This window comes from Halomonas sp. SL1 (assembly GCF_003030865.2).
Classification (GTDB): Bacteria; Pseudomonadota; Gammaproteobacteria; order Pseudomonadales; family Halomonadaceae; genus Halomonas; species Halomonas halophila.
Genome location: NZ_PYUQ02000002.1, coordinates 1 through 57671, shown reverse-complemented (window position 1 = coordinate 57671; position 57671 = coordinate 1). Strand labels below are relative to the sequence as shown.

General features: G+C 68.8%; 47 protein-coding genes and 1 other RNA gene (1 of these 48 running past the window's edge). 27 read left to right on the top strand and 21 right to left on the bottom strand.

The window, feature by feature from the left end; translation table 11 throughout:
- Window positions 1-676 carry the 3' portion of a TRAP transporter fused permease subunit gene (locus C9J49_RS00455; RefSeq protein ID WP_237022335.1) on the top strand. It extends 1304 nt beyond the left edge of the window, so only the last 676 of its 1980 coding nucleotides appear in the window; its start codon lies beyond the left edge, outside the window; the stop codon is at window positions 674-676.
- Between the two features lie 56 nt (window positions 677-732).
- Window positions 733-1746 (top strand): TAXI family TRAP transporter solute-binding subunit, encoded by a 1014-nt coding sequence (locus C9J49_RS00450; protein ID WP_046078971.1) that lies wholly within the window; start codon window positions 733-735, stop codon window positions 1744-1746.
- Window positions 1747-1842: 96 nt separating this feature from the next.
- Here the strand turns inward: C9J49_RS00450 and C9J49_RS00445 are convergent, their stop codons facing one another.
- On the bottom strand, window positions 1843-2637 hold the full coding sequence (locus tag C9J49_RS00445; RefSeq protein ID WP_046078970.1) for a helix-turn-helix domain-containing protein: 795 nt from the start codon (window positions 2635-2637) through the stop codon (window positions 1843-1845).
- 270 nt (window positions 2638-2907) lie between these two features.
- Between C9J49_RS00445 and C9J49_RS00440 the strand changes: the two genes are divergently transcribed.
- Complete coding sequence (locus tag C9J49_RS00440; RefSeq protein ID WP_107181066.1) at window positions 2908-4485, top strand: sulfatase-like hydrolase/transferase; 1578 nt, start codon at window positions 2908-2910, stop codon at window positions 4483-4485.
- Between the two features lie 46 nt (window positions 4486-4531).
- Here C9J49_RS00440 and C9J49_RS00435 read toward each other — a convergent pair whose 3' ends face one another.
- On the bottom strand, window positions 4532-5377 hold the full coding sequence (locus C9J49_RS00435; protein ID WP_082090865.1) for a LysR family transcriptional regulator: 846 nt from the start codon (window positions 5375-5377) through the stop codon (window positions 4532-4534).
- Between the two features lie 103 nt (window positions 5378-5480).
- Between C9J49_RS00435 and C9J49_RS00430 the strand changes: the two genes are divergently transcribed.
- Window positions 5481-7247, top strand: coding sequence for a SulP family inorganic anion transporter (locus C9J49_RS00430; protein ID WP_046078968.1), 1767 nt, complete (start codon window positions 5481-5483; stop codon window positions 7245-7247).
- A 60-nt stretch (window positions 7248-7307) separates the two neighbouring features.
- Window positions 7308-8336 carry an aspartate carbamoyltransferase gene (pyrB, locus tag C9J49_RS00425; protein ID WP_107181065.1) on the top strand — a complete coding sequence of 343 codons (1029 nt, stop codon included), beginning with the start codon at window positions 7308-7310 and terminating at the stop codon, window positions 8334-8336.
- A 91-nt stretch (window positions 8337-8427) separates the two neighbouring features.
- Here the strand turns inward: pyrB and ruvX are convergent, their stop codons facing one another.
- The 8 genes from ruvX to C9J49_RS00385 all read right to left on the bottom strand — a co-directional run bounded on the left by ruvX (window position 8428) and on the right by C9J49_RS00385 (window position 14306).
- Window positions 8428-8874, bottom strand: a complete 447-nt coding sequence (gene ruvX / locus C9J49_RS00420; RefSeq protein WP_046078966.1) for a Holliday junction resolvase RuvX — start codon at window positions 8872-8874, stop codon at window positions 8428-8430.
- Window positions 8875-9033: 159 nt separating this feature from the next.
- Window positions 9034-9594 carry a YqgE/AlgH family protein gene (locus C9J49_RS00415; protein ID WP_035599298.1) on the bottom strand — a complete coding sequence of 187 codons (561 nt, stop codon included), beginning with the start codon at window positions 9592-9594 and terminating at the stop codon, window positions 9034-9036.
- A 72-nt stretch (window positions 9595-9666) separates the two neighbouring features.
- On the bottom strand, window positions 9667-10590 hold the full coding sequence (locus C9J49_RS17385; protein WP_107181064.1) for an energy transducer TonB: 924 nt from the start codon (window positions 10588-10590) through the stop codon (window positions 9667-9669).
- A gap of 16 nt (window positions 10591-10606) precedes the next feature.
- Complete coding sequence (gene gshB, locus C9J49_RS00405) at window positions 10607-11575, bottom strand: glutathione synthase (RefSeq protein ID WP_107181063.1); 969 nt, start codon at window positions 11573-11575, stop codon at window positions 10607-10609.
- Between the two features lie 84 nt (window positions 11576-11659).
- On the bottom strand, window positions 11660-12382 hold the full coding sequence (locus C9J49_RS00400; protein WP_375700443.1) for a S1 RNA-binding domain-containing protein: 723 nt from the start codon (window positions 12380-12382) through the stop codon (window positions 11660-11662).
- 92 nt (window positions 12383-12474) lie between these two features.
- Window positions 12475-13206 carry a 16S rRNA (uracil(1498)-N(3))-methyltransferase gene (locus tag C9J49_RS00395; RefSeq protein ID WP_107181061.1) on the bottom strand — a complete coding sequence of 244 codons (732 nt, stop codon included), beginning with the start codon at window positions 13204-13206 and terminating at the stop codon, window positions 12475-12477.
- A 113-nt stretch (window positions 13207-13319) separates the two neighbouring features.
- Window positions 13320-13841 (bottom strand): protein-export chaperone SecB, encoded by a 522-nt coding sequence (secB, locus tag C9J49_RS00390; RefSeq protein WP_035599928.1) that lies wholly within the window; start codon window positions 13839-13841, stop codon window positions 13320-13322.
- Window positions 13842-13883: 42 nt separating this feature from the next.
- Window positions 13884-14306 (bottom strand): rhodanese-like domain-containing protein, encoded by a 423-nt coding sequence (locus C9J49_RS00385; RefSeq protein ID WP_035599925.1) that lies wholly within the window; start codon window positions 14304-14306, stop codon window positions 13884-13886.
- Between the two features lie 212 nt (window positions 14307-14518).
- On the opposite strand from C9J49_RS00385, the gene gpmI reads away from it, so the two are divergent.
- The 3 genes from gpmI (at window position 14519) to C9J49_RS00370 (ending at window position 18921) form a co-directional block, all read left to right on the top strand.
- On the top strand, window positions 14519-16090 hold the full coding sequence (gene gpmI, locus C9J49_RS00380) for a 2,3-bisphosphoglycerate-independent phosphoglycerate mutase (protein WP_107181060.1): 1572 nt from the start codon (window positions 14519-14521) through the stop codon (window positions 16088-16090).
- 47 nt (window positions 16091-16137) lie between these two features.
- Window positions 16138-17253 carry a murein hydrolase activator EnvC gene (locus C9J49_RS00375; protein ID WP_107181085.1) on the top strand — a complete coding sequence of 372 codons (1116 nt, stop codon included), beginning with the start codon at window positions 16138-16140 and terminating at the stop codon, window positions 17251-17253.
- Window positions 17254-17598: 345 nt separating this feature from the next.
- Window positions 17599-18921 (top strand): S41 family peptidase, encoded by a 1323-nt coding sequence (locus C9J49_RS00370; RefSeq protein WP_046078914.1) that lies wholly within the window; start codon window positions 17599-17601, stop codon window positions 18919-18921.
- Between the two features lie 196 nt (window positions 18922-19117).
- Here C9J49_RS00370 and C9J49_RS00365 read toward each other — a convergent pair whose 3' ends face one another.
- From C9J49_RS00365 to C9J49_RS00350, 4 genes are all read right to left on the bottom strand, one after another.
- On the bottom strand, window positions 19118-20410 hold the full coding sequence (locus tag C9J49_RS00365; RefSeq protein WP_107181059.1) for a UbiH/UbiF/VisC/COQ6 family ubiquinone biosynthesis hydroxylase: 1293 nt from the start codon (window positions 20408-20410) through the stop codon (window positions 19118-19120).
- Window positions 20407-21630, bottom strand: coding sequence for a 2-octaprenyl-6-methoxyphenyl hydroxylase (gene ubiH / locus C9J49_RS00360; RefSeq protein WP_107181058.1), 1224 nt, complete (start codon window positions 21628-21630; stop codon window positions 20407-20409). Before ubiH ends, C9J49_RS00365 begins: the two co-directional genes overlap by 4 nt.
- Window positions 21631-21814: 184 nt before the next feature.
- Window positions 21815-23152 carry a Xaa-Pro aminopeptidase gene (gene pepP, locus C9J49_RS00355; RefSeq protein WP_107181057.1) on the bottom strand — a complete coding sequence of 446 codons (1338 nt, stop codon included), beginning with the start codon at window positions 23150-23152 and terminating at the stop codon, window positions 21815-21817.
- 81 nt (window positions 23153-23233) lie between these two features.
- Window positions 23234-23821 carry a UPF0149 family protein gene (locus tag C9J49_RS00350; RefSeq protein ID WP_046078911.1) on the bottom strand — a complete coding sequence of 196 codons (588 nt, stop codon included), beginning with the start codon at window positions 23819-23821 and terminating at the stop codon, window positions 23234-23236.
- Between the two features lie 153 nt (window positions 23822-23974).
- Between C9J49_RS00350 and C9J49_RS00345 the strand changes: the two genes are divergently transcribed.
- The 3 genes from C9J49_RS00345 (at window position 23975) to C9J49_RS00335 (ending at window position 25283) form a co-directional block, all read left to right on the top strand.
- Window positions 23975-24274 carry a cell division protein ZapA gene (locus tag C9J49_RS00345; RefSeq protein ID WP_107181056.1) on the top strand — a complete coding sequence of 100 codons (300 nt, stop codon included), beginning with the start codon at window positions 23975-23977 and terminating at the stop codon, window positions 24272-24274.
- Between the two features lie 183 nt (window positions 24275-24457).
- Window positions 24458-24642, top strand: a non-coding RNA gene (ssrS, locus tag C9J49_RS00340) — 6S RNA.
- A gap of 8 nt (window positions 24643-24650) precedes the next feature.
- Window positions 24651-25283, top strand: coding sequence for a 5-formyltetrahydrofolate cyclo-ligase (locus C9J49_RS00335; RefSeq protein ID WP_107181055.1), 633 nt, complete (start codon window positions 24651-24653; stop codon window positions 25281-25283).
- A gap of 514 nt (window positions 25284-25797) precedes the next feature.
- Here C9J49_RS00335 and ilvA read toward each other — a convergent pair.
- Window positions 25798-27417 (bottom strand): threonine ammonia-lyase, biosynthetic, encoded by a 1620-nt coding sequence (gene ilvA / locus C9J49_RS00330; RefSeq protein WP_258393711.1) that lies wholly within the window; start codon window positions 27415-27417, stop codon window positions 25798-25800.
- Between the two features lie 48 nt (window positions 27418-27465).
- Here ilvA and rpiA point away from each other — a divergent pair, with 48 nt between their 5' ends.
- The 9 genes from rpiA to pelG all read left to right on the top strand — a co-directional run bounded on the left by rpiA (window position 27466) and on the right by pelG (window position 41839).
- Window positions 27466-28140, top strand: a complete 675-nt coding sequence (gene rpiA, locus C9J49_RS00325) for a ribose-5-phosphate isomerase RpiA (protein ID WP_046078908.1) — start codon at window positions 27466-27468, stop codon at window positions 28138-28140.
- Window positions 28141-28366: 226 nt separating this feature from the next.
- Window positions 28367-29341, top strand: a complete 975-nt coding sequence (locus C9J49_RS00320) for an NAD-dependent epimerase/dehydratase family protein (protein ID WP_046078907.1) — start codon at window positions 28367-28369, stop codon at window positions 29339-29341.
- A 33-nt stretch (window positions 29342-29374) separates the two neighbouring features.
- Window positions 29375-32182: a bifunctional glycoside hydrolase 114/ polysaccharide deacetylase family protein gene (locus C9J49_RS00315; RefSeq protein ID WP_258393710.1), complete on the top strand. Its 2808-nt coding sequence runs from the start codon at window positions 29375-29377 to the stop codon at window positions 32180-32182.
- Between the two features lie 28 nt (window positions 32183-32210).
- Window positions 32211-35900, top strand: coding sequence for a tetratricopeptide repeat protein (locus tag C9J49_RS00310; RefSeq protein ID WP_107181054.1), 3690 nt, complete (start codon window positions 32211-32213; stop codon window positions 35898-35900).
- Window positions 35901-35915: 15 nt separating this feature from the next.
- Entirely contained in the window at window positions 35916-36452 is a 537-nt protein-coding gene (locus tag C9J49_RS00305) for a hypothetical protein (protein ID WP_046078904.1), read from the top strand.
- A 7-nt stretch (window positions 36453-36459) separates the two neighbouring features.
- On the top strand, window positions 36460-37821 hold the full coding sequence (locus C9J49_RS00300) for a PelD GGDEF domain-containing protein (protein WP_046078903.1): 1362 nt from the start codon (window positions 36460-36462) through the stop codon (window positions 37819-37821).
- Window positions 37808-38893: a HEAT repeat domain-containing protein gene (locus tag C9J49_RS00295; RefSeq protein WP_107181053.1), complete on the top strand. Its 1086-nt coding sequence runs from the start codon at window positions 37808-37810 to the stop codon at window positions 38891-38893. Before C9J49_RS00300 ends, C9J49_RS00295 begins: the two co-directional genes overlap by 14 nt.
- On the top strand, window positions 38866-40467 hold the full coding sequence (gene pelF, locus C9J49_RS00290) for a GT4 family glycosyltransferase PelF (RefSeq protein ID WP_258393709.1): 1602 nt from the start codon (window positions 38866-38868) through the stop codon (window positions 40465-40467). The genes C9J49_RS00295 and pelF overlap by 28 nt, the downstream gene beginning before the upstream one ends.
- Complete coding sequence (gene pelG / locus C9J49_RS00285) at window positions 40439-41839, top strand: exopolysaccharide Pel transporter PelG (protein WP_107181051.1); 1401 nt, start codon at window positions 40439-40441, stop codon at window positions 41837-41839. The genes pelF and pelG overlap by 29 nt, the downstream gene beginning before the upstream one ends.
- A gap of 27 nt (window positions 41840-41866) precedes the next feature.
- Here the strand turns inward: pelG and waaA are convergent, their stop codons facing one another.
- From waaA to C9J49_RS00270, 3 genes are read right to left on the bottom strand one after another with little or no spacing between them, the layout of a single operon-like run.
- Window positions 41867-43165 (bottom strand): lipid IV(A) 3-deoxy-D-manno-octulosonic acid transferase, encoded by a 1299-nt coding sequence (waaA, locus tag C9J49_RS00280; RefSeq protein WP_107181050.1) that lies wholly within the window; start codon window positions 43163-43165, stop codon window positions 41867-41869.
- A complete protein-coding gene (gene hldE, locus C9J49_RS00275) occupies window positions 43165-44595 on the bottom strand; it encodes a bifunctional D-glycero-beta-D-manno-heptose-7-phosphate kinase/D-glycero-beta-D-manno-heptose 1-phosphate adenylyltransferase HldE (protein WP_035594610.1) in 1431 nt (476 codons plus the stop codon). The genes waaA and hldE overlap by 1 nt, the downstream gene beginning before the upstream one ends.
- Complete coding sequence (locus tag C9J49_RS00270) at window positions 44585-45682, bottom strand: glycosyltransferase family 9 protein (protein ID WP_046078898.1); 1098 nt, start codon at window positions 45680-45682, stop codon at window positions 44585-44587. Before C9J49_RS00270 ends, hldE begins: the two co-directional genes overlap by 11 nt.
- Between C9J49_RS00270 and C9J49_RS00265 the strand changes: the two genes are divergently transcribed.
- Complete coding sequence (locus C9J49_RS00265; RefSeq protein WP_046078897.1) at window positions 45681-46388, top strand: 3-deoxy-D-manno-octulosonic acid kinase; 708 nt, start codon at window positions 45681-45683, stop codon at window positions 46386-46388. The two genes, C9J49_RS00270 and C9J49_RS00265, sit on opposite strands and share 2 nt — an antisense overlap.
- Window positions 46389-46516: 128 nt before the next feature.
- On the opposite strand, the gene C9J49_RS00260 is transcribed toward C9J49_RS00265, so the two are convergent.
- Entirely contained in the window at window positions 46517-47638 is a 1122-nt protein-coding gene (locus C9J49_RS00260; protein ID WP_258393706.1) for a glycosyltransferase family 4 protein, read from the bottom strand.
- 36 nt (window positions 47639-47674) lie between these two features.
- On the opposite strand from C9J49_RS00260, the gene C9J49_RS00255 reads away from it, so the two are divergent.
- Genes C9J49_RS00255 through C9J49_RS00245 form a run of 3 tightly spaced genes read left to right on the top strand, consistent with a single transcriptional unit; the run spans window position 47675 to window position 51187 of the window.
- Complete coding sequence (locus C9J49_RS00255; RefSeq protein ID WP_046078895.1) at window positions 47675-48763, top strand: glycosyltransferase family 9 protein; 1089 nt, start codon at window positions 47675-47677, stop codon at window positions 48761-48763.
- Window positions 48760-49527 carry a glycosyltransferase family 2 protein gene (locus tag C9J49_RS00250; protein WP_046078894.1) on the top strand — a complete coding sequence of 256 codons (768 nt, stop codon included), beginning with the start codon at window positions 48760-48762 and terminating at the stop codon, window positions 49525-49527. Before C9J49_RS00255 ends, C9J49_RS00250 begins: the two co-directional genes overlap by 4 nt.
- The gene (locus C9J49_RS00245) at window positions 49505-51187 is read left to right on the top strand and encodes a sulfatase-like hydrolase/transferase (RefSeq protein ID WP_375700431.1); all 1683 of its coding nucleotides are present in this window, start codon (window positions 49505-49507) and stop codon (window positions 51185-51187) included. Before C9J49_RS00250 ends, C9J49_RS00245 begins: the two co-directional genes overlap by 23 nt.
- 105 nt (window positions 51188-51292) lie before the next feature.
- Here the strand turns inward: C9J49_RS00245 and waaF are convergent, their stop codons facing one another.
- Together waaF and rfaD are read right to left on the bottom strand one after the other, a co-directional pair.
- Window positions 51293-52306 carry a lipopolysaccharide heptosyltransferase II gene (gene waaF, locus C9J49_RS00240; RefSeq protein ID WP_046078893.1) on the bottom strand — a complete coding sequence of 338 codons (1014 nt, stop codon included), beginning with the start codon at window positions 52304-52306 and terminating at the stop codon, window positions 51293-51295.
- Window positions 52299-53255, bottom strand: coding sequence for an ADP-glyceromanno-heptose 6-epimerase (gene rfaD, locus C9J49_RS00235; protein WP_046078892.1), 957 nt, complete (start codon window positions 53253-53255; stop codon window positions 52299-52301). The genes waaF and rfaD overlap by 8 nt, the downstream gene beginning before the upstream one ends.
- Before the next feature lie 355 nt (window positions 53256-53610).
- Here rfaD and glyQ point away from each other — a divergent pair, with 355 nt between their 5' ends.
- The 3 genes from glyQ to gmhB all read left to right on the top strand — a co-directional run bounded on the left by glyQ (window position 53611) and on the right by gmhB (window position 57519).
- The gene (gene glyQ / locus C9J49_RS00230) at window positions 53611-54555 is read left to right on the top strand and encodes a glycine--tRNA ligase subunit alpha (RefSeq protein ID WP_107181048.1); all 945 of its coding nucleotides are present in this window, start codon (window positions 53611-53613) and stop codon (window positions 54553-54555) included.
- Window position 54556: 1 nt separating this feature from the next.
- A complete protein-coding gene (gene glyS, locus C9J49_RS00225) occupies window positions 54557-56623 on the top strand; it encodes a glycine--tRNA ligase subunit beta (protein ID WP_107181047.1) in 2067 nt (688 codons plus the stop codon).
- A gap of 311 nt (window positions 56624-56934) precedes the next feature.
- The gene (gene gmhB, locus C9J49_RS00220) at window positions 56935-57519 is read left to right on the top strand and encodes a D-glycero-beta-D-manno-heptose 1,7-bisphosphate 7-phosphatase (protein ID WP_107181046.1); all 585 of its coding nucleotides are present in this window, start codon (window positions 56935-56937) and stop codon (window positions 57517-57519) included.
- The last annotated feature ends 152 nt before the right edge of the window (window positions 57520-57671 follow it).

Below are 57671 nucleotides of genomic sequence, written 5' to 3'. Positions count from 1 at the left end.
CGCGGGGGGCACGATCCTGGTCGCCGTGGGGGCCGTCGGCATCATCATCGCGGTGATGAACCTGACGGGGCTGGGACTGCGCTTCGCCTCATCGGTGCAGGCCGTGGCCGATGGCTCGCTGTTCCTCTCGCTGCTGCTGATGGCACTGGCATGCCTGGTGCTGGGGATGGGCATGCCCACCGTTCCCGCCTACCTGATCATCATCCTGATCATGGGGCCGGCGGTGGAAGCCCTCGGTGTGCCCACCATCGCGGCCCACATGTTCGTCGTCTATTTCGCCGTACTGTCGGCCATCACGCCCCCCGTGGCGCTGGCCGCCTTCGCGGCGGCTCCCATCGCGCAAGCCAATCCCATGGCGATCGGCATGACGGCCATGGGGCGCCTGGCCCTCATCGGCTTCCTGACCCCGTTCGTGTTCGTCTACAGCCCCTCGATGCTGCTGATCACCGACTTCTCGCTCGTCGAGTTCGTCTGGTCGATCCTCCGGCTCGCCCTGGCGGCCTACCTGATCGCCAGGATCAGCGTCCTGGGCCAGGCCTGGTGGGCCGTATCCGCCATCGTGTCCATCACGCTCGTGGCCCCCTTGCTGCCACTGCAGGTGGTGGGCGCTCTGCTGGGAGCAGGCACACTGGTTGCGGCATCACGCAGCAGCCTCTCCCCGTCACAATCCCTTTGAACAAGAAAAGCCCGAGAAGGAGTGCAAGAATGGCAATGCAAAAGAAAGCTTCGACCATGGCATTAATGGGTGGCGTTCTGCTGAGCGGACTGCTCGGACTGAGCCCCGATGCAGCGGAGGCACAGTCGAACTACCGGCTGAAGACGCTGGGCACCGGCAGCTCGCCCTATGTCGTCTCGACCGTGTTCGCGGATATCGTGAACAACCACACGGATAACAGGATTCAGGTCGACGCCACCGGCAGCGGCACCGAACAGGCCGTCACCACCGCCCGGGGGATGACCCAGTTCACCTCCAGCTTCTCCCCGGGCCTGGCGGCCCTGATGCGAAACGGCACCGGCATGTTCGAAACGCTGCCCCAAGCCTCCGAGCTATACGGCAACTTGCGCCTGCTCTTCAACTATCCGATGGGGCTCTATCATGGCGTCGTGTTCGCGGATTCGGGCATCGAGACCTACGAGGATCTCGAGGGCAAGCGCGTCTTCACCGGCCCGCCGACCGGCCAGGCCCGCAAGACCGTCGAGCCGCTCATCGAAGCCATCACGGGCTACAAGGCCGACGAGGACTACGAGGCCGTCAACATCAGCTGGGATGCCGCGGCGCAAAGCTTCCAGGATGGCAATCTGGATGCCTACTTCAACCCGACCCAGGCGCCCAGCCCGGCCCTGACCCAGATCGCGATGAGCAACCAGATTCGCTTCCTGAGCATCCCGGAGGTGGAAGAAGGGGAACTGGCGAGCGTCCTGCAGCGGCCCGGCTATCGCGTCGTCGAACTGCCTGCCGGCATCTATGGCGAGAATCAGGTCAACGTCGAACCGGCACGCTCCATCGGCGTGACCATCGGCATGGCCACCAACAAGGACATGCCGGAAGACGCCATCTATTCGATCACCAAGGCCTTCTGGGAGAACCTGGCGGAGAAGCAGGAGGCGGTACCGCAGATGCGCAACCTGTCTCTCGATACGGTCTTCCAGGACATGGACACGCCGCTCCATCCCGGTGCCATCCGCTACTACGAGGAAATCGGTCTCGACATTCCCGAGAGCCTGATCCCTCCCGAGGCACGGTAGGGGCTTTCCTGCACCCGGTCATGGCCGGGTGCAGGGCCGCAACCTCCCCGCCACGCCCCCCCGGGCCTGTCTCGACCGAGCCGCCCCTCGCCTGGCTCAATAGATGCCATGCTCATGGAAGATTCGGGAAAGCTCCTCGGCGGCGGGCTTCAGGTACTGGAAGAAGTGATCCTCGATCGCCACGTCCTTGTAGGCCGACTTCATCCAGACGATATTCAGGCTCGCCTGGACATCCCCCAGCACGATGACGGGCACCGCGATCGCCTGGAACTCCTCGAAGGTTTCGGAGGGCAGAGAAGACTGGCTCGGATCCCGCACCGCGTACCCCTTTTCCCTGACCTTGCCGAGCGTCTCGGCCACATACTGCTGATCGGCGGCCAGCCTTGCATCCTCTCCCCCCTGCTTCTGGAGACGCCTGAGGATGGTGTTAAGGGTCCGTTCATCGCAGTAGGCCAGGAAGGCGCGCCCCATGGCCGACTGCAGCATGCTGGGCTTGTAGCCGACGACTTCGCGATTGATGACGAAGGCGCTCTTGCGCCGTGACGTCTCGATGATGGCCATCCCGTCACCGTCGTAGACGGAGATGTCAGACGGCCAGGCGAGCTGCTGCTGCAGGGCATCCAGCACGGGCGCGGCGGCATGCGCGATGGCATCGTCCATGCTGACGTGCCCGCCCAGCTCGTGAAGCTTGTAGGTGAGTCGATACCGGCTGTCTCCCATCCCCCGATAGACCCACCCCTTGTCCTCCAGGGTGGCCAGGATCCTCAGGATGGTGGCTCTATCCAGACCCGTCGCCTGGTGTAAATCACTGAGAGATACGGGCCCATTCGCATCATTGATCGCCGCCACCACATCCAGGCCTCGCGCCAGAGCTCTGATCTTCTTGTTCATCTCACCCTTGTTCATCACGCATGGATAAAGACGCCAACCGGCCGTAAGCCCGCCTTCCCCTTTCGGCCGGGCCATCCCGGCTTGATCGGGGAATGTTACATCGCCATTCCTGTCCCGGCTTTCCCCCATAGGTCTTGGCCCCATCAGAACGCGGCACCGGTTCGTTCAGGCCTTGAATTTCATTTAGTGAAAGGCTGGATTGCAGGCATCGCCACTTGAACAGAAAGTAAGAGGCACCGATTTTCCCAGATGCCATTCAACAGGCCCACTATGACCAAACAGCCGAATATCCTGTTCATCATGGCCGATCAACTGCGGGCCGACTACCTGGCCTGCAACGGACACCCCAACATCCGCACGCCCAACATCGATGCCCTGGCCGCCCGGGGCATCAACTTCACTCGCGCGTATTGCCAGGCCCCGGTCTGCGGCCCTTCCCGCATGTCGTTCTATACCGGTCGCTATGCGGCGAGCCATGGTGCCAGCTACAACAACGTCCCGCTGCGGGTCGACGAGCGCACCCTGGGCGACCATCTGCGCCCGCACGGCTACCGGGTCGCCCTGGTCGGCAAGACCCACATGAAGCGCGACGACGAGGGCATGGCCCATCTGGGCATCTCGCCCGACTCCTCTCGGGGCGTGCTGGTCAGCCAGTGCGGCTTCGAGCCCTTCGAGCGTGACGATGGCCTGCATCCCGACCAGTCCGCCGACCCCGACCTCAGGTACAACCAGTATCTGCGCCGCCAGGGCTACGACAGCCGCAACCCCTGGCACGACTACGCCAACTCCGCCGAAGACGATGACGGCAACATCCTGAGCGGATGGCACATGCGCCACTGCGATCGGCCGATACGGGTCAGCGAGGAGCACTCCGAGACCGCCTACACCACCCACCGTGCCATGGACTTCATCGACGAGGCCGGTGATACCCCCTGGTGCCTGCATCTCAGCTACATCAAGCCCCACTGGCCCTATATGGCCCCGGCGCCATACCACGACATGTACGGGGTCGAGGATATCCCGGACGCCGTCCGCTCGGCGCAGGAAGCCGCCTCTCCCCATCCGGTGGTCGGTGCCTTCATGCAGCACACCGAGTCCCGGGAGTTCGCCAGGGACGAAGTCCGGCAGCGGGTCATTCCCACCTACATGGGCCTGATCACCCAGCTGGACGACCACATCGGCCGCCTGATGACCTTCCTGGAAGACCGCGGACAGCTGGACAACACCCTGATCGTCGTCACCTCGGACCACGGCGACTATCTGGGCGACCACTGGCTGGGCGAGAAGGAGATGTTCCACGAACCCAGCGCACGCATCCCGATGATCGTGGTCGACCCGCGTCGCCAGGCCGACGGTACCCGCGGCAGCCGCGACGACCGGCTGGTGGAAGCCATCGATCTGGTGCCCACCTTCGTCGATGCCGCCGGTGGCGACAGTCAGGCGCTGGACCATCGCCTCGAGGGCCGTTCCCTGCAGCCGGTGGTGCACGGCCAGGGCGGCGAGTGGCGCACCCATGCCTTCAGCGAGTCGGACTACGCCTGGCGGCCGGCACGCCTCGCCCTCCAGCTCCCCCCCGATCAGGCCAAGGCCTACATGGTCACCGACGCACGCTGGAAGTATGTCCACTACGAGCATCACCGCCCGCAGCTCTTCGATCTACAGAATGATCCCGATGAACTGCAGGACCTGGTGCCGGAAGGTCGTCATGCCGAGGTATGCCGTGAGCTGGAGTCGGCCCTCAACGCGTGGTTCCGGGATCGTAAGCTGCGGGTCACGGTCAGCAACCGGCGCGTCGAGACGAACACGGCCAGGGCGCATGAGCGTGGCTACCTGTTCGGCGTCTGGTAAGCACGAGGGCGCCGGCGCCGACCTTCCCGCCGAAGCGAGCGATCACTCACCTTAACTTGCCGAGCAGTTCCCGGATCAGCTCACGATGTTCCCCATGGAGGCGATAGGCCACGTAGGCCTTGAGCTCGATCGGCGGCGCGTCCTCGACCGGGAACAGGCGCTCCTCCCGGCAGTGGGGCGCCACGATGTCCCGCGGCAGGTAGGCGGCCCCGCCGCACGTCAGCAGCAGGTTCAGGGCGATGCGCCCGCTGTTGACCCGCCCCCGCGCCAGCAGCCGCTGGGGGAAGTGGCCCTCGTGAACGCTGGCGAAGGCGGTGCCCCACTCGACCCGGATGTAGCCGTCGCCCACCGCCTGCTCGGCGCGCTGGCCGGAGCGGCTCGACACCATCACCAGCGGAAGGGTCGCCACCTCCTCGACGCCCACCTCACGCAGGCGCGGGGTATCGTAGAGGAAGCCCACGTCGATCATGTTCTGCTCGAGCTTCTCCACCACCCGCAGCGGCGTGCTCTCCTCGGCGCGGATGCCGAGCGCCGGGTAGGCACGATAGATGTCGGTGAGCCACTCTTGGAGGAAGATGTCCCACAGGCTGGCGACGCCGGCCACCACCAGCCGCCGCTGGTGGCGCTCGCTGAGCGCGGTGTCCTCATAGGCCCGCTCCCAGGCGTCGAGTAGGAAGCGCGCGTGGCGCTCCATGCGCTCCCCGGCGGGGGTCAGGCCGATGCGATGATGGCCGCGGCTGAACAGCGCCAGGCCCATGTGCGCCTCGAGCTGGCGGATGCGCGCGCTGACCGTGGAGGGCGAGACGCTGAGGCTCTCGGCGGCGCGGCCGAAGTTGCGCAGCCGACTCACCTCGAGGAAGGTTTGCAGCAGTTGAGTATCCAGGGCGACCACCTTCGGTTTTTCCGTTCATGAAGGCCAAAAAATTTTGTTTTTCAGGATAACGACTTTTTCCTAGGCTAGCGCCTCCCATCCACCCAACCCCCGAGGTTCCCCCATGGCGTCCCGACTCTCGCGTTACCTGCCGTTCCTGAGCTGGGGCCGGGACCTCGACCGCAAGATGCTCTCCGCCGACCTGATGGCCGGGCTCACCGGCGCCATCCTGGTGCTGCCACAGGGCGTCGCCTACGCCTTTATCGCCGGCCTGCCACCGGAGGTCGGCCTCTATACCGCCATCGTCGCCGCCACCGTCGCCGCGCTGTTCGGCAGCTCCTGGCACATGGTCTCGGGGCCCACCGCGGCGCTCTCCATCGTGCTGGCCAGCGTGGTCGGCGGCCTGGGCTCGCTGACGCCGGCGGAGTACCTGGGCGCGGCGATCACGGTCACCCTGCTGGTCGGGGTGATCCAGCTGGCCATGGGGCTCCTGCGCCTCGGCAGCCTGGTCAGTTTCATCTCGCATACGGTGGTGATCGGCTTCACCACCGGGGCAGCGATCCTGATCGCCACCAGCCAGATGCAGCATCTGCTCGGCGTCGCCGTCGACGGCCAGGGCTTCCTGGTCGAGCTGGCCGGCCTGATCCGGGCGCTGCCGGACACCAACCTCTACGCGCTGGCCGTCGGCCTGATCTCGCTGGTCACCTCGGTGGTCGCGCGGCGCCTCAACCGCCGCAGCCCGCACCTACTGCTCGGCCTGGCCGCCGGCAGCCTGGCCTGCTGGCTGATGGACGGTGCGAGCCATGGCGTCGCGCTGGTCGGCGCCCTGCCCGGTACCCTGCCGCCGCTGACGCTGCCCGAGCTGTCGCCGGACAGCCTGCGCACCCTGACCTCCGGCGCCTTCGCCATCGCCCTGCTGGGGCTGATCGAGGCGGTGTCGATCGCCCGCGCCATCGCCCTGCGCTCGCGCCAGGTGATCGACGGCAACCAGGAGTTCATCGGCCAGGGGCTGTCCAACATCGTCGGCGGCTTCTTCTCCTGCTACGCCAGCTCCGGCTCCTTCACCCGCTCCGGCGCCAACTACGACGCCGGCGCGCGCACCCCGCTGGCCTCGGTGTTCGCCGCCGCGCTGCTGGTGCTGATCCTGCTGTTCGCCCCGGGCATCACCGCCTACCTGCCGCTGCCGGCCATGGCCGGCGGCATCCTGTTGATCGCCTGGAACCTGATCGACGCCCGGCACATCGTGCAGCTGGTGCGCGCCAGCCGCCACGAGGCGATGGTACTGGCGGCCACCGTCGCCGCCACCCTGCTGGTGGCGCTGGAGTTCGCCATCTACATCGGCGTGCTGCTGTCGCTGGTGCTCTACCTCAAGCGCACCTCGCGGCCGACGGTGATGGAGGTGGCGCCGCGTCAGGATCATCCGCGCCGCCATATCCGCAACGTTCACCGCTACGAGCTCACCCAGTGCCCGCAACTGAAGATGCTGCGCATCGACGGCTCGCTGTTCTTCGGCGCCACCGACCACGTGCAGCGTCGCCTGAGGGTGTTCAGCGCCGCGCCCGGTACCCGGGTGCTACTGATCGGCAAGGGCATCAACTTCATCGACACCGCCGGCGTCGAGCTGCTGCTGCAGGAGGCCGAGCGCCTGCGCGACCAGGGCGGCGACCTGATGATCAGTTCGCTCAAGGGCACCGTGCTCGACGAGCTGCGCCGACGCGGCGACCTGGCCCGGCTGGGCGAGGAGCGCTTCTTCGAATCGTCCGCGGAGGCGCTCGACGCCATCGTGCCGACGCTGGACCCGGAGGTATGCCGGACCTGCACCCTGCGCGTCTTCGACGAGTGCGCCCAGATGCCCGCGCCGGACGAGGATATCCTGGCGCGGGAGGGCTGAAGCCAGCCGCCACGCGGAGTACACTAGCGCGCGACCCCCACCGCCAGCCGAGGCCCGCGCATGAGTTCTCACCTGCTCTCCGTCGATTCCCTGTCACGAGATGACGTCGATCACCTGATGCGCGTGGCGGCGCGCATGGAACCGATCGCCCAACGCCGCAAGGTCACCCGGGTGCTGGAGGGCGCGGTGCTCGGCAACCTGTTCTTCGAGGCCAGCACCCGCACCCGCGTCAGCTTCCACACCGCCTTCTGCCGGCTCGGCGGCAGCGTCTGCGACACCACCGGCTTCACCTTCTCGTCCATGGCCAAGGGCGAGTCGCTCTACGACACCAGCCGGGTGATGAGCGGCTACTGCGACGCCATCGTGATGCGCCACCCGGAACAGGGTGCGGTGGCCGAGTTCGCCCAGGCCACCAACGTGCCGGTGATCAACGGCGGCGACGGCCCCGGCGAGCACCCCAGCCAGGCGCTGCTCGACCTCTACACCATCGAGAAGGAGTTCGCGCGGCGCGGCAAGGCCCTGACCGGCGCCCATATCCTGCTGACCGGCGACCTCAAGTTCGGCCGCACCGTGCACTCGCTGATCAAGCTGCTGTCGCTCCACGAGCCGATGCGCCTGACCCTGGTCTCGCCCCCCGGCCTGGAAATGCCGCAGCACCTGATCGAGCTGGTCGCCTCCCGCGGCCACCGGGTCGAGACCCGCGAGAGCCTGGCCAGCGACTTCTCCGACGTCGACGTGGTCTACACCACGCGCATCCAGAAGGAGCGTTTCACCGCCGAGATGAGCGAGGGCTTCAGCCTGTCGCGGGAGTACACGGTGGACAAGGCGTTCATGGACCAGCGCGTCAACGACCACGCCATCGTCATGCACCCGCTGCCCCGCGACAGCCGCCCGGATGCCAACGACCTGGACGTGGACCTCAACGGCGACCCGCGCCTGGCGATCTTCCGCCAGACCGACAACGGCATCCCGGTACGCATGGCGATCTTCGCTACCCTGCTGCAGGTCGAGGACCGGATCGAGAAGGACCTGCGCGACGTGCCCTGGTTCGTGCCGAAGACCGTCGGCGTGGACGACGCCCAGTTCTGACGGGCAGGAAGGGCCGAGACAGGCCGCCAGAAACGGCAACGGGCCGGCGAATGCCGGCCCGTTGCCGTTGGAAGAGCGGGAAAGCAGAGGATCAGGGCCGCGGCGGCAGCCCCTCGGACCGCGCCAGCCAGGCCTCGAGGATCAGCACCGCGGCCAGGCCGTCGACGCTGTCCTCGCGGTAGTTGCCGCGGTGCCCGGCCTCCCGGGCGATGCTCTTGGCCTCGCGGGTCGAGCCGCGCTCGTCGGCCATCTCGCAGGGCACGCCGTAGCGACCGTAGAGCCGCTTGCCGAACTTGCGCGCGCGAGTGCTCATCACGCTCTCGCTGCCGTCCATGTTGAGCGGCAGGCCGACCACGAACAGGTCGGGCCGCCACTCCTCCACCAGCCGCGCGACCTGGTCCCAGTCGGGGATGCCGTCGCGGGCCGGCAGCGGTTCCAGCGCCCGGGCGCTGGCGGTGAGCTCGTTGCCCACCGCCACACCGATGCGCCGGGTGCCGAAGTCGAAGCCCAGGATCAGGCGCTGGCCACTGGCACTCATCGGCAAAGCTCCTCGAGGCGGCACCCGACCGACGAACGCGCCGAGCGACGGCCAGGCAAGGCGCCCGGAGACGAGCTAGCGGAGTTGACGCGGGGTTCAATGAGCATGGCGAGTCTCCGGGCAACGCCGCCTGAGCGAGCGCAGGCCGCTCCTTTCATATCAGCTGTGGCCCGCTTCGCGGGTCATCAGGTTCAGATCGACGCCCAGCAGATTGGCGCTGGCGCTCAGGCGCTGCTCCGGCGGCACCTCGAAGAGCACGTCGGCACGGCCCTCCACGGTCAGCCAGGTGTTGTCCATCAGCTCCTGCTCGAGCTGACCGGATTCCCAGCCGGCGCAGCCCAGGCAGACCAGGAACTTCTCCGGGCCACGGCCGGCGGCCAGCGCCTCGAGCACGTCCATGGAGGTGGTCAGGGCGATGTCGTCGGTCACCTGCAGGCTGGAGTCCCACTGCTGGCTGTCACCCTCGTGGAGGATGAAGCCGCGGTCCTTGTGCACCGGGCCGCCGTAGTAGACGGGGGCGCTGAGGTGAGGGCTGGTGCTGCACTCGAGCTCGAGCTGCTCGAACAGCGCCTCGAGGGTCAGCTCCTCCATGGGGTGATTGACGATCACGCCCATGGTGCCCTTGTCGTCGTGGTCGCAGAGGTAGCTGAGGGTGCCGGCGAAATTGGGATCTTCCAGGTGCGGCATCGCCATCAGGAAGTGGTTTTTCAAGCTTTGCATGGAGCTCCCCAGCGGAAGGCGGCGCGCATCGGGCGCGCCTGCCGTGTGTCTGCGCGCGCCGTCGTCCGGTGCCTAGCGCACGCCGTAATCGTTGCCTTCGCCGAACCGCCAGATGCGGGTGATGGACAGGCTGTCCAGCTCGCCCATGCCCGCATCGAAGGGGCGGTACGGCGCGGCGCCGTGGACGGTGTCCAGGGCCGCCTGATCGAGTTCGGAATGTCCCGAGGATTGTATCACTTCCGCCCGCCTGACCTGACCGTCGCGGCCGATCACCACGCGGATCCGCAGCTGGCCATCCAGCGCTGGCGGCGCCGGATGGACGCGGTTGCCGTAGTCCTCGACCCGGCGCGTCCAGTCGTCGATGTAGCGGGCCTCGGCGGCCCGCTGGGCCGCCGGCCGCGCCGCCCCGGCAGCGTCGCCGGCATAGTCGGCGGACAGCCCCTGCTCACGGATGCTGGCGGTGGCCTGGGCCAGCAGATCGCGCCCCGAGGTCGAGGGCACGCTGGCCGCCGCGGGGGCGGTGGCCTCGGCCGAGCGGGGCGCACTCTCGCGCGGCTCGGGGGTCGCCGTCTGCCGCGGCCGCTCGGCGGTGGCCGACGCTTCCGGTGCCGGACGCGCCTCGGGCTCGGGGGGCGCCTGGGCCTCGGGCTCGGCCGGCGAGGCCGGATCCACCGCCCGCTCGACCTCCGCCGGCGGTACCGACGACTCGGCCCGGGGCGCGGCATGGGACTCCGCCGGCGGCGATTCCACCGCCTCGCCGGCGGCGCGCTGGGCCGACTCGGCCAGCGCCTCGGCCGTCACCGGCGCCTCGGCGGGCCGTGTCACCAGCACCACGTCGAGGCTGGTGCGCTCCGGCGGTGCCGGGGCGAACTGGCGGCTGGCCACCACGCCGATGATCACCAGATGCAGCAGCAGCGACACGCCCCAGGCCAGCCAGTGGCGGTAGGGGCGCGTCACCGGCGCATAGCGGATCGGGTCGTTGACGGGGGCGGCCACGGTGGCGTCTCCCGGGTCAGCCCCGGCGCGCGGCGAGGCGGTCGGCGACGGCGTCCATCAGCTGGCCGGCGATGTCGGTGCCGCGCTGGTCGTCGATCTCGCGCACGCAGGTCGGGCTGGTGACGTTGATCTCGGTGATGTAGTCGCCGATCACGTCCAGGCCGACGAACATCAGGCCCTTCTCGCGGATCATCGGCTGCACCTGGCCGATCAGCCAGCGATCGCGGTCGGTCAGCTCGCGGCTGACGCCCTGGCCGCCGGCGGCCAGGTTGCCGCGGGTCTCACCGGCGCTGGGAATGCGCGCCAGCCCGTACTCGACCGGCTCGCCGTCGACCAGCAGGATGCGGGTGTCGCCGTCCTTGATCTCCGGCAGGTAGCGCTGGGCCATGATCTGGCGCCGGCCGCCCTCGGTGAGGGTCTCGATGATCGCGCCAAGGTTACGGCCGTCCGGCTGGACGTGGAAGATGCCGCTGCCGCCCATGCCGTCGAGGGGCTTGAGGATGACGTCGCCGTGTTCGGCGTGGAAGGCGCGCAGTTCGGTCTCGCGGCAGGACACCAGGGTCGGCGCGCAGCACTCCGGGAACTGCTGGGCGAACAGCTTCTCGTTGCACTCCAGCAGCGCCCGGGTGGGGTTCACCACCAGCACGCCCTCGCGCTCGGCGAAGCCCAGCAGGTGCACGGCGTTGAGGAAGTGGCCGTCCACCGGCGGGTCCTTGCGCATCAGCACCACGTCGAGCTCGGCCAGCGGGCGCGCCTCGGCCTCGCCCAGCGCGTACCAGCGCTCGGCGTCGCGGAACACCTCGAGGTCGCACATCCGGGCGTGGGCCCGGCCGTCGCGCAGGAACAGGCCTTCCTGCTCCATGTAGTGCAACGACCAGCCGCGGTCCTGGGCGGCCCACAGCATGGCCAGGCTGGTGTCCTTCTTGAAGCTGAGGTCGGCGATGGGATCCATCACCACGCCGACCTTGAGGGGGCGTTGGCTCATCGTTCTACTCGTCGGCGCCGGGCGATCCCGGCGGGGAATGATGGCTGGCAGTATGCCGCAGGGCCGCCATGGACTCCAAGGCGCTCAGTCCTGCTCCCCGCCGGGCGCGAAGCGGATACCGCCGCTCTCGATGGTGATGCGGCGCTGCTTGTAGAGCCGGCCGATGGCCTGCTTGAAGGCGTTCTTGCTGACCCCGAGCCGGGCCTTGATCTCGCCGGCGGGGCTGGCGTCGGAGAGCGGCAGGTAGCCGCCGCTCTCGCGCAGCGCCTTGAGCACGGCCTCGCCGACCACGTCCAGCCGCGCCGGGCCCGGCGGCAGCAGCGACAGGTCCAGGCGGCCGTCCTCGCGGACCCGCTTCACGTGGCCCTCCAGGCGCTGGCCGCGGCGCAGCGGCCGGGTCACGTCGTCGTGGTAGAGCAGGCCCCAGAAGCGGCCGTCGACCACCGCCTTGTAACCGAGATCGGTCTGGTCGGCGATCACCAGCGCCACGGCGCTGCCGGCGGCCAGGCCCTCGGCATGATCGTCGAGGTAGCGGTCGAGGCGCTGGGTGGCGAAGGGCCGTTCGCGGTCATCCTCGCGGATCATCACCAGCACCCGGCGTCCCACCGTGGGACGGAAGCGCTGCTCGCCGAAGGGCAGCAGCAGGTCCCGCGAGTGGCCCCAGTCGAGGAAGGCGCCGGTCTCGTTGACCTTCACCACCGGCAGGTAGGCGACCTCGCCGACGCTGGCTCGCGGCTCGCGGGTGCGGCGCATGGGCTCACGACGGGAATGGGCCGCGCGTGGGGCGGATCGGCGGGAGTCGGACATGATCGGGATTCCACTGCGAGTGTGCCGTCATTATGGGCGCGGCCCGACGACGGGAAAAGGCGCCGGGCGCGAGGGGGAGGAGCGAACGGGGCTCAGACGTCCCCGAAACGATCCTGCAGCAGCGTCAGGGCGACCACCGGGGCGGTCTCGGTGCGCAGGATGCGCGGCCCCAGGGTCAGGGCGGCAAAGTCGGCGGCGGTGGCGGCGTCGATCTCGGCGTCCGAGAGGCCGCCCTCGGGGCCGATCAGCAGCGCCGCGCGGGCGATGGCGTCCTCGCGGTCGAGGGCGCCCGGAGTGCCGGGATGCAGCACCAGGCGCAGCGCCTCGTCGCGGCCGGCCAACCAGTCGGCGAGCCCGACCGGCGGATGCACCGGCGGCACGGTGGCGCGGCCGCACTGCTCGCAGGCGCTGGCGGCCACGGCCTGCCAGTGGGCCAGCTTCTTCGCCTCGCGCTCGCCCTTGAGGCGCACGTCGCCGTGCTCGGTGTAGAGCGGGGTGATCTCGGCCACGCCCAGCTCCACGGCCTTCTGGATCGCGTAGTCCATGCGATCGCCCTTGGAGATCGCCTGACCCAGGTGCACCGCCAGCGGCGACTCGCCGCGGCCCTCATGGAGCGCCTCGACGCGGGCCACCACGCGCTTGCGACCGGCCTCGACCAGCACCGCCTCGGCCTCGATGCCGTGGCCGTCGAACAGCCTCAGGGGCGCGCCCTCGCCGAGGCGCAGCACTCGGGCCACGTGGCGTGCCGGGCCTTCCGGCAGGACGACGTCGGCGCCGGCGGTCAGCGCGGCATCGACATGGATACGGGGGGCCTTGATCGCCATGGACGAAACGCTCTCCTGAGGACGGTCGAAACGATAAGCGCCGGAGCAGGCCTGCGCGAGGGGGATGCCCTCGCGCCGCTCTGCCCCGGCGCGATGCTGCCGGCGGCGGCCGCTTACTGCGTGGCCTGCTCGCCTTGTTGCTGCTGCTGGGCCTCGCGCTGCTTCTTCTGGGCGTAGATCGCCTCGAAGTTGACCGGCGAGAGCATCAGCGGCGGGAAGCCGCCGCGATTGACCAGGTTGTCGATGCACTCACGCGCGTAGGGGAACAGCATGTTCGGGCAGAAGGCGCCCAGGGTATGGTCGAGCTGGGCACCCTCGATGCCGCCGATGCGGAACAGGCCGGCCTGCTCGATCTCGGCCAGGAAGGAGGTGGTGCCTTCCTCGCTGTGGGTGACCTGGGCGGTGACCTTGATCACCACCTCGTAGAGATCCTCGCCGACCTTCTGGTGGGTGGTGTTCAGGTCCAGGCCGACCTTCGGCTTGAACGGCTGCTGGAACACCGCCGGAGAGTTCGGCGCCTCGAAGGAGATGTCCTTGACGTAGATGCGCTGCAGGGCGAACTGCACCTGGGGCTTGTCCTGCTGGCCGGCGGCCTCGCCGTTGGCGCCGCTGTTCGGGTTGTTGTCTTCCGCCATGGAAAGCAATCCTTTGGTCGTTGGAATGTTAGGAGGGCGCGATCACTTCTTGACCAGCGGCAGGCCGTCGGTCTGCCACTGGGTCATCCCACCCTTGAGCTTGTAGACGCGCTCGAAGCCGGCCTTGGTCAGCTTGGCCATCGCCACGCCGGCGGTCTGGCCATGCTTGCAGGCCACGATGATCGGCTTGCCCTTGTACTTCTCGAGCTCGCCCAGGCGACTGTCGAGGCTGCTCTGCGGAATGTTGCGGGCGCCGGCGATATGACCCGCCTTGAAGTCGTTCTTGTCGCGGACGTCGAGCACCACGGCGTCCTCGCGGTTGACCAGCTGGGTGGCCTCGCTGGTGGTCACGCCGTTGGCCCCGCCGCTGCGGATCTCGTAGGCGATCCAGGCGACCAGCACCAGCGCGAAGGCGGCGACCAGTAGCGGGTGGTTCTGCACGAATTCGAACAGCTGATCGATCATGATTCGGAAAGACTCTTCTTCGGGTACGCGGTGAACGAAAGCCGGCCGGGCCGGCGGCGCCAGTATACATGATGCCGTGGGGCCGCCGAGGGCGTGCGATATGACGCCCGGCGGGACCGTGCGATATGATGCCGCAAGCAGAGGCAAGTCGCGACCCCGCCCGAGGCCACAGGGCCAGGGCGGTACCGCCCCAACCACGAGGCCTTCGACCCATGACCGACTCTTCGACCCCGACGCCCCGCCCGGTGGCCCTGATCATCCTCGATGGCTACGGCTACAACCCGGACCCCACCGACAACGCCATCCTGGCCGCCGACACCCCGGTGATGGACCGGCTGTGGGAGACCCGCGCCCACGCCCTGGTGCACACCGACGGCCGCTACGTCGGCCTGCCGGACGGCCAGATGGGCAACTCGGAAGTCGGCCACATGAACCTCGGCGCCGGGCGCATCGTCTATCAGGACTTCACCCGCATCACCAAGGCCGTCGAGGACGGCGCGCTGGCCGACAACGCCATCCTCACCGGCCCGCTGGATGCCGCCACCGAGGCCGGCCGCGCCGTGCATCTGCTGGGCCTGCTGTCGCCGGGCGGCGTGCACAGCCACGAGGATCACATCCTCGCCATGGCCGAGCTGGCCGCCAAGCGCGGCGCCACGCGCATCTACGTCCACGCCTTCCTCGACGGCCGCGACACCGCGCCCAAGAGCGCCCGCGCCTCCATCGAGCGCGTCAACGCCAGGCTCGCCAAGCTGGTCGGCGCCGAGAACGGCTACGTGGCCTCGCTGATCGGCCGCTACTACGCCATGGACCGCGACAACCGCTGGGACCGCGTCGAACAGGCCTATCGCCTGGCCACCGAGGGCACCGCCGAGCACGTCGCCCAGAGCGCCGAGGCCGGCCTGGACGCGGCCTACGACCGCGGCGAGAGCGACGAATTCGTCACCGCCACCGCCATTCTCGCCGGCGACGCCCCGGTGCGCATGGAGGACGGCGACGCCGCCTTCTTCATGAACTTCCGCGCCGACCGCGCCCGCGAGCTGACCCGCGCCTTCGTCGAGGACGACTTCGCCGGCTTCGAGCGCCAGGCCCGCCCGCAGCTGGCCGGCGGCAGCCTGGTGACCATGACCCAGTACGCCGCCGACATCCCGGCCCCGGCCGCCTTCCCGCCGGAAGAGCTGCACAACACCCTGGGCGAGGTGATGGAGAAACGCGGCCTGACCCAGCTGCGCATCGCCGAGACCGAGAAGTACGCTCACGTCACCTTCTTCTTCTCCGGCGGCCGCGAGGCCGAGTACGAGGGCGAGACCCGCGTGCTGGTGCCCTCGCCTCAGGATGTGAAGACCTACGACGAGAAGCCCGAGATGAGCGCCGTGGAGGTCACCGACCGCCTGGTCGAGGCCATCGAGTCCGGCGCCCATGACCTGATCGTGTGCAACTACGCCAACGGCGACATGGTCGGCCACACCGGCGACTTCGACGCCGCGGTCAAGGCCGTCGAGGCCGTCGATGCCTGCGTCGGCCGCGTGGTCGAGGCGCTCGAGAAGGTCGGCGGCGCCTGCCTGATCACCGCCGACCACGGCAACGCCGAGCAGATGGTCCACCCCGAGACCGGTGTCGCCCAGACCGCTCACACCACCTTCGACGTGCCGCTGATCTACGTCGGCCCGCGCCCGCTGAGCCTGGCCCAGGACGGCCGGCTGTGCGACCTCGCCCCGACCCTGCTGACGCTGATGGACCAGCCGGTGCCCGAGGAAATGACCGGCCGCGTGCTGATCGAGGCGTGAGCCGGCGGCGCTGCCCGGCCCGGCGGCGATGGCTGCCGGGCCTCGTGATGGCCGCCGCGCTGAGCGCCGCCCTGGCCACCCCGGCGGCGGCGGTGGACGAACGCGAGGCGCAGCAGCGCCTGGATGCCATCGGCGAGCGCATCCAGGCGGCCACCCAGGACCTCTCCGCCACCCGCGACGCGCGGGACGACGCCAACGAGGACCTGCGCGAGGTCGAGACCGCCCTGGCCGAGACCCATGCCCGACTGGACGCGCTCCAGGCCGAGAAGCGCGACCTGCGTGACGAGGTCGCGGCGCTCGAGGACCGGCGCCAGGCCCTCGAGGACGAGCGCCGGGCCCAGCTGACGGCGATCGAGGAGCAGCTCGACGCCCTCTACCGGCTGGGGCCGACGCCGCAGCTCAAGCTGCTGCTCAATCAGGACGATCCGGCCCGACTGGATCGCCTGCAGGCCTACCTCAACCGCCTCGCCGAAGCCCGCCGGCAGCGGCTCGACGAGCTCGAGCGGCTCGACGCGGCGCTGGCCGACAATCGCCGGGCCCTCGACGCGCGCAGCGACCGCCTGGCGCGCCTGTCAGAGACCCTGCAGGAACAGGGCGCCGAGCTCGCCCGCCGGGTCGACGAGCGCGAAGCCCTGGTGGCGAAACTCGACGACCGCTTCGCCAGCGAGCAGGCGCGGCTGACCGAACTCGACCAGGACCGCGCCCACGCCGAGCGGGTGCTGCGCCAGGTGCAGGAGCGCCTGGCGCGCCTGCAGCAGCCGCCGCCCTCCACCAACATCGCCGCCACCCAGGGCGACCTGCCGTGGCCGGTGCAGGGCAGCGTGACCTCGTCGTTCGGTCGCGGCGACGGCGTGCACCGCAACGGCCTGGTGATCCGCGCCAGCGAGGGCACGCCGGTCGAGGCGGTCCATGCCGGCCGGGTGGTGTTCGCCGACTGGATGCGCGGCTTCGGCAACCTGCTGATCCTCGACCACGGCGACGGCGTGATGACCCTGCACGCCCACCTGCAGCGCTTCACGGTCGGCGTCGGCGAGGCGGTCAGCGCCGGCGAGACCCTGGGCGCGGTGGGCGCCAGCGGCGGCCAGTCATCCGCCGGGCTCTACTTCGAGGTACGCCGCAATGGCGAGCCCATCGATCCCAACCGCTGGATCGCCCGACGCTAGCAACAAGCATCGCCTTTCCGAGAAATGGCCGCCCGGCGGCACGTCGAGAGGAGCTCCTACGCCAAGGGTGAGGAGGACTCCTCCGAACGGGCTGGCCATGGATGGCCAGCACCGGCCCTGCAAGCGGAGCAGGAAGCGAGAGCGCAGCAGGGCGTCGGGAGCTACAGGGAGGTATTCATGCGTCTCCTCGAGTCGTGTTGCCGGGCTTTCTCCGGATCAGCGTCGCGCTATCCCATTAGCGTCCGCTACCACGCCATTTATTAGCGTCCACTGCCACGCTATTCCAATCGCGTCCGCCGCCACGCTATGCTGGAAACCCATCTGCGACACACCGCGAGAGAGCGCATGTTCCCGACGAACGCCCCGCTGCGGCACCTGAAGGCGGTTCTGCTGCCGGTCGCCCTGCTGACCCTGCCGCTGCCCCTGCAGGCCGCCTCCGACGTCGAGCCGGCCGGCGACGACCTGCCGGTGGCCGAGATCCAGGCCTTCGCCGAGGTGTTCGAGCGCATCAAGCGGGCCTACGTCGAGGAGGTCGACGACGCCACCCTGATGCGCAACGCCATGCGCGGCATGCTCAGCGAACTCGACCCGCACTCCACCTATCTGGACGCCGACGCCTACCGGAGCCTGCAGGAATCCACCCAGGGCGAGTTCGGCGGCGTGGGCATCGAGGTCGGCAAGCGCGACGGCCAGCTCACCGTGATCACCCCCATCGACGACACCCCGGCCTCCCGCGCCGGCCTGCAGGCCCAGGACATCATCCTGCGCATCGACGACACGCCCACCGAGGGCATGTCGCTGCAGGAGGCCGTCGACCTGATGCGCGGCGATCCCGGCACCGAGATCCGCCTGACCATCATGCGCGAAGGCGAGAACGCCCCGCGCGAGGTGGCCATCGAACGCGAGATTATTCGTACCGAGAGCGTGAAGCAGGAGCTGCTGGCGCCGGGCTACGGCTATCTGCGCGTCAGCCAGTTCCAGACCCGCACTGGCGAGCAGGTCGTCGACGCCCTGGAGACGCTGCGCGACGAGGGCCCGCTGAAGGGCCTGGTGCTCGACCTGCGCAATAATCCCGGCGGCGTGCTGCAGGCCGCGGTGGACGTGGCCGACGCCTTCCTCGAGAGCGGCCTGGTCGTCTACACCGAGGGCCGGCTGCCGGACAGCGCCATGCGCTTCTCCGCCCGGCGCGACACCGCCGCACCGGACGTGCCGCTGGTCATCCTGATCAACGGCGGCAGCGCCTCGGCGGCGGAGATCGTCGCCGGCGCCCTGCAGGACCAGCGCCGCGGCGTGGTGATGGGCACCGAGAGCTTCGGCAAGGGCTCGGTACAGCAGATCATGCCGCTGGGCGAGGACGAGGCGCTGAAGCTGACCACCGCCCGCTACTTCACCCCCAGCGGGCGCTCCATCCAGGCGCTGGGCATCGAACCCGACGTGCAGGTGGTGCGCGGCCGCCTCGAGGTCGCCGACAACACCGGCCTGCGGGTGCGCGAGGCCGACCTGGAAGGCCACCTGGCCGGCAACGGCGAGAAGGACGCCCGCAGCGAGCTGAGCGAGCGGCTGCGCGACGACTACCAGCTCGGCGAGGCGCTCAACCTGCTCAAGGCACTGAACGTGCTGGGCGAGCGCGGCGCCGCGGCCACGGTCGAATCGTCCGACGACGGCTAGCCCCGTGCCCGGCAGACGGCGAGGGCTCTGCGCGACAGGCGTAGAGCCCTCAGCCCCGACAAGCGCCCTCCACGAATCATGAAGAGCTCTTAGGCGAGAGCCTTCGGCGCCTCATAAAGAGCCCCTTGTCGACAGGAGCCCTCAGCGTAGGGCGCGGCCCTTACCGACAAGAGCCCTCAGCGGAGGGCGGAAGCCCTCATTGGCAAGAGACAGGCAGCCGGCCCCGGCGCCCCGCCGCCTGCTGCATCAGCAGCCGCTTGAGCGGCGACAGCCGGTCGACCCCGGACATGCCCAGGTTACGGACCAGGGTCAGCGCCGGATGGCGGGCCCCGAACAGCAGCCGGAAGCCATCCATCAGCTTCAGCATGGCGGCGTTGTCGCCGCGACGGCGCCGCGCGTACCGCGACAGCCACGCCTCGCTGCCCGGCCCCACGCCGCGCCGCCGCGCCGTCAGGAACTCCTCGGCCAGCACCGCGGCATCCATCAGCCCCAGGTTCACGCCCTGCCCGGCCAGCGGATGAATGCTGTGGGCGGCATCGCCCACCAGCGCCAGCCCCGGCAGCACGTAGCGCTCGGCGTGGCGCTGGGTCAGCGGCACCGCCAGGGCGCCGTCGACCGCCTCGACCTCGCCCAGCCTACCGTCGAAGGCCGTGGTCAGCGCCTGACCCAGGGCCTCGGGAGAGAGCCCGCAGAGCCGGTCGGCGTGCTCCGGCGTGGTCGACCAGACGATCGAGCAGTAATGATCGTCGCCCTCCACCGTCAGCGGCAGGAAGGCCAGCGGGCCGTCGGACAGGAAGGCCTGGCGCGCCACGCCGCCATGGGGCTTGGCGGTGCGCACCGTGGTCACCACCGCCGAATGGCCGGTCTCCCGCGCCGTCACGCCGATGCCGGCCAGCTCGCGCAGCGGCGAGCGGGCACCGTCGGCGGCCACCACCAGCGGGGCGCTCAGGCGTTCGCCGCCCTCCAGTACCAGCTCACGCCCCGCCGGCCCGTCCTCGAGGCCCGTGACCCTGGCCCCGAAGCGCCGCGTCACCGTCGGCAGGCCGGCCAGCCGCGATTCCAGCGCCGCCACCACCACGTCGTTCTCGACGATATGGCCGAGCACCGGCAGGCCGGCCTCCTCGGCGGAGAATGCCACCTCGCCGGTGCCCTCGGCGTCCCACACCCGCATGCCGCGATAGGGCGTCACGCGCCGGCCCTGCATCCACGCCCAGGCGCCCAGCCCCTCGAGCAGGCGCTGGGAGACCGGTGTCAGGGCACTGACCCGCCGCTCCGGGCGGCCGCGGCCCACGGCCTCGGCGTCCAGCGGCGCCGGGCGCGCGTCCACCAGCGTCACCGCCACGCCGGCCTCGCCCAGCAGGCAGGCCAGGGTCGCGCCGACCATGCCGCCACCGACGATGATCGCCTCGCCGGCCGGCGTCGCGTCTTGGTTCATGCCGCTCGCCTCGTCCTTCACGCTGTCGTCCTCCTTCACGGGCGCCTCGGTCATCGCTCCACCCCCATGGCGCGGCGGGCCAGGGTCCGACGCAGCGGCCCCAACAGGTTGAGCCCCACCAGGCCGGCGGCCCGGGCGTGGGAGAGCAGGGGGCTGTCGAGCCCGAACAGCCGGATCAGGCCGTCGCTGAAGCGGATCACGTCGTGGCGGTCGCCACTGCGGCGGGTCTCGAAGTCGCCCAGGGTGGCGGCGCTGCCGGCGGGTTCGCCGCGCGCGGCGCCGGCCTCGATGGCGGCCACCAGGTCCATCACCCCGCGCAGCGCCAGGTTGAAGCCCTGACCGGCCACCGGATGCAGCGCGTGTGCCGCGTTGCCCATCACCGCCAGCCCCGGCCGGGTGGTCTCCCGGGCCGTGACCAGCGACAGCGGATAGGCGTGGCGCTTGCCGACCCGGCGGAAGCGCCCGGCGCGGTCGCCGAAGGCGCGCTGCAGCTGGGCCAGGAAGTCGCCGTCGGAGAGCGCCAGGCGGTCGGTCTCCTGCCCCGCCTCATGGGTCCAGACCAGCTCCATGGCCTGGCCCTTGAGCGGCAGCAGGGCGATCGGGCCGTCGCCGGTGAAGCGCTCATAGGCCCAGCCGTCGTGGGGCCGGTCGACCTCGACGCCGGCGATCAGCGCGACCTGATCGTAGGGCCGCTCGCGGCTCTCGATGCCGAGGCGCTCCTTGAGCCCCGAGCGCCCGCCGTCGGCCAGCACCGTCAGACCGGCCTCGAGGCAGGCACCGTCGGAGAGCGTCAGCCGGTGGCCGCCGGCCACGGGCCGGATCTCCTCGACCCGGGCCGGGCAGTGCCAGTCCAGCGGCAGCTCGGCCAGGCGGCGGTGCAGCACGCGTCCCAGCCAGGCATTGGGAATCACCTGGCCCAGGGCCTCGCCGCCGAGCTCCTCGGCATTCAGCCGGGTCGCGCCCAGGCGGCCCTGCTCGCTGACGTGGATGCGGCGGATCGGCGAGGCCTGCTCGGCCAGGCCGTCCCACAGCCCCAAGGTGCGGAAGTGTGCCACCGAGCCCTGGGCGATGGCGCTGGCCCGGGCATCGAAGCTCGGCTGCCAGGGGGCGTCGAGCTTCGCCGTCATGGGCGCGGCCTCGATCACCGCCACCGTCAACCCCAGCCGCTCGATCAGCGGTGCCAGGGCGCAGCCCAGGCTGGCGCCCACCAGTCCTCCGCCGACGATGGCGATGTCCACGTGCCGCGGGGCCTCGCCCCCGCCCAGATCGCTCATGGCCGGCTCCTCTCTTGCATTACGGCTGTCATCACGGTCCTCATCCTCACGACCTTCATCCTGACGGCCCTGTCAGCCGGCGCTCCTTATGCCGCCCTGCTGGGGCGGCGCTGGAATGCCGATTCACGGCCAATATTCCATAATGTACGTTACGTAACACATAAATTATCGAACTTGCTAACGGTTATTCCTTGACCATCAGCGCCTCGATATCGGCCACCCGCTTGGGCACGTCGGCGGTCAGTACCTCGTGACCCGACTCGGTCACCGCCACGTCGTCCTCGATGCGAATGCCGATGCCGCGATAGGCGGCGGGGATGTCGTCGTCCTCGGGCACGTAGAGCCCGGGCTCGATGGTCAGCACCATGCCCGGCACCAGCGGGCGTGGTTCGCCGTCCTGGCGGTACTGGCCGACATCGTGGACGTCGAGGCCCAGCCAGTGGGAGGTGGCGTGGAGATAGAAGCGCCGCCAGGCCTCATTCTCGATGCAGTCCTGCAGCTCACCCTCTAGCAGGCCGAGTTCGATCAGCCCGGCGGTGAGATCGCGCACCACACCGCGATGGATGGCGACCAGGGTGGTGCCGGGGCGCACGGCCTCGATGGCGCGCTGCTGGGCGCCGAGCACCACCTCGTAGAGGGCGCGCTGCGCCTCGCCGAAGCGGCCCCCGACCGGGAAGGTACGGGTGATGTCACCGGCATAGAGATCGATCTCGGCGCCAGCGTCGATCAGCACCAGGGCACCGTCATGCAGCACATCGGCGTTCTCGATGTAGTGCAGCACACGGGCATTGCCGCCGCCAGCGACGATGCTGGCGTAGGCCGGGCCGCTGCCGCCCTGCCACCGGAACTCATGCTCGAGCTCGGCCTGCAGCTGGTACTCGGTCAGCCCGGGGGCACAGGCGCGCATCGCCCGGCAGTGGGCCTTCGCGCTGACCGCGCCGGCATGGCTCATCAGCGCCAGCTCCGACGGGCTCTTGACCAGCCGCTGCTCGTGCAGGCGCACGGACACGTCGGCAAAGGCCAGCGGTGGCCGCGCGCCGCGACGGGCCCCGGCCTGCAGCTCGGCGCGGATCGACTCGGCCAGGTGCAGCGCCTCGCTGTCGTCCAGCGGCAGGTAGAGGGCGGTGCGGCCGTCGAGCAGCTCGGCGAGGACTTCGTCGCGCTCGGCGTTGCCGAAGGCCTGGTCGAGGCCATGCACGCGCTCGGCGCCTTCCGCCCCCAGCCGGCGCCCGGTCCAGGCTTCCATCTCCGGGTCGCGATCCTGGCAGAACAGCACGCTCTCGCCATCGTCACGGCCGGGGAGCAGCAGCAGCAGGGCGTCGGGCTCGGGGAAGCCGGTGAGATAGTGAAAGTCGCTGTTCTGGCGAAAGGCATGTTCGCTGTCCCCGGAGCGGGTGACCAGCGCGGCGCCGGGCAGCAGCACGGCGGCATCGTCGGGCAGCGTGGCCATCAGGCGGCGGCGGCGCTCGCGGAATTCGGCTGCGCCGATGGCGGCGGGGCGAGGCAGGATCTCGGGCGGCATGGCAGTTCCTCGGGCAGGCGGGAGCCCCGCCGAGCGGCGGGGCCGGACATCTCGCGGTCCGGGCCGGCGGCCCGGACCGCCTCAGTGCTTGGTGTAGGCCTCGGGGTCGTCGACCTTCTCGACCTGCGGCTGACCGGGATGCTGCTCGGTGTAGAGCATCATGGCGGCCATGCGGGCGTGCTCGGTGAGGGCGAAGAGGTCGTTCTCGTTCTCCGGGTCGTCATCGAGGTCGGTCTCGATGCTGGTCAGGCCCTTGAGGTCGTCGACCGCCTCGCGCAGGGCCTCGGACCACTGCTTGCGCGGCGCGGCGCCGGCATCCTCGATCACCTCGAGGAAGCCCAGGGTCCAGTCCTTGAGGCCTTCGGCGCGCTCGGCCAGGGAGAACAGCTCATCGGGCAGCAGCGGCTCGTAGTTCATCTCGCTGGCCGAGAGCGCCTCGACGGTCTGGCGACGCCATCCCAGCAGGCGCTCGGCGGACGGCTCGTCGCGAGGCTGCTCGACGCCCAGGTTCTGGCACACGACTTCCAGCCAGCCTTCGGCGCTGAGGTCGTGCAGCGCCAGCGAGGCGCACAGGCGACCGTCGAGGAAGGCCGGCGACTGCATGCTGCCGTGCAACAGGAAGGTGTCGGCGATGTCGGAGAAATCCTGGCGTTCGTTGATCAGAGACATGGGACCATCCGGTGCGAGGGCCGCGCGGCGCGTTGACCGGCCGCAAACGGCTCTCTTATAGTGACTTGACGTACGTATACCCCACGATGTTAACGCATCGGGCCCCCTTGGCGCCGCATCCCGCGCGCTCGTCCGGGCCCGCCGGAGCCCCCCATGACCGACGCCTCGCGGCCCACCACCGAGATCACCCTGCTGGAGCGCCAGTACGTCATCGCCTGTCCGCCGGAAGAGCGCGACAAGCTGGAGCGTACCGCCCGCTACCTGGATCGTGCCATGCAGGGCATCCACGCCCAAGGCAAGGTGGTCGACCGGGAGAAGATCGCCATCATGGCGGCCCTGAACATCACCCACGAGCTGCTCGAGACCCTCGAGGAGCGCCGCGCCGGCGAGAAGAGCCTCGGCGAGCTCAGCGCGCGCCTGGAGAAGGCGCTGGCCGACGCACCCTCGCGCTAGAGGATCGTGGGACAGGCCTACGAGGGGCGCTATGAACCCATCCTTGGGCGCTACTTTGGCCATCCTTGGCCAAAAACCCCCTCTACGTCCTGCCCCCGATGCTCTGGTCCATTACCATCGGCATCATCCCCTCGCTGAGGATTCTTCGCTTTGGACGTAGGCCTCGCTCTGCTAGGATAGAGGCGTTCCCTGGGGTGTTCGCCAGTCGTTAAGTCCCTCGAGCCTATGCGCAGTACCCAGGGGGCCAACAGCTAGTCCGGACCCGTGTGCATGTCCGTGCGACGGAAAGCCTGACGGTCCGGCTGCGGCCACCCACCTTGAACCACAGGGTTCAAGGGCCAGAATGACAGCGGCACTCTGGGGAACTCCTTTCCGCATGACCGATCTGCAAGACACCGCCGCTCACGCCGTGAGAGACGACGAACGACGCGCCCTGCGTCGTGACCTTCGCCGTCGCCGACGCCATCTGAGCGCGCAAGAGCAATATCAGGCCGCCCGGCGACTGTGCCATCGCCTGCGGCATCTCCCCGAAGTCCAGCGCGCCCGGCGCGTGGCCCTCTACCTGCCCAACGACGGCGAGATCGATCCGACCCGACTGATGCCCTGGCTGAACGGCCGCGGTGCCCGCGTCTATCTGCCCGTGCTGCGTCCGCTTTCCCACAACGCCCTGTGGTTCGTGCACTACCACGCCGGCACGCCGATGGTGACCAATCGCTTCGGTATCCCGGAGCCCTGCACCCGCCACGGCGCCCATCGCGCCCGCCGCACGCCGGCCTGGGCCCTGGACCTGATCCTGATGCCGCTGGTGGGCTTCGACGACGACGGCCAGCGTATCGGCATGGGCGGCGGCTTCTACGACCGTACCCTGGCCTTCACCCGCGGCCGCGGGCCGCGTCCGCGCCTGATCGGCCTGGCCCACGACTGCCAGCGCGTCGACCGCCTGCCGGTAGCGCCCTGGGACGTGCCGCTGGACGCCATCGTCAGCGACCGGCGCGTGGTGCGCCCCTGAGCGCCTCGCGGATCGTTCCGACATGAAAAAAGCGGCCGATGCTTGAGCATCGGCCGCTTTTTTTCGGGAATCGTCCTGAGCGCTGGCGCCTACTGGCCGACCAGCGCCTGGGCGTAGCCGGTCGCCACGACACCGATACCGAAGATCAGCACCAGGATCATGACCAGGTCGGGCTTGCGCTTCATCGTCGACTCCCTCGATCGCTATGGCAACGGCGCGCCCGGGCGGCTCCGGGGCGCGGATAACAATGTGACTGTCTCGACTATACGGCGTCGAAGACGCCGCGAAATGCCCATTTGACCCCGTAAACACTGTTTCTTCGCCGCTTGCGGGCGAGTGAAGAGGCAGAGCGGCCAGGCGCTGGAACCGGCGGCCGGGCATTCTCGAACGAGGCCATAGCCTAGAGGAAGGCTCCGGGCATGACAACCGTCATGCCCGGAGGATGAAGAAAAGCAACACGGTCATGGCCTGATATGGCGAGCGAGCAAACGTTCACTCACCCGCCCCGCCATCCTCAGGCCATGAACAGCCGATAGGCGGGATTGTCCGATTCCTTCCAGTAGCGATAGCCGATCTCGTCGAAGTGCTCCTCGACGTGGCCACGATCGTCTTCCGGCAGCTGCATGCCGACCAGCACCCGGCCGTAGGCGGCGCCGTGGTTGCGATAGTGGAACAGCGAGATGTTCCAGTCGTGGGGCAGATGGGTGAGGAAGTTCATCAGCGCGCCGGGACGCTCCGGGAACTCGAAGCGATAGACCTCCTCGTCGAAGCGTTCCTGGGGACGGCCGCCGCCCAGGTGGCGGAGGTGCAGCTTGGCCAGCTCGTTGTCGGTGAGGTCCTCCACCGGATAGTCGGCCTCGCGCAGCTTGTCGATCACCGCCTGACGGTCCTCGCCGCCCGGCTTGACCTGCACCCCGACGAAGATGTGCGCCTGCTCGGGATCGGCATAGCGATAGCTGAACTCGGTGACCATGCGCTTGCCGATGGTCCGGCAGAACTTCTTGAAGCTGCCCGGGCGCTCGGGGATGGTCACCGCCAGGATCGCCTCGCGCTGCTCACCCAGCTCGGTGCGCTCGGCGATGTGCTGCAGGCGGTCGAAGTTGGTGTTGGCGCCGGAATTGATGCACACCAGGGTCTCGCCGCTGGCGCCGGTCTGCTGGATGTACTTCTTGAGGCCGGCCAGCGACAGGGCGCCGGAGGTCTCGGAGACCGCGCGGGTGTCCTCGAAGATGTCCTTCACCGCGGCGCACATCTCGTCGGTGTTGACGGTGATGACGTCATCCACCAGGTCGCGCATCACCGCGAAGGGTGCCTCGCCGACCTGGGCCACGGCCACGCCCTCGGCGAACACGCCGACCTGGTCCAGCACCACGCGCTCGCCGCTGTCCAGGGCCGCCTTGAGGCTGGCGCTGTCCTCGGACTCCACGCCGATCACCTTGATCTCCGGGCGCAGGTACTTCACGTAGGCGGCCACGCCGGCGATCAGGCCACCGCCGCCCACCGGCACGAAGATGGCGTCCAGGCGACCGGGGTTCTGGCGCAGGATCTCCACCGCCACGGTGCCCTGGCCGGCGATCACGTCGATATCGTCGAACGGCGGGATGTAGGTGTAGCCGTGCTCCTCGATCAGCTCCTGGGCGTGGGCCGCGGCCTCACCGAAGGCATCGCCCTTGAGCACCACCCGGGCGCCCCGGGCGCGCACCGCGGCGACCTTGATCTCCGGGGTGATGCGCGGCATCACGATCACCGCCTTGACCCCCATCTGCTTCGCGGCCATGGCCAGCCCCTGGGCATGGTTGCCCGCCGAGGCAGCGATCACGCCCTTGGCCTTCTGCTCGTCGCTGAGCTGCGCCATCTTGTTGTAGGCGCCGCGAATCTTGAAGGAGTAGACCGGCTGGAGGTCTTCGCGCTTGATCAGAATCTGGTTGTCGAACCGGCGGGACAGGAAGGGGGCCGACGAGATCGGCGTTTCCCGGGCGGCCTCATAGACCCGGGCCTGGAGAATCTTCTTGACGGTATCTTCGAGCATCCTGACATTCCGATAGTAGCGCGAGGGGCCGCGTGACGCGGCGCGGAGGGAACCTCTATTGGTAGCATTCGCGCCGGCACGGCGTCCAGCACGGCGAGGCGCCATGGCCTATAATGGCGCGGCATTTCCACCCTCCAGCCAGACGAGCCCTCCATGACCCAGGACGAACTCAAGGACGCCGTGGCCGCTGCCGCCATCGACGAGATCCGCCCGCTGCTCGGGCGCGACGTGGTGATCGGCGTCGGCACCGGCTCCACCGCCAACCGCTTCATCGACCAGCTGGCCGCGCTGAGCGGCGACTTTCGCGGCGCCGTGGCCAGCTCGGAAGCCAGCGCCGAGCGCCTGCGCGGCCACGGCATCGACGTCTTCGAGCTCAACGAGGTCGGCACCGTGCCCGTCTATGTCGACGGCGCCGACGAAGTGAACGCTCACCTCCAGATGATCAAGGGCGGCGGTGCGGCCCTGACCCGAGAGAAGATCGTCGCCGCCTGCGCCCAGCGCTTCGTGTGCATCGCCGACGGCTCCAAGAAGGTGAAGTGCCTGGGTGACTTCCCGCTGCCGGTGGAGGTGATTCCCATGGCCCGCTCCTACGTGGCCCGGGAGCTGGTCAAGCTGGGCGCCGACCCGGTCTACCGCGAGGGCGTGGTCACCGACAACGGCAACCAGATCCTCGACTGCTATGAGTTCATGATCGATGATCCCGTGGCCATGGAAGCGCAGCTCAACGCCATCGTCGGGGTGGTCACCAACGGCCTGTTCGCCGCCCGCGGCGCCGACGTGCTGCTGCTGGGCACCGACCAGGGCGTCGAGCGTCTGACGTCGGCCTGACTTCCACTTGCACAGGGCCGGATATCGCTCGGCCCTGCCCCATCTCTCATACTCCCCCACGAGAAAAACCACCACAGCATAATTAGCCATTACAGGCGGTAGCGGTATGCCCGCCCTCTTATCCTGCACCCCATAGGTTAATTTCTGTAACTGAGCAACCTTCCAGTTACGGAGATGACAGCGGCCAGAAGAAGCCGTCCGCTATAACAACACGGGGGAAGGGAACATGACGCAGTTCGCCCATCGGGTGCTGGTCACCGGCGGTGCCGGTTTCATCGGCTCCCATAGCGTCGAGTTACTGCTGGCAAAAGGCTATAAAGTGCGTGTGCTGGACAATCTTTCCAGCGGCAACCTCTCCAACCTGCCTCTGCAGAACAGGCGTCTGGAGTTCGTCAAAGGCGACATTCGCGATGCCTCGAGCGTGGCACAGGCCATGCGTGACATCAGCCTCTGTCTCCACCTGGCGGCTCAAGTGTCGGTCGTACGCTCCGTTGAAGACCCGGCCGCCTCGGCCAGTCACAATATCCTCGGTACGCTCAATGTGTTTCACGCCGCAACGTCGGCTGGCGTCGAGCGCATCGTCTATGCCTCATCTGCGGCCGTTTACGGCATCCCCAGATATTTGCCAATACGCGAGACATTCACTCCATCTCCGATCTCGCCCTACGGGCTGGAAAAGTGGGCGGATGAACGTTACGCAGAGCTGCTGCAAACCTCCCAGGGTCTGTCGAGCCTGGGGCTGCGCTACTTCAATGTCTACGGCCCTCGTCAGGACCCGCAATCGCCCTATGCTGGTGTCATTGCACGCTTCCTCGACACTCTCCTGCTCGGACAGTCCCCTCGGATCTTCGGCGATGGCCTACAGACTCGCGATTTCATCTACGTTCGGGATGTCGCGCGAGCCAACGTGTCGGCCCTGGAAACAGGACACCAGGGCGTCTGTAACGTGGCCACAGGGCAGCGCACCAATCTGTTGGGCTTGCTGGATACTCTCGGCTCGCTGACCCATCACCCTCCCACCCTTCAGTTTTCGCCGGCCAGGCAAGACGATATTCGCGATTCGTGCGGGCATACCCAGCGCCTCGAGCAGTGGCTCGGCATACAGGCGGAGTGGTCGCTGGAAGACGGACTCGACGCCCTGGTGTCCAGCACGATTCAGCAGCAGCCAGCCGATGCCATCACGACGACGTCCCATGGTTGAGAGAAGCACGGCACCGCGTGCGAGGTAGACAAGATGCGCAACATCGTTGGGCTACTCTTCATCGCGATAGCGCTGGCAGTGCCCCCTGTCACCGCTCGTGCGGTCATCCCGGACGGCGCTTCTTCGCCCAGCGTAGCCTTCTACTATGGAAATGACGCCCCACTGGAGTTACTGGATCAGTTCGACTGGGTGGCGATAGAAGCTGCCAATCTCGCACCCAAGCAGCGGGAACGGCTGGAGCGCCATGGTACGCAGGCCTTTGCTTACGTGAGTGTCGGCGAACTCGATGCCTGGCGTCCCCAGCCCTCGCATCTTCCGGACTCGGTCCTCCTCGAAGACAACCCTCACTGGAACAGCAGGGTGGCCGACCTCACCAGCGACGAGTGGCAACGCTACCTGTTGGAGGAACGCATCCAGCCATTGTGGAACGACGGCTACCGAGGACTCTTCCTCGACACCCTCGACAGCTATCGGCTGTTTGCCCCAGAGGGCAGGGCCGCTTGGCGTCAGCAGCAGGCGTTGGTCGAGCTGATCGGCGAGATACGTCAACGCTTCCCCGACATGAAGCTGCTGGTCAACCGCGGTTTCGAGGTACTCGATCGCATCCATGGCGATATCGTCGGTATCGCAGCCGAGTCCCTTTATCGACGCTGGAACCCAGCGACCGGCATCTACGGTTCGGTGCCAGACACGGACAGTCAGTGGCTGCATGATCAGCTGAGTCGTGCGAGGGACGAATACGGCCTGCCCACCATCGCCATCGATTACGTGCCGGCCGCTGATCGTGAGCTGGCGCGCCGGACCGCCGAGCGGATAGCTGCCGAGGGGTTCATCCCTTGGGTCAGCGTGGCACAGCTTAATCAGGTGGGCGTTGGGCTCATAGAGCCGGTGCCTCGTCGCATATTGATGTTGTATGACAAGGCATCTACCGAGGCGGGTGAGCTGGCCAACACCAATGCCCACCGTTACCTGGCCATGCCGCTGGAATATATGGGCTATGCGGCGGAGTATCATGACGTCAACGCCGCATTGCCCGACGACGTCCTGAATGGCCGCTACGCCGGCATTGTCAGCTGGTTCGATGGTCCGATCCCCCATGGACAACGCTACGCCGACTGGCTGCTCGAACAGATGCGCAATGGTCTTCGCGTCGTCATCCTGGGTGACCCCGGGATTCCATTGAATGGCGCCTTGGGCAACCACATGGGACTCATCGAGGGCTCCGAGCAGCGCCAGCTGCGCATCGCGGACCACGACGACATGCTGGGATTCGAAGGCATGCCTTCACACCCCGCGCCTTATCAGCACGGCTATCAGACAACACGTGCCGACATCATCCGCCACCTGACCCTGGAGGCCCCGGGGGGCCGTTCCCTGTCCCCGGTACTGAGCGGCCCCTGGGGCGGGATCGCCACCTGGCCATGGATCCTTCAGCAGGCCGGTGAGGCGCAGCAGCGCTGGATTCTCGACCCCTTTGCGTTCCTCGAGACCGCACTGGCCCTCCCCGAGATCCCCGTACCGGACCCCACCACAGAGAATGGCGCCCGCTACTGGATGACACAGATCGACGGCGACGCCTTTGTCAGTCGAGCCGATTTTCCCGGCTCGCATTTCACCGGCGAACTCATGTTGACGGAGGTCCTGCAACGCTACCGTGTGCCGACCACCGTTTCGGTGATCGAGGGAGAATTCGGACCGCATAGCCTGCATCCACATCTCCGCTCACAGCTGGAACCACTCGCCCGACGCATCTTCGAGTTGCCCTGGGTCGAGATTGCCAATCACACCTTCAGTCACCCCTTCCAGTGGGAAAAGCTCGACGAAGGCGATCTCGCCGGACAGGGCGAGACCCAGGCCGGCTTCAACTACAACCTGCCGATACCAGGCTACGCGTTCTCTCTGGAGCGCGAGATCGCCGGCGCCACGGCATACATCAATGACCACCTAGCGCCGCCCGACAAGTCGGTGTCCGTGGTGCTGTGGAGCGGCAACGCCTTGCCTCCGGAAGAGGCCCTTGCGCACGCCGAACGGATCGGCCTGCGAAACATGAACGGCGGCAACACCCACATCACCGACAGCTTTCCCACCTTGACCCGGGTGTCGCCCATGCTGCGTCCCCAGGGCGACTACCTGCAGGTATACGCCCCTCAGACCAACGAGAACATCTACACCAACCACATGCGCGGACCACTGTGGGGCTATCGCCGTGTCATCGAAACCTACCGGCTGACCGATCGTCCCCGCCGGCTCAAGCCGATCGACATCTACTACCACTTCTATTCGGCGGCGAGCCCTGCCGCACTGAAGGCGCTGCAGCAAGTCTACGACTACGTCAGCACCCAGGAGACGCTCCCGGTCTATACCAGCACGTGGAGCGATGTTGCCAGCCAGTGGTACGACCTGGGTATCGCCCGCAGGCTCGACGGTGGTTGGCAGATCCGCGCCGCCACTCAGCTTCGCACCCTGCGCCTGCCCCCTGCCCTGGGCTGGCCGGATCTGGCAGCCTCCCGGGGCGTGGCCGGCGTCAGGGACACCGACACCGGGCGCTATGTCGCCTTGAGCGGCGCCGGTGATTCCCTTCTTCAGCTGTCACCACAGCCTCCCGAGACCCCCCACCTGAGGCTGGCCAACGGACGTATTTCCCGCTGGGAGCGACACGACGCCAAACGCCTCTCGCTGCGCCTTGCCGCCGAACAGGTCTCCTTGCACATCGCGCTGGCCGGCATGGAGGGCTGCGATATCGACGCCCCCGGTGCCAGACAGCAGCAGCAAGGCGATCAGGTGATCCTGAGCTACGCGGGGAGCCACTCCGATCGCATCGAGGTGTCCTGTGACGACTGATCCCCTTCGTTCCCGACATCGGCATCCAATGCGCGACGGTCACCTGATCCGGCCCTTGACCTTGCGGGGGCTGGGCATCCTGCTGGCGCTTATCCTGATCGGCCTCTTCCCGGCCCGCCACTTCCTGCAGCTCGGCGCCTCACCGGAGACCGCCTACGAACGCATGGCGATCCTCTACCATCAGGCCCTGCTCAGGGTCAGCCCCGACAACGTCGGACTGCGCCTTGCCTTGACCCGCCAGCTCATGGAGATCGGTGAGCTCGCCGCCGCACGCGAGACCTTGGCGCCACTGGGCGGCAACCACGACATCGACATCCAGTGGCTGCTGCTGGAGCTGAACTGGCAGGCCTATGCGGCCCTGCCCGCAGAGGCTCCCGAGCGGGCTCGCCACCTCGAGCGGCTGACCCGGCAACTCGCTACGCTCGAGTCGCGCGATGATCTTCCACCACCGCACCTGGCCAAGATCGCCCATCACTGGCTGGCAATCGGCCATCCCGCCCGCGCGGCCCAATGCTACGAGCAGCTGGCCGAGCGTGACTCACCGAAGGGCTACCACTGGTTGACCCAGGCCGGCTACTGGTGGCTCAAGGCCGGCGCACCGGAGCGCTCGGCCAGGGCCTGGCACCGGGCCTGGCAGATCGCCGGGGATGCCCCTCACGATCTCGGCTGGCTGGGGTGGGTGATCCCCGCGGCCCATGCCCAGCAGGATTCCCTCGGCTCCGAGGACCCGCCACGCCGGGAAGCCGCCCTGGCCGCCTTGTCTGCCGCCGAACAGAGCCAGAGCGACATCGGCGTGGCGTATGCACGGGAATATCTGAGCCACTATCCCGATGATGAAACGTTGCTGACGCTCGGGATTCGCCTGGCACTGGCTCATGACGAACCGGAACAGGCATTCGAATGGTCACAGCACTATCTCGACCTCCATCCCGATGACGTGGATGCCCTCGAGCGCCACGTCTCGATCGCCCTGGGTCTCGACCGTCTGGAGTCGGCCATCCAGGGCCTGGAGCGGCTGCAGCGCCTGGAACCGAATCAGCTCGACCACCTCGAGCGCCTCGCCCACACCCAGCAGTGGGCCGACCAACACCGGCAGGCGCTGGACACTCTGGAGCGACTGGCCCGGGCCAGCGAACGGGCCGAGCATGATCGCGAGGTCGTGACCCTCGCGCTGAGTCTGCGCTATCGCACCACCGCCCTGGCCGCCCTGCGGCGCCTCAACGAGCGCGGCGAACTGACGCCTGATGAACGCCATCTGCTGGTCGACCTGCTCGATGCCTTGGGCGAGCCGGACGCCGCCATCGCCCAGATTCGCCGCTGGGAAGCCGCCGGCGACGGCGATCGGGAACTGCGCATTCGCCTGGCCACCTGGCTGGAACAGGTCGGCCGTCTCGAGGACGCACAAGATGCCTGGGCCAGGCTAGCGGGGCATTCCGGGCTGGAGGTCGAGGCGACCCGCGAGCGGAGTCGCCTTCTGACCCAGCAGTGGCGACTCGACGAGGCCCTGACCGTCCTCGGCCGCATCGACCCCGACAGCACCTCGGCCATGGCCGACGAATACTGGCGCCAGCGCGCCGAGCTGGCCTGGCAAGTCGGCGATGCGAGGAGCAGCCGGCAGGCCTATCAGGCCCTGTTCGCCCGCCATAGCCTGGAGAACGATGAGGCGACGCGCCTCATCCGCACCGCGGGCGACGGCGGCGACCTGTCGCTGGCCATGCGGGTGACTCGCGAACGCTGGGAAGCCGAGCGCGACACCGACGCGATCATGGAGATGCTTGACCTTGCCCAGCGTGAGTCTCGCCCCGACCTCACGCGAGCGCTTTTAGCGATGGTCGAGCAGGATCCAGCCCCCCTGGCCGACTCGCCCCACTACTGGGGGGCCCTGGGCGCTCAACGGCTGCGGGAACGGGATGCTCCCGGTGCCGTCTCGGCGTACCGGGAAGCCCTCGCCCTGGCCCCCGGCGAGCCCTACCTCCGCGCCGGGATGCTCTATGCACTGGCCGCCGACGGGGAGCACGAGATGCTTCGCCAACGCCTCGGCGAATGGGCCGCCGCCGCCCGCGGTCATACCGACCTGATGGCCGCCATGGCCAATGGCCATCGCCAGCTGGGGGAGCTCGACCGGGCATTGAGATGGTATCGCTCGGCAGCCCAGGCTGCGCCGCGGGATACCTGGCTCCAGCTCGATCATGCCGACACCCTGGCATTGACCGGTCACGCGGCAGCCGCCTTCCGGCTGCGTCATCAGGCGCTGGCCGACCTGCTGCCCCAACTCGCGGCCAACCCGAACGCCTCGACGCAGCCGGGCCGTGACAGCCGGGAAGATCGGGTCCGGGCACTGGGCACACTGACGACACTGGCCGGCCCCGACAGCGGCCGGGGCTGGTACCACACCCTGCTGCTGCAGGCGTTCGACGACACGCCACCGACGGTGGAAGACAGCGATTGGCTGTTCGACGCCAACCTGGCCCTGAACCGACCGCTGCACGCCCGCTACCTGCTGCTGCGGACCCGCGACCTGGGCCATCGCAGCCCCGACTGGCAGCGCCTGTCGGTCGCGCTGGAGAAGAATGATCGCGCCACCCTGAAGCGATTGCTCGACGATGACACGGCCGCCCTGTCAGCGGCCGACCGGTTCGCGGCCCTCCAGCGGCTCGACCGCCGCCAGGAAGCATTGGCGCTGGCCACCGACCTGACCGCCGCCGGCCATGACCAGCGAGCCGACGCCGTGGCGCTGGCCAACGAGCTGCCCCATCGCCTCGTCACTCGTGCCTCCCATGAGGAACTCGGCGACCTGAGCATCGACGGCGGCCAGCTGAGCTACGAGCGAGCCGGCGAACGCTGGTGGGGCAGGCTCGATCTGGCGAAGCGACGGCTGGATACCGGGCATCTCGATCTCGATGCGGACGGCCTGGAACAAGAGAGCGTCGCAGGGCTGACCCTCGGCTGGAACGGCGCACGCAGCGATACCCGGCTACAGCTGGGCGGCGTCGAGAGCGACGACGACACCCGGGTCCAGCTCCGGCTCGACCAGCGTTGGCAGGCGACGTCGCGCCTGGCGGGCGGCGTCTACGGCGCGCTGGGCCAGACCTCCGAGATCGGCGACCTGATGCGAGTACTGGGGGTCGAAGACCGAGTCGGCGCCAATCTCGAATGGCAGCCCACGGCCCGTGACGTCCTGTCGTTCGATGCCAGTCACCTGATCTTCCGCAGCCGCGAGGAGCATGAACGACTGGGCGACGGCATGCGCCTGGAGGCGGATTGGAGCCACGCCCTGGTGGCGGGCGCCAGCCGGCGGCTGGAGCTACGCCTGATGGCCAGTCACGAGCGCCACGATCCGGTGGACCAATTGCCCGAGGACACCGCCGCCCGCCTGCCCGCCGGCAGCACACCGGACCAGCTGCTCGACGACAGCAACACCTTCGTGGGCGTCGGGATAGGCATTGCGCGAGGCGAGCCGGGCCACGCCTACCCCCGGGTGGCCTCTCCCAGGCTGCGTTTCGACCTGGATGCCGGCTACCACATGCCGAACGACGAGTTCGCCATCAACACCACCTTCGCTGTCGGCTCCCGGCTGCTGGGCAATGACGAGCTGGGGCTGCGGCTCACTCTCGATCAGGGCACCGAACAGGGGGCAAGCAACAGCGACGACACGCGTTTCGCCATTGCCCTGACCTATCAGTACTTCCTGGGCCGCCAAAAGGCCGCCCGCCACTAGCAAGGAGTGATGCCCATGTCCCGTTCATTCGCTTCCTCACTGGCCATGGCGACGCTCATCGGTCTCTTCGCGCTCGGCGGCTGCGCCGTGACCGACGTGCACCGCTCGGCCCCCCTGGATCCCGATGCACGCTGGGCGCTGCTGCCGATCGCCAACCACTCCGAAACGCCGTTGGCCGGACGACGCGCCGAATCCGGCCTGACCACCCTGCTACACCAGCATGGCGTCACGTCGCTGACCCAGGCCCCCCACCAGCCTCCCTCCGGGCTGCTCGACCTCACCGGCGGCCATGACCTGCAGGAGGCCCTGAACTGGGCCCAGCAACAAGGTATCCGCTACGGCGTCACGGGCTCCGTGGACGAATGGCAGTACAAGACCGGCCTGGATGGCGAGCCCGCCGTGGGCCTGAGCCTGCGGGTGGTCGACGTCAACAGCGGCGAAACGCTATGGAGCGCCAGTGGCGCACGCAGCGGCTGGGGATTCAGCACCACCAGCGGCGTCGGCCAGGAACTGATGGCCGATCTGGTCGACGAACTTCCCCTAGAGCGCTGAGGTCAATATGGCGACGCGTTTCGAGCACATCCCGGTCGAGCCGCCACCACGCTGGCTACGGATACTGGAGACCCTGGTCATCAGCCTGGCGATACCCGCGCTCGGCTTCATCCTGCATCCCGAGGATCCACTGCTGCTGGAGAGCGGAACGGCCTGGCTGCTGGTGGCGGGACCGCTGTTGATCGGCATTCGCTACGGGTTTGCCTTCGGCTTCGGCAGCGCCCTGATCAGCGTCGCCCTGATCGGCGCCGAGACCTGGTGGCGAACCGGGGCGCTGGTGCCGGACCAGGCGCAGGCACTACCCAATGCCGTGGCGGTGGTGCTGGTGGGAATGCTGTCGGGCGAAATGGCCGACACCTGGCAACGTCGGCTGCGCCAGTTGGCCAACATCAACCACGATCAGGCCACTCGGCTCGACGAGTTCGTCCGACACTATCATCTGCTACGCGTCTCTCACGATCAGCTGGCCGAGCGACTGGCCGCCAATCCGTTCACGCTGCGCGATGCGCTGCATCGGCTCGCCCAGCGCTTTCAGCATCTGGCCGAGCACGGAGCACCGCTCCAGCACCACGGTAGCGAGATACTCAGCTTCCTGGCGCTCAACGGCCGTATCCAGCAGGCGGCGCTGATTCGCCTCGACGAACATCATCGTCCCCTCAAGGAAGCACCGGTCTGCTACGGCGGCGAGGTCAGCATCGATCACCAGGACCCGATGATCCTCGCCTGCCTCGAGCAACGCGAGATGCTCTATGCCGGCAACGCCGTCGATCCCCAGCTACCCGAACAGGGCTCGCTGCTCGCGGTGGTGCCACTGATCGATGTGCATGAGCGCATCCATGCCCTGGTCGCGGTCACGCAAATGCCCTTTCTCGACTTCCATCGCGGACAACTGCATCTGCTGGCGGTGCTCGGCGCCCAGCTCGGCGACCTGCTTCAACGGGCTGAAGCGCGTCAGGGGCATGCCTCGCCCGCCGATCTATCCGCCAGCCTGGCCCGTTGGGTCGCCCAGGCCCGACGCAACCACCTGTCCTCACTCCTCGTCACCCTGGAACTCCCGGCGACACTGGACGAAACGCATGGTCGGACCATCATCGACGAAGCCTTTGCCCAGCTGCGCGCCTTGGATCAGGGATGGGTGTTCGGCACGAGGCTGCACACGACCTGCTTGCATATCCTGATGCCACTGGCCGACGAGCGGGCCGCCACCGCCTTCGCCGAGCGTCTCTGGCAGCGTCTGGAGACCCAGCTGCCACAAGACCCTCGCCAGGAAGGCGTACGACTTAGCCATCGGCTCATCGACGGCCACCGCTCGGCCAGGGCACTGCTAGACGGCCTCGACCTTCAGGAGCGCCACCATGCGGCGGCTTGACGCGCCACCGCGTTCTCCGCTGCCGGTGGTCATCCTGTGCCTGCTCGCCGGGCTGACCCTGGAGGGCATCGCCGCCTACTACCTGCTGCTCACTCCCGAGCTGCTCTGGTGGCGCAGCCTGCCGCAGCACCTGATGGCCAGCCTGCTGCTCGCCGTCGGCCTGTGGAAGGGACTGCCGAAGGACATCGCACACCCCATGGCCGGTACGCTGGCTTTCCTGCTGGCCTCGCTGATCCTGCTGCCAGGCATCGGTGCCGTGGGGATCGCGCTGGGGGTGCTGCCCGCCCTGCACAGCGCTCGTCGCACCAGGCCGAAGACCTGGCGCCCGCTTCCCATACCCGACCTCCCATTTCGCGCCGTCCCCCTTCCGGCAGCGAACGACCCCACCCTCCGCAACGGTCTGGGCAGCGTGCTGTCGGGAGCCGGCGATCCCCAGCAGCGTCAGCAGGCGATTCTGGCCTGTCGACATCTGCCCCGGCGGCAGGCCGTCCCTTTGCTACGCCAAGGGCTGATGGATGCCAGCGACGATGTCCGCCTGCTCGCATACTCGATGCTGAATGCCATCGAACGCGAGCTGGATAGCCGACTCCTCGCCTTGACCCGGACCATCGAACATGGCGACGACCCAGCCGGCCACCGCGCCGAGGCCATCTCGACCCTGTACTGGGAGTATGCCTACCTGGGCCTGGCGCAGGGCAGCACGCTGCGTTATCTGCTCGAACAAGCCCTGGCGTTTATCGACCAAGCGCTGGAGCATCGGACAACTGCCCAGCGCTGGCTGCAGCGCGGCAGGCTGTGCGCGACGCTGGTCGATGTCGCGGGTGCCGAGAATGCCTTCGCGTATTGCGAGCGCCTGGGGATGAACGACGACGACCTGGCACCGCATCGCGCGGAGCTGGCCTTCCAGCAGCGACGTTTCGCGGAAGTGCGCCGACAGCTAGCCCGGCTCAGTGCCGCCGCTGCCGGCGATCCCACCTTGCATCCGGTGACCAGCTTCTGGCATGTCGACGCCGCCTCTCGGGGCAACACGGCCACGACCGCCGCATGCGAAAGCCCGGAGGCATGGCGATGACGGACGGCTGGCCGACACTCAGGCGGCGCGCGCGCCCCGCCGACATCATCCTGTTGCTCGAGGGTACCTACCCCATGGTGCGCGGCGGGGTCGCCGGCTGGGTCGACCAGCTGATTCGAGGACTGCCCGACCTGCGCTTCGCCCTGGTCTTTCTGGGCGGACGACGACACGACTACCAAGGGATCCTCTATGCACGACCGGAGAACGTGGTGCACCTCGAGTGCCACTATCTGTTCGACGACATGCTGCGGTCCGGCGCGCCGCGTCAACGGCGCGGCAACAGGCGCGCCTTCGCAGCCAGTCGCGAGCTGCATGAGACCCTGCGCGCTCCCGAGGTCAGTCCGGACGCCGCCCTGTGTCAGGCCGCTCGGCTGCTGGGGCGTACCGGGGGCCTGAGTCAGGACGACTTCCTTTACAGCCAGGCCGCCTGGGAGCAGATCCTCGAGCACTACCATCGCGACTACCCTGATCCTTCCTTCATTGACTACTTCTGGTCGGTGCGCAACATGCACACCCCGCTGTTTCTGCTCTCGCACATTGCCAGGCAGCTGCCGCCGGGACGCTGTCTGCATGCCATCTCCACCGGCTATGCCGGCTTTCTCGGAGCCCTGGCGCACCACATCACCCGACGGCCGCTGCTGGTCTCCGAGCACGGCATCTACACCAAGGAGCGCCAGATCGACCTGGTACAGGCCGACTGGATACGCGACCCGACCGATCCCCTGACCCACGGCTTCCAGACCCATACCGGTTACCTGCGGCGCATGTGGGTTCGCTTCTTCCAGAGCCTCGGGCGCATGACCTACGCCTCGGCCTGCGGCATCACCACCCTCTACGAAGGCAATCGTCAGCGTCAGCTGCTCGATGGCGCCGCCGAGGAACGCACCCGTGTGATCCCCAACGGCATCGGCATCGAGCGCTTTCGCCCCCTGCGCGATACCACAGGGAGCACAGGGCGGCAGGTCGTGACGCTGCTCGGCCGAGTCACGCCCATCAAGGACATCAAGACCTTCATACGCGCCATGCACCAGCTGTTGTCGCGCGTTCCCCAGGCCGAGGGCTGGATCGTCGGGCCGGAGAGCGAGGATCCCGACTATGCGCGCGAGTGCCACGACCTGGTGCAGCAGCTCGGCCTCGAGACGCGGGTGCGTTTTCTCGGCTTCCAGCGCACCGAGACGATCCTCGCACAGTCCCGCCTGGTGGTACTGACCTCCATCAGCGAGGCCCAGCCCCTGGTGGCGCTCGAGGCCATGGCCGCCGGAGTGCCGGTGGTATGCAGCGACGTCGGCGCCTGTCGTGAACTGGTGCTGGGAAGCGGTCGGTCAGAGCGACCCTCGGGGCGCATCGTCCCCATCGCCAGTCCCGGCGCCACGGCGGCTGCCATGGCCGAGCTGCTGGAAGACGACCAGGCCTGGCAACAGGCTCGGGAGGCGGGAATAGCCCGCGTCGAGGCGGAATATACCGAGGCGCTGATGCTCTCCCGCTACCGGCAACTCTACGTCGATGCCGGGGCACTGCCCGGTGACAGGAAGGAGACGAGCAAAGATGGCGGGGATCGGATTCGAACTGCGTAGGCTGCTGCGGCAGGACAGTTACCTGGGGCTGCTGCGTGCCTACAGCTACGCGGGCATCATCGGCTCCGGCCCTTGGGTCTTGTCGATCCTGGCCGTGATGGCGCTGGGGATGATCTCGGCCTCGACTCGGCAGGGTGCCAGCGGTCACGTCACCGAGTTCCTGGTTTCGGTGACCTGGCTGGTGGCCGCGTCGCTAATATTTACCGGCCTGGTGCAGCTGCTGTTCACCCGCTTCGTGGCCGATCGGCTATTCGAGCACCACGCCGAGCGGGTGCTGCCCAATCTCTTCGGACTACTGACCCTGGTGACGCTGGCGGCAGGCACGCTGGGACTGGCGGCGATGCCCGCCTTCGCCGGCACCGGCGTGGTCTATCGACTGGAGATGGTGATCGCCTTCGTGCTGCTGAGCAACATCTGGTGCGTGGCTGTCTTTGTGGCGGGCGTCAAGGCCTACCATCAGGTACTAGGCGCCTTTGCCCTAGGCTATGGCGCCACACTCGGCGCGGGCCTGCTGCTGCGCGACCTGGGCCTCGAAGGGCTGCTGGGCGGTTTCGTGCTGGGTCAGGGCCTGCTGCTTTACTGCCTGCTCTTCATGGTGATCCGCCACTATCCCAGCGAGCGGCTATGGGCCTTCGACCTCCACCGTCGGGGGCAACGCCATCTCTCGCTGATCCTGATCGGCCTGAGCTACAACCTGGGCATCTGGATCGACAAGCTGGCTTTCTGGTTCAATCCCGACACATCCGAGTCCATCATCGGCCCGCTGCGTGCCGCGCCGATTCACGACCTTCCGCTCTTCCTCGCCTACCTCTCCATCGTCCCCGGCATGGCAGTGTTCCTGATGCGCATGGAGACGGACTTCGCCGAGCGCTGCAGCGCCTATTACGAGGCCGTCCGCGGCGGCGACACCCTCGACCATATCGAGCTGCTGCGCGGCCAGATGATCACCAGCGTACGACGCGGCATCTACGATATCTTCAAGGTTCAGGGCATCACCATCCTGGCCCTGCTGATGGCCGGGCCGAATCTGCTCGACTGGCTAGGCTTCTCGGTCTGGTATCTGCCGCTGTTCAATATCTTCCTGGTGGCGGTAGGCATCCAGGTGCTGTTCATGGCGATCCTCAACGTGCTGTTCTATCTCGACCGCCTGAGGCCGGCGCTGTGCCTGTGCCTGTTGTTCGCGGGAACCAACCTGGGGCTGACGATGGTGAGCCAACAGCTGGGGCCGGCCTTCTATGGCTACGGCTATGCCCTGTCACTTCTGATCACCTCCCTGGTCGGCCTTGCCATGCTGGATCGCGAGTTTCAGCGCCTCACGTATCAGACCTTCATGCTGCAGCCGCCTTGCAGCCCGCCCCAGGGCCGCGCCTGACGCCGGAAGCGCGAAGAGAGTAAGCACTTACTTCGTCTGAAGAAGCCGTTCGAGGCCTTCCAGCGTGCGCTTCAGGGCGCCACGGTTGGCCTCGACCACCGCATGTCCGGCCGCGGCGAGACGTTCACGCTCCGCCGCGTCGCCAAACAGGCGCACGAGCTCATCGGCGAGCGTCGCGGCATCGGTGACCTCCACCAGCGCCTGGCGCTCGCGCAGCGCCTCGGCCACGTCGGTGAAGTTGGCGAGCTCGGGGCCGGTCAGCACCGGCACGCCCATGGCGGCCGGTTCCAGCAGGTTGTGGCCGCCGATCGGCACCAGGCTGCCGCCGACGAAGGCCGCATCGCCCGCGCCGTAGAGCGCCGACAGCTCGCCCATGGTGTCGCCCAGATAGACCGCGGTCTCGCCGGTCACCGCCTCGTCCCGCGAGCGCCGGGCCACCGTCATGCCCTCGGCCCGGCACAGTTCCGCCGCCGCCTCGAAGCGCCGGGGATGGCGCGGCACCAGGATCAGCAGCACCTCGGGATAGCGCTCCCGCAACCGCGCATGGGCCTCGAGCAGCGCCTCGTCCTCGCCCTCGTGGGTGGAGCCCGCCACCCACACCGGACGCTTTCCGAACCCGGTTCGCAAGCACTCACTCACCTCGAAGGCCTTGTCATCTCTTGCCAGGTCGAATTTCAGCGAGCCGGTCACCTCGGCCTTCTCCGCCGCCATACCCAGCGCCCGGAAGCGCTCGGCATCGGCCTCGGACTTGGCCCCCAGCCAGCTGGCGTGAGACAGCGCCTCGGCCATCAGCCTGCCGAGGCGGCGATAGCCCTGGAAGGCCCGCGGCGAGAGCCGGCCGTTGACCACCGCCACCGGAATGCCCCGCCGCTCGCAGCCGGCCAGCAGGTTGGGCCACAGCTCGGTCTCGAAGAAGATGGCCAGATCGGGGCGCAGACGCTCGAGGAAACGCCGCGCGGCGCCGGGGAAGTCCAGCGGTACGAAGTGATGACTCACTTCGGCTACATCCGCCTCGTCCTGCAGGCGTTCGGCGACGGCATGGGCGCGCTCGGCGCCGGTGGCGGTCATGGTGGTGATCACCAGGCGGCGGTCGGGATGACGCCGCGCCAGGGCCTCGATCAGCGGCCGGGCGGCCTGCACCTCGCCCACCGAGGCGCAGTGCAGCCACAGGCTGTCCGCGCCCTCGGGCGAGGCGGCGATGCGCCCCAGCCGCTCGGCGCGGGAGCGCCCGGGCAGGCTCTCCTTCCACACCCGTCGCCAGACCAGCGGCGACAGCGCAAGCAGCGCGGCGGAGTAGCCGCGCCGCACCCAGGGATGGCCGGCCATCAGGCCTCGCGGTCGAGGATGGTGGAAATCATCGCCGTGGTGGACACGCCGTCCTCGAAGCCCAGCACCCGCACCTCGCCGCCGGCCGCGCGCACGGCCTCGCCGCCGGCGATGTCCTCGGGGCGGTAGTCGCCGCCCTTGACCAGCACGTCAGGGAGCACCGCCTCGATCAGCCGCTGCGGGGTGTCCTCGGCGAAGGGCACCACCCAATCCACCGCGCCCAGCCCGGCCAGCACCTGCATGCGGCGGGCCAGCGGATTGATCGGCCGCTTGGGCCCCTTGAGCCGGCCGATGGAGGCGTCGTCGTTGACCGCCACGATCAGGCGGTCGCCGAGCCGGCGGGCGTGCTCCAGGTAGGCCACGTGGCCGGCGTGGAGGATGTCGAAGCAGCCGTTGGTCATCACCACCCGCTCGCCACGGGCCTGGGCGGCGCGCACCGCCTCGATCAGCGGCGCCTCGGCGATGACGCCGAACTCGGCCAGCTTGTCGCCGTGCAGGGCGGTGTAGAGCTCGGCCACGGACAGCGTGGCGGTGCCGGGCTTGGCGACCACCAGGCCGGCGGCCAGGTTGGCCAGGGTCATGGCCTCGGGGAAGCCATGGCCGGCGGCCAGCGCCAGGCCCAGTACACCGATCACGGTATCGCCGGCGCCGGTGACGTCGAACACCTCCCGGGCGCGGGTCGGCAGGTGAAGCGGCTCGTGGCCCTCGCGGATCAGGGTCATGCCCTTCTCGCTGCGGGTGATCAGCAGCGCCTCGAGCTCCAGCTCGGCGCGCAGCGCCTCGCCGCGCTCGGACAGGGTGGCATCGTCCGGGCAGGGGCCGGCGACGGCCTCGAACTCGGCCAGGTTGGGGGTGATCACGCTGGCGCCGCGGTACTTGCGGAAGTCGCTGCCCTTGGGATCGACCAGCACCCGCTTGCCGGCGGCCCGCACGCGGCCGATCAGCCCCTGGACGTCGGCCAGGGTGCCCTTGCCGTAGTCGGAGAGGATCACCAGGTCGGCGGCGTCCAGGGCCGTCTCGACCTTCTCCGCCAGCGGGCCGGTGTCCACGTCGCCGAGGCTCTGCTCGAAGTCGAGGCGGATCAGCTGCTGGTTGCGGCTCATCACCCGGAGCTTGGTGATGGTGGGAATGTCAGCGCTTCGGGCGAAGTGAGTGCTTACACCGGCATCCTCGAGGCGGCGGCTCAGCAGGTCGGCGTTGTCGTCGTCGCCGACCAGGCCGGCCAGCGCCGCCCGCGCGCCCAGCGAGGCGATGTTGAGCGCCACGTTGGCGGCGCCGCCGGGGCGATCCTCGGCCTCCTCGACCCGCACCACCGGCACCGGGGCCTCGGGGGAGATGCGCGAGGTGCCGCCATGGAAGTAGCGGTCGAGCATCACGTCGCCCACCACCAGCAGGCGGGAATGCTCCAGGGCGGTCAGATCAAGCTTCATCGGAAGGCTCCCTTTCCTGACGGGACGCGGCGGTGTCCAGCACCGCCTCGAGATGGCGAATGACGTCGTCGGCCTGGATCAGCGACATGGCGTCGGGATGACGGACCCGCTGCCCCCAGGGCAGCGTCTCGGGGTCCTTGTGCAGGAACTGGCGCACCGCATCGGGATAGCGGTTCACCACGTGTTCGCGCCAGCAGTAGGGCGCGGCCCGGTCCGGGTTGGTGGTGGCGAACAGGCCGACCACCGGCGTGTCGAGGGCGTTGGCCATGTGCACCGGACCGGAGTCCGGCGCCACCACCGCCCGGGCGCCGTCGATCAGCGCCAGCAGGCCCTTGAGCGAGGAGCCGCCGATGGCGTCGATCACCGCGCCGGGCTGGGACAGCGCCTGGATGCGGCTGCCCATCTCGCGCTCCTGGGTGCTGCCGCCGCCGGTCAGCACCGTCTTCAGGCCGTGCTGGACCCAGGCGTGCTCGACCACGCTGGCGTAGCCCTCCGCCGACCAGTTGCGGAAGTTGCGCAGCCGCGGATTGGCGCAGGGGCTCATCAGGATATAGGGCGCGTCGCCGGTCAGCGTCGCGGCCTCGTCGCGGGCGGCGTCGGGGATCGGCATGTCCCATGCCAGCGAGAGATCCTCGACGCCCAGCAGCCGGGCGAAGTCGAGGAACGACTCGAGCACATGGGCGCGGGGGTGCGGCGCCAGCTGACGGTGGGTGAACCAGTGCTGGGCATCCTTGGCACGGGCCTTGTCGTAGCCGACGCGCAGGTCGGCCTTGAGGCCCAGGGAGAGCACGCTGGCCCGCAGCGCCTGCTGCATGTGCAGCAGCACGTCGAAGCGGGTGTCCGAAAGCTGCCGCCACAGCTCGCGCATCCCCGCCAGGCCCGTGGCCTTGTCGTAGACGACGAACTCGACCCCCGACATGCCGGCCAGTAGACTGTGCTCGCCCTTGCCGATGATCCAGGTGATGCGCGCATCGGGCCACTGACGCTGCAGCGCGCGGATCGTCGGAACCAGGTTACAGACATCGCCCAGGGCGGAAAGGCGCAGCACGCCGATATGGGCGGGGCTGGCGGGCAGAGGATGCTTCATGCGATTGGCAACGCTTCAAACGGGAAAGGTTTACATTTTATATGATGCGGACAGTTTATGTGACGCCGATGGGGCGCCACAAATCGGCCCGTCGACCTTCGATCCCGACCACTGGCGCCGGCAGGGCCTGGTCACCGGCGAGGCGCCCGGCCGCGGCGCCAGCCTGTTCCTGGCCGCCGGCGACGCCGAGTGGGTGCTGCGCCCCTATCGCCGCGGCGGCCTGGTGGCCCGGGTCAGCGAATCGCGCTACCTGTGGACCGGCGCCGAACGCAGCCGTTCCTTCCGCGAACTGCGCCTGACCGGCCACCTGTTCTCGCTCGGCCTGCCGGTGCCCCGGCCGGTGGCGGCGGTCACGACCCGCCACGGCCCGAGCTACGAGGCCGCCCTGATCACCGTGCGCCTGAACGGCGCCCGCGCCCTGGCCGAACGGCTCCATGACGCCGACGAGGCCCTGCTGGCCCGAGTCGGTGCCACGGTGCGCCGCTTCCACAACGCCGGCCTCGACCACGTGGACCTCAACGCCCGCAACCTGCTGGTCGACGGCGACGACGCCGTGTGGCTGATCGACTTCGACCGCTGCCGGCTGCGCCAGCCCGGCAAGTGGCAGGAGGCCAACCTCGAGCGGCTGGCCCGCTCGCTGGCCAAGTTCGACGCCGCCCCCGCCATGGACGCCATCCGTCGCGGCTATGACTCTATTCAAGATTAGCGATGAGCTTTGCCGGCGCCCAAGCTTCCGCGAGGGCGCTGTAAATACCTCCCTGTAAGCTACTTTTGCCTTCCTTGGCAAAAAATCCTCGCTCCACCTTACCCCCGGCGCTCATCGACTAGGATCTGCTACGCACCGTACTCCGCCACCAGCGCCTCGACGTGGCGCGCCAAGGTGAAATCCTCCAGCACCCGCGCCCGGCCCGCCACGCCGAGCCGCTCGCGCAGCGCGCCGTCGTCGACCAGCTCGGCCAGGGCCGCGGCCCAGGCCTCGGGGGATTCGGGATCGGCCAGCCGCCCGGTGTCCGGACTCACCAGCTCCGGAATCGCTCCGCTCGACGCGCCCACCACCGGCCGACCGGCGGCCATGGCCTCGATCACCGTCAGCCCGAAGGCCTCGTTGCGCGACGGCGTGCAGACCACGTCCAGCGCCTGCAGGCAGCGCGGCAGGTCGGCGCGGAAGCCGGCGAAAGTGAGCCGCGAGCCGAGCCCCAGCGTCTCGACGCGCTCGCGCAGCGCCTCGACGAAGGCCGCGTTGCTGCCCTCCTCGGCCGTCAGCCCGCCGATCATCACGCCATGCCAGGCCGAATCGGGCCGGTTTTCTGCGAGCGCCGCCAGCGCCTCGACCCACACCCGCTGCCCCTTGCCCGGGGTGATGCGCCCCGGCAGGCCGATCGCCACCGCACCCTCGGGCACGCCCAGCTCGCCGCGCAGCGTCGCGCGCTCGTGATCGCCCAGGTCGGCCACGTAGGGCGCCGGATCGATGCCGAGGTAGAGCCGGCGGATGCGCTCGGCGGGCAGCGGGAAGGCCTGGAGATTGCGGGCGCGGGTCGCCTCGCTGATCGAGAACAGCCGGGTGACCCGGCCGTAGGCCCAGCGGTGATAGGGGTCGCGCTTGGGCCGGGTGACGCCCATGTGATCGGTGAAGAACAGCCTGAGCCCCGGGCGCAGGGTCGCCAGCAGCGCGCCCAGGCGCAGGTCGCTGGACTTGTGGCAGTGGATGACCTCGATGCCGTGGGCCTTGAGGTAAGCGAGGATCCGCCCGACCCGCCACAGCGCCTGGCCGCGGGACGGCACCGTCAGCGGCGTGACGCCGGCGGCCTCGAGGCTCGCCGCCACCCGCGAGCCTTCAAGCGCCAGGCCGTGGGCCTCCCACCCCTGGCGGGCCAGCTCGGGTATAATCCGCGCAGGATACATTTCCAGTCCGCCCCAGCCGTTCGAGAGGCAGAGCTGCATGACCTTGGGTCTCAAGGCATCCTCCATTCGGTGTCGGGGCTCGGGAGCCCCATGACGAGTTTCTCCGATCAACGGCCGCCGCGCCTGCTGGTGGTTCGCAACGACAAGCTCGGCGACTTCATGCTGGCCTGGCCGGCCCTGGCGGCCCTCAAGGCCGCCTCGCCGCGCCCCCACGTCAGCGTGCTGGTGCCGAGCTATACCGCCCCGCTGGCCCGCGCCTGCCCGTGGATCGACGAGGTGATCCTCGACCCGGGCGGCAACGCCGGCCGCGAGGGCCGACGCGAACTGCTGGCCGAGCTGAAGGCCGGGCGCTTCGATGCGCTGCTGACGCTTTACTCCACGCCGCGCGTCGGCTGGCTGGGCTGGCGCGCCGGCATTCCGCTGCGCCTGGCGCCGGCCACCAAGTGGGCCCAGCTATTCTACAACCGCCGCGTCACCCAGCGCAGGTCGCGCTCGGAGAAACCCGAGTACGTCTACAACCTGGAGCTCGCCGAGGCGCTGCTCGAGGCGCTGGGCATCGCGGTGCCGACGCGGCCGGCGCCGCCCTGCTGGCCGCTGGATGATGGCGAGCACGCCCGCCAGCGGGCACTCGTGGCCGAGGCTACCGGGCTCGGTGATGACCGCCCGTGGCTGTTCCTTCACCCCGGCAGCGGCGGCTCGGCGGTCAACCTCACGCCCGAGGCCTACGCGCGGCTGGCCCGCGACGTCGATGCCCGGCTGCACGAGGCGGGCAAGAAGCCGGCCTGGGTGATCACCGCCGGCCCCGGGGAGACCGACAACGCCGATGCCCTGTGCGAGACGCTGCGCGAGGCCGGACTCGAGGCCCGGCGCCTGCCGCCGAGCCCGGGGCTCGAGGCCTTCGCCAGGAGCCTCGTGGCCGCCGACCTGTTCATCGCCGGCTCCACCGGACCGCTGCACGTCGCCGCCTGCCTGGACCGCCCCACCGCCGGCTTCTATCCTGCGCGGCGTTCGGCCACGCCGCTACGCTGGCAGACCTGCAACGCCGAGGCCCGGCGCCTGGCCTTCTGCCCGCCCGAGGGCGCCCACGAGGCGGACATGGCGGCCATCGACCTGGCCGCCGCCGCCGAGTCCATCGCCGCGCACCTGACCTCTCCTTCGATCAGCGAGACCCGCCCATGACGCCCATCTCCGGCATCATCATCACGCTCAACGAGGCCGACAACGTCACCGACTGCATCGCCTCCCTGCATCGGGTCTGCGACGAGGTGATCGTCGTCGACTCCGGCAGCCAGGACGACACCGTGGCGCTCGCCGAGGCCGCCGGCGCCCGGGTGATTCATCAGCCCTATCTCGGCGACGGCCCGCAGAAGGCCTTCGCGGTGCCCCAGGCCGCCCATGACTGGATCCTGGCGCTGGACGCCGACGAGCGCCTCGACGACGACGCCGTCGCGGCGATCCAGGGCCTGGCGCTGGACGATCCGCAGCAGGCCTTTCGCTTCAGGCGCCGCAACTTTGCCGGCCGCCACTGGATCCGCGCCGCGGGCTTCTACCCCGACCCGGTCACCCGGCTCTACAACCGCACCACCTCGGGCTACCTGCCCAAGAAGGCGCACTCCTCGGTGCAGGCCCCTTCGGTGACGGATCTGGACGCCCATCTTCGCCACTTCACCTATCGTGACCTGTCACACTGGATCAGCCGCATCGACGCGCTCTCCAGCCGCGATGCCTGGGCAATGAAGGAGCGTGGCAAACGGCCCTCGGCCGTGCGGCCGGCACTGCATGCGGCCACCGCCACCTTTCGCAAGCTGATCCTCAAGGGCGGCCTCTTCCAGGGCGCGGACGGCTTCACCGTGGCCATGACCACGGCGTTCCACGCCTACATGAAGTACGCCAAACTCAACGAGCTCTACGAGAACGAGCGTGCGGAACAGAACGAACGCTGAAGATGCCATCCCCGCCCGCCTGAAGCGGCCGCGCGGATGGGCACTGCTGACCCTCGGCGTGGCCCTGGGCTTTGCCGCCGTCACCGTGACCCGGCTGCCGGCCCTGGCGCTGTGGCCGATCGCCGCCGGCTGGCTGTGGCTGGCCCATCGCCTGCGCTGGGGCGAGGACGCGGCCGCACCAATGCCGCGGCGCCGCTGGCCCTGGTCGCTGCTGCCACTGAGCCTGTGGGGCATCTACGTCTATCTGGCCGACAGCTTCGGCGAGGTCGACCTGGGGGCGGTGTTCTTCCACCTGCAGGCCGGCATCAGCGATCACGGCGGCGGCGAGCGGCTGGTCGCCGCCGTGCTCTATACCCTCGCCATGCTGGCAGTACTGGCCGCCTTCACCTGGCTGGTGCGGCGCGACGACCGCTGGGCTCGCCATGAACGCCTGCTGGCCGCGGTACTGCTGCTCGGCAATCCGATGCTGCTGGGGCTCGGCCAGCGCGGCATGGCCTTCGTCACCGAGGACGGCGCCTGGCTGGATCGCCGCTACGTGCCGCCGGTGATCCAGGCGGCGCCGGCCGATCCGCCCAACCTGCTGGTGCTCTACCTGGAGAGCCTGGAACGCACCTATGCCGACCGCGAACGCTTCGGCGACGCCTACGGGCCACTCGCCGAGCTGGGCCGACGCGGCGTGGTCTTCGAGGGAATCCGCCAGCTCGACAACACCGGCTGGACCATGGCCGGGATGATCGCCAGCCAGTGCGGCACGCCGCTGATGCCGGCGGGACTGCTGCATGACAGCCAGTTCGAGCCCCTGGACCGGGTCGTGCCGGGCGTCGACTGCCTGGGCGACCTGCTGTCGGCCCAGGGCTATGCCCTGAGCTATCTCGGCGGCGCCAGCACCCGCTTCGCCGGCAAGGGCCGTTTCTATACCGGCCACGGCGTCACGCGGGTGCGCGGCCGCGAGACCCTGGCCCCACGGCTCGAGGACCCCGACTATCTCAACAGCTGGGGGCTGTACGACGACAGCCTCTATGCCTTCACCCGGGAGGAGATCCGCCGCCGCGAGGCGGAGGGCGGCCCCTGGGGCGTGATCGCGCTCAGCCTCGGCACCCATCCGCCCGCCGGCTACCCGGCCCGGGCCTGCGAGGCGCGCCAGGGCGATCACGACGGCGAGGACATCCTCTATGCGGTGGAATGCTCGGCCTGGCTGGCCAAGCGGCTGGTGGAACGGCTGGAGGCCGAGGGGCTGCTGGCCAACACCCTGGTGGTGATCGCCAGCGATCACCTGACCATGCGCGTCTCGGCCTGGGAGCAACTGATCGCCGGCCCCCGCGCCAATACCTTGATGCTGCTGCACAACGACCTGATTCCGCGCCGTCTCGACCGCGAGGGGTCGACGCTCGACGTGCTGCCCACCGTGCTGGAGGCCATGGGCTTTCGCATCGCGCACCACCGCGCGGGGCTCGGCGTCTCGCTGCTGTCGCGGGAACCAACGCTGGTCGAGCGCCACGGGCTGGAGGCGATCAATGCCCGGCTCAAGGAAGAGACCGCCCTGCAGCGCCGGCTGTGGGAGGGGCTCGACCTGCCCCGCCCGGAGCCGGCATCGGTCCGGGCGGAACATTCCGGCGAAGAGCCGCGGGCATTGCCTGAAAAGTCGGCGAGCGAAGGTTAGACAAGGCAAAAATCAACGAAAAGCCGGAGTTTACGAGCTGTAAATGAGGACTTTGAGTTGAGTTTTAACGCCGTATAGCCGAGCGCAGACACTTTTCAGCATTGCCTAGCCGGCCAGGATGGCCGACAGGACCCTCTCCGGCGGCTGCTGCTTGAGGCAGTTGGTGTGACCCAGCGGGCAGGTGCGCTCGAAGCAGGGCGAGCAGTCCAGCGCCAGGTAGTGAATCTCGGCGTCGCCGGTGAGCGGCGGCGTATAGGCCGGCGACGAGGAGCCGTAGATCGCCTGGATGCGGGTGCCCGCGGCGGCGGCCACGTGCATCAGCCCCGAGTCGTTGGTCACCGCCTGGCGGCAGTCGGCGAGCAGGTCCACCGCGTCGGCCAGCCGCGTCTTGCCGCACAGGTTATGCGCATGCTCGAGCCCGCCGGCGATGGTCTCGCCGGCGGGTTCGTCCTTGGGGCCGCCCATCACCCGCACCTCGAAGCCCTCGGCGATCAGCGCCTCGGCCAGGCGGCGGAAGTACTCGAGCGGCCACTGCTTGGCGGGGCCGTACTCGGCACCGGGCATCATGGCGATGGCCGGGCGGCTCCCGATACCGAGCGAGGCGTGCAGCGATGCCAGATTGGCATCGTCACGCTGCAGCGCCGGGCGCGGGACCGGGAAGTCGCCCTGTGCCGCCTCGCCGGCCGGCAGCCCCAGCGACACGAAGCGCTTCACGGTCTGGTCGAGCACGGCCTTGTCGAGGCGGCGACGCTCGTTGAGCAGCCCGTAGCGCTGCTCGCCGTGGAAGCCGACGCGCCGCGGGATGCGCGCCAGGAAGGGCACCAGCGCCGACTTCCAGGAGCGCGGCAGCACGATGGCGCGGTCGAAGCGCCCGCGCAGCGAGGCCGCCAGCCTGCGCCGCGCGGCCCAGCCGAACTCGCCGTGGCCGACTTCCAGCGCGGCCACCTCGTCGACCTCTTCCATCCGCTCGAGGATAGGCCGCGACCAGGCCGGCGCCACCACGCCGATGGTCGCCGCCGGGTCGCGTTCCTTGAGCGTCTTGAACAGGCTCTGGGCCATGACCATGTCGCCGACCCAGGACGGGCCGACGACCAGGATGCGCTCGCCCGGGTCAGGCATTCAGCCACTCCAGATAGGCCTTCACGCCTTCGGCGACGGTATGGAACTCGCGGTCGTAGCCGGCCTCGCGCAGCCGCGCGATGTCGGCCCGGGTGTAGCTCTGGTAGCGGCCCTTGAGCTCGTCGGGGAAGTCGATGTACTCGATCTTGCCCTTGCCGTAGTAGTCGACCACCGCCTCGCCGATCGCCTTGAACGGCTCGGCACGGCCGGTACCGAGGTTGAAGATGCCGGAGGCCTCGGGATGGTCGAGGAACCACAGGTTCACGTCGACCACGTCGCCGACGTAGATGAAGTCGCGGCTCTGCATGCCGGCCTCGTAGCCGTCCCAGGCGCCGAACAGCTTGAGGTCCTGGCCGCCGCTGATCTGGGTGTGGTGGTGGTAGGCGACGCTGGCCATCTTGCCCTTGTGCTGCTCGCGGGGGCCGTAGACGTTGAAGTAGCGGAAGCCGACCACCTGGCTCTCGAATTCGTCGTGGCGGGCGCGCACGTACTGGTCGAACAGCAGCTTGGAGTAGCCGTAGACGTTGAGCGGCTTCTCGTGCTCGGGCTCCTCGCGGAACACCTCGCTGCCGCCGTAGGTAGCCGCGGAGGAGGCGTAGATGAAGGGAATGCCCTTGAGCTGGCAGAAGTGCAGCAGCTCCTTGGAATACTCGAAGTTGTTCTCGAGCATGAAGCGGCCATCCCACTCCGTGGTGTCGGAGCAGGCGCCCTCGTGGAAGATCGCCTCGATGGGCGGCAGGTGCGAGGCCTCGCCGTTGAGGGCGGCCTTCACCCGGGCCAGGAAGTCGTCCTTGTCCAGGTAGTCGCCGAGGGTGCAGTCGGCCAGATTGACGAACTTGGTGCCGTCGCTCAGGTCGTCGACCACCAGCACGTCGTTGCGGCCGCGCTCGTTGAGTGCCTTGACCAGATTCGAGCCGATGAAGCCGGCTCCGCCTGTCACTACGATCATGGGGATTCCTCTCTATGCGGGCACTAGCGGGCAAGCCGGGTGCCTCCGAACGGGGCTGATCCGGCGACAGCTCTCCGAGGAGGTGCTGTGCCCCCTTCCCTGGGCGCTACCGACGCCCTGCGGCGTTCTTGCATCCTGCGCCACTTGCAGGGCCGGTGCTGGCCATCCATGGCCAGCCCGTTCGGAGGAATCCTCCTCACCCCTGGCGTAGGACCTCCTCTGCGAGCTGTCCCCGGCGCCCCTCGCGATTTCCCGCAGCCCTGTAACCCAGGTATTCCGGGCTGCGCCTATAACCGATCTGCCCGTGATTGTATACTTGACCGCTCGTGAATTCATGGCCAACGGTGCTTCCGCAATGACACAGTCGACGCCAGACGTGACAACCTTCCAGGGCCTGATCCTGGCCCTGCAGCAGTACTGGGCCGAACAGGGCTGCGTGGTCCTTCAGCCCCTGGACATGGAGGTCGGCGCCGGGACCTTCCACCCGGCGACCTTCCTGCGCTCCATCGGTCCCGAGACCTGGAACGCCGCCTACGTGCAGCCTTCCCGCCGCCCCACCGACGGCCGCTACGGGGAGAACCCCAACCGCCTGCAGCACTACTACCAGTTCCAGGTGGTGATGAAGCCGTCCCCGGCCAATCTCCAGGAGCTCTATCTGGGCTCGCTCAAGCGTCTCGGCCTCGACCCGCTGGTTCACGACATCCGCTTCGTCGAAGACAACTGGGAATCCCCCACCCTCGGCGCCTGGGGCCTGGGCTGGGAAGTGTGGCTCAACGGCATGGAGGTGACCCAGTTCACCTACTTCCAGCAGGCCGGCGGCCTGGAGTGCTACCCGGTCACCGGCGAGCTGACCTACGGCATCGAGCGCATCGCCATGTACGTCCAGGACGTCGACAGCGTCTACGACCTGGTGTGGACCGTCGCCCCCGACGGCACCAGGGTCACCTACGGCGACGTCTTCCTGCAGAACGAGCGCGAGCAGTCGACCTACAACTTCGAGCACGCCGACGTGCCGGCGCTGTTCGCCGCCTTCGATCATCAGGAAGGCGAATGCAGCAAGCTGATCGAGGCCGGCCTGCCGCTGCCCGCCTACGAGCAGGTGCTCAAGGCCTCGCACACCTTCAACCTGCTCGACGCCCGTCACGCCATCTCGGTGACCGAACGCCAGCGCTACATCCTGCGCGTGCGCACCATGGCCCGTGACGTGGCCCACGCCTACTACGAATCGCGCAAGGCCGCCGGCTTCCCGCTGGCCCCCGAAGCCCTGCGCCGCGAACTGCTTGCCGAAGGAGACGCTTGAGATGGCAGCCGATAGCTTTCTGGTCGAACTGGGCGTCGAGGAACTGCCGCCGGGCGCGATCGACAAACTCTCCGATGCCCTGGCCGAGGGCGTGTCCCGCGGGCTGGCCGACGCCGATATCGCCCACGGCGAGGTGACCGCCTACGGCTCCCCGCGCCGCCTGGCCGTGCGCGTCGAGGCACTTGCCGACAAGCAGCCGGACCGTGAGGTCGAGCGCCGCGGCCCCGCGCTGGCCGCCGCCTTCAAGGACGGCGAGCCGACCAAGGCCGCCCAGGGCTTCGCCCGCTCCTGCGGTGTCGAGGTCGACCAGCTGATCCACCTCGAAACCGACAAGGGCACCTGGCTCGGCTACCGCGAGCAGCAGCAGGGCGAGGCCACCACCGCCCTGCTGCCCGCCATCGTCGAGAAGGCCATCGCCGGCCTGCCGGTGCCGAAAAACATGCGCTGGGGCGCCTCGCGCATCGAGTTCTCCCGTCCCGCCCACTGGCTGGTGATGCTCTACGGCAGCGACGTCGTCGAGGCCAGCGCCCTCGGCCTGAGCTCCGGCCGCACCACCCGCGGCCATCGCTACCACGCCCCCGAGCCGCTCGAGCTGGCCCACGCCGACGACTACCTCGAGGCGCTGGAGCAGGCCTGGGTGCTGGCCGACCGCGACAAGCGCCGCGAGCGCATCCGCGAGCAGGTGCTGGCCGAGGCCGAGGTCCAGGAGGCCCAGGCGGTGATCGACGAGGAGCTGCTGGTCGAGGTCAGCGGCCTGGTGGAATGGCCGGTCGCCCTGGCCGGCGGCTTCGACGAGCGTTTCCTCGAGGTGCCAGCCGAGTGCCTGGTCTCCTCCATGAAGGCCAACCAGAAGTACTTCCACCTGCTGGACGCCGAGGGCAATCTCAAGCCCGGCTTCATCACCATCTCCAACATCGACAGCGCCGAGCCGGAGCAGGTGATCCGCGGCAACGAGAAGGTGATCCACCCGCGCCTGGCCGATGCCGCCTTCTTCTACGAGACCGACCGCCAGCAGCCGCTGGCCGCCCGCGTCGAGGGCCTCGCCAGCGTGGTCTTCCAGCAGAAGCTCGGCTCGCTGGGCGACAAGTCCCACCGCAACGCCGCCGTGGCCGCCTTCATCGCCGGCCGCATCGACGGCGACGTGCACCAGGCTCGCCGCGCCGCCGAGCTGGCCAAGTGCGACCTGGTCACCGAGATGGTGCTGGAGTTCCCCGAGCTGCAGGGCATCATGGGCCGCTACTACGCCACCCATGACGGCGAAGACGCCGAGGTCGCCCAGGCACTCGAGGAGCAGTACCTGCCGCGCTTCGCCGGCGACGCCATCCCGCAGACCCGCGCCGGCCAGGCCCTGGCCCTGGCCGACCGCCTCGACACCCTGACCGGCATCTTCGGCATCGGCCAGCGCCCCACCGGCACCAAGGACCCGTTCGCCCTGCGCCGCGCTTCCATCGGCGTGCTGAACATCCTGATCCAGGGCGAGCTGGATCTGGACCTGCGCGAGCTGCTCGAGCTGGCCGCCGCCCAGCATCAGGAACTGCCCTACGCCGACGGCCTGGTCGACGAGGTGCTGGGCTACATGCTCGACCGCTTCCGCGCCTGGGCCCAGGACGAAGGCATCGGCGCCGAGGTCTACCTGGCCGTGCGTACCCGCCCGGTCACCAAGCCGCTGGACTTCGCCCGTCGCCTGCAGGCGGTGAACGCCTTCGCCCGCCGCGAGGAAGCCGCGGCCCTGGCCGCCGCCAACAAGCGGGTCTCCAACATCCTCGCCAAGCAGGGCGGCGACGTGACCGTCGAGGTCGACGCCGGCCTGCTGCAGGAAGACACCGAGAAGGCCCTTGCCGAGGCGCTGAGCGGCTGCCACCAGAAGGTCGCCCCGCTGTTCGCCGAGGCACGCTACAGCGATGCCCTGGACGTGCTGGCGACCCTGCGCGAGCCGGTCGACCGCTTCTTCGACGACGTCATGGTGATGGCCGATGACGAGGCGGTGAAGCGCAACCGCCTGGCCCTGCTGGCCAGCCTCCAGGCGCTGTTCCTCGAGGTCGCGGACATCGCTGAGCTCCAGCACTAAGCGGAGCCAGCGACGTGAAAGGGCCGGCGAGGCGACTCGCCGGCCCTTCTTTTTGTGCCGATGTTTCATGTGGAACATCGCTCCGATCACGGCGCCGGCACTCAGGACCAGCCTCCCCTCCCCGCGACTCGCCACTATCTCTTCTCCCTTTGCTCCTCCTCCTTGTCACCTCTCACCGGTCGCCGATGTTTCACGTGGAACACTCCTCCAGCCAGGGCTCGATCCACTCACTTCTCCAGGACCTGCCCGCTTGGCATCGCCTGTTTCACGTGAAACACTTCCGCTCTCGATTCATCCTGCCCGGAGCCGTCATGCCGCGTGCCGAGAAGCCTGCCACCCAGTTAGTCATCCTCGACCGGGATGGCGTGATCAATCAGGATTCCGACGACTACGTGAAGTCGCTCGACGAGTTCCTGCCCTACCCCCAGGCCATCGACGCCATCGCCCGACTTTCCCGAGCGGGCTGGACGGTCGCGGTGGCCACCAACCAGTCGGGGATCGCCCGCGGTTACTACGACGAGACGACCCTGGCCGCGATGCATGAGCGCCTGAATGCGCTCGTCGCCGACGCCGGCGGCGAGATCGCCCACATCGTTCACTGCCCCCACGGCCCCGACGATGGCTGCGACTGCCGCAAGCCACTGCCCGGGCTTCTGAAGCAGCTGGGTACCGAGCTCGGGATCGAGAGCCTTGCAGGCAGCTGGATGGTCGGCGACAGCCTGCGCGACCTGGAAGCCGGCGAAGCAGTCGGCTGCCGACCGGTGCTGGTGCGCACCGGCAAGGGCGAGCGCACCCTCGCCAGGCACCCAGAGCGGACCAGTGACGATCGGACACGGGTATTCGACGATCTGGCCGCCTTCGTCGACTGGCTGCTGGTAGGCGACGCGTCCCGATAGCCCGCCCCCCCCCCCGTGGCCTCCGAAGCAACGCTCTCCCCGCCATCGTTCGCCTGCCCTGCCTCAGAGATCGAGATATTCTCGGGTCCTGAATAGAAAAAGCCCGCCATCCCAGGATGGCGGGCTTTTTCATGTGGCTGGCGGCGGGGATA

Coding starts and splice junctions, on each gene's coding strand:
- C9J49_RS00450 (WP_046078971.1), top strand. CDS start 733: ATGGCATTAATGGGTGGCGTTCTGCTGAGCGGACTGCTCGGACTGAGC.
- C9J49_RS00445 (WP_046078970.1), bottom strand. CDS start 2,637: ATGAACAAGAAGATCAGAGCTCTGGCGCGAGGCCTGGATGTGGTGGCG.
- C9J49_RS00440 (WP_107181066.1), top strand. CDS start 2,908: ATGACCAAACAGCCGAATATCCTGTTCATCATGGCCGATCAACTGCGG.
- C9J49_RS00430 (WP_046078968.1), top strand. CDS start 5,481: ATGGCGTCCCGACTCTCGCGTTACCTGCCGTTCCTGAGCTGGGGCCGG.
- pyrB (WP_107181065.1), top strand. CDS start 7,308: ATGAGTTCTCACCTGCTCTCCGTCGATTCCCTGTCACGAGATGACGTC.
- ruvX (WP_046078966.1), bottom strand. CDS start 8,874: ATGAGTGCCAGTGGCCAGCGCCTGATCCTGGGCTTCGACTTCGGCACC.
- C9J49_RS00415 (WP_035599298.1), bottom strand. CDS start 9,594: ATGCAAAGCTTGAAAAACCACTTCCTGATGGCGATGCCGCACCTGGAA.
- gshB (WP_107181063.1), bottom strand. CDS start 11,575: ATGAGCCAACGCCCCCTCAAGGTCGGCGTGGTGATGGATCCCATCGCC.
- C9J49_RS00400 (WP_375700443.1), bottom strand. CDS start 12,382: ATGTCCGACTCCCGCCGATCCGCCCCACGCGCGGCCCATTCCCGTCGT.
- C9J49_RS00395 (WP_107181061.1), bottom strand. CDS start 13,206: ATGGCGATCAAGGCCCCCCGTATCCATGTCGATGCCGCGCTGACCGCC.
- secB (WP_035599928.1), bottom strand. CDS start 13,841: ATGGCGGAAGACAACAACCCGAACAGCGGCGCCAACGGCGAGGCCGCC.
- C9J49_RS00385 (WP_035599925.1), bottom strand. CDS start 14,306: ATGATCGATCAGCTGTTCGAATTCGTGCAGAACCACCCGCTACTGGTC.
- gpmI (WP_107181060.1), top strand. CDS start 14,519: ATGACCGACTCTTCGACCCCGACGCCCCGCCCGGTGGCCCTGATCATC.
- C9J49_RS00375 (WP_107181085.1), top strand. CDS start 16,138: ATGGCCGCCGCGCTGAGCGCCGCCCTGGCCACCCCGGCGGCGGCGGTG.
- C9J49_RS00370 (WP_046078914.1), top strand. CDS start 17,599: ATGTTCCCGACGAACGCCCCGCTGCGGCACCTGAAGGCGGTTCTGCTG.
- C9J49_RS00365 (WP_107181059.1), bottom strand. CDS start 20,410: ATGACCGAGGCGCCCGTGAAGGAGGACGACAGCGTGAAGGACGAGGCG.
- ubiH (WP_107181058.1), bottom strand. CDS start 21,630: ATGAGCGATCTGGGCGGGGGCGAGGCCCCGCGGCACGTGGACATCGCC.
- pepP (WP_107181057.1), bottom strand. CDS start 23,152: ATGCCGCCCGAGATCCTGCCTCGCCCCGCCGCCATCGGCGCAGCCGAA.
- C9J49_RS00350 (WP_046078911.1), bottom strand. CDS start 23,821: ATGTCTCTGATCAACGAACGCCAGGATTTCTCCGACATCGCCGACACC.
- C9J49_RS00345 (WP_107181056.1), top strand. CDS start 23,975: ATGACCGACGCCTCGCGGCCCACCACCGAGATCACCCTGCTGGAGCGC.
- C9J49_RS00335 (WP_107181055.1), top strand. CDS start 24,651: ATGACCGATCTGCAAGACACCGCCGCTCACGCCGTGAGAGACGACGAA.
- ilvA (WP_258393711.1), bottom strand. CDS start 27,417: ATGGCGCCTCGCCGTGCTGGACGCCGTGCCGGCGCGAATGCTACCAAT.
- rpiA (WP_046078908.1), top strand. CDS start 27,466: ATGACCCAGGACGAACTCAAGGACGCCGTGGCCGCTGCCGCCATCGAC.
- C9J49_RS00320 (WP_046078907.1), top strand. CDS start 28,367: ATGACGCAGTTCGCCCATCGGGTGCTGGTCACCGGCGGTGCCGGTTTC.
- C9J49_RS00315 (WP_258393710.1), top strand. CDS start 29,375: ATGCGCAACATCGTTGGGCTACTCTTCATCGCGATAGCGCTGGCAGTG.
- C9J49_RS00310 (WP_107181054.1), top strand. CDS start 32,211: ATGCGCGACGGTCACCTGATCCGGCCCTTGACCTTGCGGGGGCTGGGC.
- C9J49_RS00305 (WP_046078904.1), top strand. CDS start 35,916: ATGTCCCGTTCATTCGCTTCCTCACTGGCCATGGCGACGCTCATCGGT.
- C9J49_RS00300 (WP_046078903.1), top strand. CDS start 36,460: ATGGCGACGCGTTTCGAGCACATCCCGGTCGAGCCGCCACCACGCTGG.
- C9J49_RS00295 (WP_107181053.1), top strand. CDS start 37,808: ATGCGGCGGCTTGACGCGCCACCGCGTTCTCCGCTGCCGGTGGTCATC.
- pelF (WP_258393709.1), top strand. CDS start 38,866: ATGCGAAAGCCCGGAGGCATGGCGATGACGGACGGCTGGCCGACACTC.
- pelG (WP_107181051.1), top strand. CDS start 40,439: ATGGCGGGGATCGGATTCGAACTGCGTAGGCTGCTGCGGCAGGACAGT.
- waaA (WP_107181050.1), bottom strand. CDS start 43,165: ATGGCCGGCCATCCCTGGGTGCGGCGCGGCTACTCCGCCGCGCTGCTT.
- hldE (WP_035594610.1), bottom strand. CDS start 44,595: ATGAAGCTTGATCTGACCGCCCTGGAGCATTCCCGCCTGCTGGTGGTG.
- C9J49_RS00265 (WP_046078897.1), top strand. CDS start 45,681: ATGCGATTGGCAACGCTTCAAACGGGAAAGGTTTACATTTTATATGAT.
- C9J49_RS00270 (WP_046078898.1), bottom strand. CDS start 45,682: ATGAAGCATCCTCTGCCCGCCAGCCCCGCCCATATCGGCGTGCTGCGC.
- C9J49_RS00255 (WP_046078895.1), top strand. CDS start 47,675: ATGACGAGTTTCTCCGATCAACGGCCGCCGCGCCTGCTGGTGGTTCGC.
- C9J49_RS00250 (WP_046078894.1), top strand. CDS start 48,760: ATGACGCCCATCTCCGGCATCATCATCACGCTCAACGAGGCCGACAAC.
- waaF (WP_046078893.1), bottom strand. CDS start 52,306: ATGCCTGACCCGGGCGAGCGCATCCTGGTCGTCGGCCCGTCCTGGGTC.
- rfaD (WP_046078892.1), bottom strand. CDS start 53,255: ATGATCGTAGTGACAGGCGGAGCCGGCTTCATCGGCTCGAATCTGGTC.
- glyQ (WP_107181048.1), top strand. CDS start 53,611: ATGACACAGTCGACGCCAGACGTGACAACCTTCCAGGGCCTGATCCTG.
- glyS (WP_107181047.1), top strand. CDS start 54,557: ATGGCAGCCGATAGCTTTCTGGTCGAACTGGGCGTCGAGGAACTGCCG.
- gmhB (WP_107181046.1), top strand. CDS start 56,935: ATGCCGCGTGCCGAGAAGCCTGCCACCCAGTTAGTCATCCTCGACCGG.